Origin of the sequence: Marinomonas polaris DSM 16579 (genome assembly GCF_900129155.1) — a bacterium.
Lineage (GTDB): Bacteria > Pseudomonadota > Gammaproteobacteria > Pseudomonadales > Marinomonadaceae > Marinomonas > Marinomonas polaris.
Map to the genome: position 1 here is coordinate 1 of NZ_FQVF01000026.1, position 57,671 is coordinate 57,671.

At 41.8% G+C, this 57,671-nt stretch carries 53 protein-coding genes and 1 tRNA gene (1 of these 54 running past the window's edge); 34 read left to right on the forward strand and 20 right to left on the reverse strand.

What is annotated here, in order from left to right:
- The coding region (locus BUA59_RS21195; RefSeq protein WP_139248943.1) for a transposase at positions 1 to 263 on the reverse strand (263 nt) is incomplete at its 3' end.
- A 141-nt stretch (positions 264 to 404) separates the two neighbouring features.
- Here BUA59_RS21195 and BUA59_RS24040 point away from each other — a divergent pair.
- Entirely contained in the window at positions 405 to 635 is a 231-nt protein-coding gene (locus tag BUA59_RS24040) for an MBL fold metallo-hydrolase (protein ID WP_217653761.1), read from the forward strand.
- Complete coding sequence (locus BUA59_RS24045; protein ID WP_217653762.1) at positions 636 to 1,076, forward strand: MBL fold metallo-hydrolase; 441 nt, start codon at positions 636 to 638, stop codon at positions 1,074 to 1,076. It begins immediately after the preceding gene.
- Positions 1,077 to 1,253: 177 nt separating this feature from the next.
- Here BUA59_RS24045 and aroA read toward each other — a convergent pair whose 3' ends face one another.
- Positions 1,254 to 2,531 carry a 3-phosphoshikimate 1-carboxyvinyltransferase gene (gene aroA / locus BUA59_RS21205; protein WP_072841883.1) on the reverse strand — a complete coding sequence of 426 codons (1,278 nt, stop codon included), beginning with the start codon at positions 2,529 to 2,531 and terminating at the stop codon, positions 1,254 to 1,256.
- 291 nt (positions 2,532 to 2,822) lie between these two features.
- Here aroA and BUA59_RS21210 point away from each other — a divergent pair, with 291 nt between their 5' ends.
- From BUA59_RS21210 to BUA59_RS21225, 4 genes are all read left to right on the forward strand, one after another.
- A complete protein-coding gene (locus BUA59_RS21210; RefSeq protein ID WP_072841885.1) occupies positions 2,823 to 3,722 on the forward strand; it encodes an aldo/keto reductase in 900 nt (299 codons plus the stop codon).
- A 180-nt stretch (positions 3,723 to 3,902) separates the two neighbouring features.
- Positions 3,903 to 4,412, forward strand: a complete 510-nt coding sequence (locus BUA59_RS21215) for a putative pterin-binding protein (protein ID WP_072841886.1) — start codon at positions 3,903 to 3,905, stop codon at positions 4,410 to 4,412.
- 8 nt (positions 4,413 to 4,420) lie between these two features.
- Positions 4,421 to 6,823, forward strand: a complete 2,403-nt coding sequence (locus BUA59_RS21220) for an ATP-binding protein (RefSeq protein WP_072841888.1) — start codon at positions 4,421 to 4,423, stop codon at positions 6,821 to 6,823.
- On the forward strand, positions 6,820 to 7,899 hold the full coding sequence (locus tag BUA59_RS21225) for an HD domain-containing phosphohydrolase (RefSeq protein ID WP_084122623.1): 1,080 nt from the start codon (positions 6,820 to 6,822) through the stop codon (positions 7,897 to 7,899). Before BUA59_RS21220 ends, BUA59_RS21225 begins: the two co-directional genes overlap by 4 nt.
- A gap of 1 nt (position 7,900) precedes the next feature.
- Here BUA59_RS21225 and BUA59_RS21230 read toward each other — a convergent pair whose 3' ends face one another.
- Positions 7,901 to 8,410 (reverse strand): YchJ family protein, encoded by a 510-nt coding sequence (locus BUA59_RS21230; RefSeq protein ID WP_072841892.1) that lies wholly within the window; start codon positions 8,408 to 8,410, stop codon positions 7,901 to 7,903.
- An 80-nt stretch (positions 8,411 to 8,490) separates the two neighbouring features.
- Here BUA59_RS21230 and sbcB point away from each other — a divergent pair, with 80 nt between their 5' ends.
- The 5 genes from sbcB (at position 8,491) to pyrC (ending at position 16,160) form a co-directional block, all read left to right on the forward strand.
- A complete protein-coding gene (gene sbcB / locus BUA59_RS21235; protein ID WP_072841970.1) occupies positions 8,491 to 9,945 on the forward strand; it encodes an exodeoxyribonuclease I in 1,455 nt (484 codons plus the stop codon).
- A 9-nt stretch (positions 9,946 to 9,954) separates the two neighbouring features.
- Positions 9,955 to 10,992 (forward strand): AI-2E family transporter, encoded by a 1,038-nt coding sequence (locus BUA59_RS21240; RefSeq protein WP_072841893.1) that lies wholly within the window; start codon positions 9,955 to 9,957, stop codon positions 10,990 to 10,992.
- Between the two features lie 174 nt (positions 10,993 to 11,166).
- Positions 11,167 to 13,098, forward strand: a complete 1,932-nt coding sequence (locus tag BUA59_RS21245; RefSeq protein ID WP_072841895.1) for a DEAD/DEAH box helicase — start codon at positions 11,167 to 11,169, stop codon at positions 13,096 to 13,098.
- A gap of 223 nt (positions 13,099 to 13,321) precedes the next feature.
- A complete protein-coding gene (locus BUA59_RS21250; RefSeq protein ID WP_175550804.1) occupies positions 13,322 to 15,121 on the forward strand; it encodes an LTA synthase family protein in 1,800 nt (599 codons plus the stop codon).
- Between the two features lie 7 nt (positions 15,122 to 15,128).
- The gene (gene pyrC, locus BUA59_RS21255; protein WP_072841899.1) at positions 15,129 to 16,160 is read left to right on the forward strand and encodes a dihydroorotase; all 1,032 of its coding nucleotides are present in this window, start codon (positions 15,129 to 15,131) and stop codon (positions 16,158 to 16,160) included.
- Between the two features lie 170 nt (positions 16,161 to 16,330).
- On the opposite strand, the gene BUA59_RS21260 is transcribed toward pyrC, so the two are convergent.
- Positions 16,331 to 16,415, reverse strand: a tRNA-Leu gene (locus tag BUA59_RS21260).
- Between the two features lie 183 nt (positions 16,416 to 16,598).
- Between BUA59_RS21260 and BUA59_RS21265 the strand changes: the two genes are divergently transcribed.
- The 5 genes from BUA59_RS21265 (at position 16,599) to BUA59_RS21285 (ending at position 21,889) form a co-directional block, all read left to right on the forward strand.
- Positions 16,599 to 17,330 (forward strand): DUF599 domain-containing protein, encoded by a 732-nt coding sequence (locus BUA59_RS21265; RefSeq protein ID WP_084122625.1) that lies wholly within the window; start codon positions 16,599 to 16,601, stop codon positions 17,328 to 17,330.
- The gene (locus tag BUA59_RS21270) at positions 17,320 to 18,024 is read left to right on the forward strand and encodes an O-methyltransferase (RefSeq protein WP_072841901.1); all 705 of its coding nucleotides are present in this window, start codon (positions 17,320 to 17,322) and stop codon (positions 18,022 to 18,024) included. Before BUA59_RS21265 ends, BUA59_RS21270 begins: the two co-directional genes overlap by 11 nt.
- Positions 18,025 to 18,237: 213 nt before the next feature.
- A complete protein-coding gene (htpG, locus tag BUA59_RS21275; RefSeq protein WP_072841903.1) occupies positions 18,238 to 20,166 on the forward strand; it encodes a molecular chaperone HtpG in 1,929 nt (642 codons plus the stop codon).
- A 167-nt stretch (positions 20,167 to 20,333) separates the two neighbouring features.
- Positions 20,334 to 21,173, forward strand: a complete 840-nt coding sequence (locus BUA59_RS21280) for a DNA ligase (RefSeq protein WP_072841905.1) — start codon at positions 20,334 to 20,336, stop codon at positions 21,171 to 21,173.
- A gap of 23 nt (positions 21,174 to 21,196) precedes the next feature.
- On the forward strand, positions 21,197 to 21,889 hold the full coding sequence (locus tag BUA59_RS21285; protein ID WP_245813216.1) for an alpha/beta fold hydrolase: 693 nt from the start codon (positions 21,197 to 21,199) through the stop codon (positions 21,887 to 21,889).
- Between the two features lie 14 nt (positions 21,890 to 21,903).
- On the opposite strand, the gene BUA59_RS21290 is transcribed toward BUA59_RS21285, so the two are convergent.
- The 3 genes from BUA59_RS21290 to BUA59_RS21300 all read right to left on the reverse strand — a co-directional run bounded on the left by BUA59_RS21290 (position 21,904) and on the right by BUA59_RS21300 (position 23,989).
- Positions 21,904 to 22,218: an ArsR/SmtB family transcription factor gene (locus tag BUA59_RS21290; RefSeq protein ID WP_048814012.1), complete on the reverse strand. Its 315-nt coding sequence runs from the start codon at positions 22,216 to 22,218 to the stop codon at positions 21,904 to 21,906.
- A 179-nt stretch (positions 22,219 to 22,397) separates the two neighbouring features.
- Positions 22,398 to 23,213 (reverse strand): exodeoxyribonuclease III, encoded by an 816-nt coding sequence (gene xthA / locus BUA59_RS21295; RefSeq protein WP_072841907.1) that lies wholly within the window; start codon positions 23,211 to 23,213, stop codon positions 22,398 to 22,400.
- A 122-nt stretch (positions 23,214 to 23,335) separates the two neighbouring features.
- The gene (locus BUA59_RS21300) at positions 23,336 to 23,989 is read right to left on the reverse strand and encodes a hypothetical protein (RefSeq protein ID WP_072841909.1); all 654 of its coding nucleotides are present in this window, start codon (positions 23,987 to 23,989) and stop codon (positions 23,336 to 23,338) included.
- Positions 23,990 to 24,131: 142 nt separating this feature from the next.
- On the opposite strand from BUA59_RS21300, the gene BUA59_RS21305 reads away from it, so the two are divergent.
- Together BUA59_RS21305 and gorA are read left to right on the forward strand one after the other, a co-directional pair.
- Positions 24,132 to 24,755 carry a hypothetical protein gene (locus BUA59_RS21305; RefSeq protein WP_072841911.1) on the forward strand — a complete coding sequence of 208 codons (624 nt, stop codon included), beginning with the start codon at positions 24,132 to 24,134 and terminating at the stop codon, positions 24,753 to 24,755.
- Between the two features lie 209 nt (positions 24,756 to 24,964).
- Entirely contained in the window at positions 24,965 to 26,338 is a 1,374-nt protein-coding gene (gorA, locus tag BUA59_RS21310; RefSeq protein WP_072841912.1) for a glutathione-disulfide reductase, read from the forward strand.
- A gap of 146 nt (positions 26,339 to 26,484) precedes the next feature.
- On the opposite strand, the gene BUA59_RS21315 is transcribed toward gorA, so the two are convergent.
- Entirely contained in the window at positions 26,485 to 28,134 is a 1,650-nt protein-coding gene (locus BUA59_RS21315) for a pectate lyase (protein ID WP_072841914.1), read from the reverse strand.
- Between the two features lie 257 nt (positions 28,135 to 28,391).
- Here BUA59_RS21315 and BUA59_RS21320 point away from each other — a divergent pair, with 257 nt between their 5' ends.
- The 5 genes from BUA59_RS21320 to BUA59_RS21340 all read left to right on the forward strand — a co-directional run bounded on the left by BUA59_RS21320 (position 28,392) and on the right by BUA59_RS21340 (position 32,588).
- On the forward strand, positions 28,392 to 29,864 hold the full coding sequence (locus tag BUA59_RS21320; protein WP_072841917.1) for an aminoacyl-histidine dipeptidase: 1,473 nt from the start codon (positions 28,392 to 28,394) through the stop codon (positions 29,862 to 29,864).
- Positions 29,865 to 30,619: 755 nt separating this feature from the next.
- The gene (locus tag BUA59_RS21325) at positions 30,620 to 31,075 is read left to right on the forward strand and encodes a hypothetical protein (protein WP_072841919.1); all 456 of its coding nucleotides are present in this window, start codon (positions 30,620 to 30,622) and stop codon (positions 31,073 to 31,075) included.
- Positions 31,068 to 31,631 (forward strand): GNAT family N-acetyltransferase, encoded by a 564-nt coding sequence (locus tag BUA59_RS21330; protein WP_245813217.1) that lies wholly within the window; start codon positions 31,068 to 31,070, stop codon positions 31,629 to 31,631. The genes BUA59_RS21325 and BUA59_RS21330 overlap by 8 nt, the downstream gene beginning before the upstream one ends.
- Positions 31,632 to 31,665: 34 nt before the next feature.
- Positions 31,666 to 31,848: a hypothetical protein gene (locus BUA59_RS24050; RefSeq protein ID WP_217653763.1), complete on the forward strand. Its 183-nt coding sequence runs from the start codon at positions 31,666 to 31,668 to the stop codon at positions 31,846 to 31,848.
- A 425-nt stretch (positions 31,849 to 32,273) separates the two neighbouring features.
- Entirely contained in the window at positions 32,274 to 32,588 is a 315-nt protein-coding gene (locus BUA59_RS21340; RefSeq protein ID WP_072841924.1) for a helix-turn-helix domain-containing protein, read from the forward strand.
- Here the strand turns inward: BUA59_RS21340 and BUA59_RS21345 are convergent.
- Entirely contained in the window at positions 32,585 to 32,914 is a 330-nt protein-coding gene (locus BUA59_RS21345) for a type II toxin-antitoxin system RelE/ParE family toxin (protein ID WP_072841926.1), read from the reverse strand. The two genes, BUA59_RS21340 and BUA59_RS21345, sit on opposite strands and share 4 nt — an antisense overlap.
- Before the next feature lie 99 nt (positions 32,915 to 33,013).
- Here BUA59_RS21345 and BUA59_RS24055 point away from each other — a divergent pair, with 99 nt between their 5' ends.
- The 9 genes from BUA59_RS24055 to BUA59_RS21385 all read left to right on the forward strand — a co-directional run bounded on the left by BUA59_RS24055 (position 33,014) and on the right by BUA59_RS21385 (position 44,037).
- Positions 33,014 to 33,187: a hypothetical protein gene (locus tag BUA59_RS24055; RefSeq protein ID WP_217653764.1), complete on the forward strand. Its 174-nt coding sequence runs from the start codon at positions 33,014 to 33,016 to the stop codon at positions 33,185 to 33,187.
- A gap of 142 nt (positions 33,188 to 33,329) precedes the next feature.
- The gene (locus BUA59_RS21350; RefSeq protein ID WP_072841927.1) at positions 33,330 to 34,211 is read left to right on the forward strand and encodes a 2Fe-2S iron-sulfur cluster-binding protein; all 882 of its coding nucleotides are present in this window, start codon (positions 33,330 to 33,332) and stop codon (positions 34,209 to 34,211) included.
- A 49-nt stretch (positions 34,212 to 34,260) separates the two neighbouring features.
- Positions 34,261 to 35,574 carry an exonuclease subunit SbcD gene (sbcD, locus tag BUA59_RS21355; RefSeq protein WP_072841929.1) on the forward strand — a complete coding sequence of 438 codons (1,314 nt, stop codon included), beginning with the start codon at positions 34,261 to 34,263 and terminating at the stop codon, positions 35,572 to 35,574.
- Positions 35,571 to 39,314 (forward strand): SbcC/MukB-like Walker B domain-containing protein, encoded by a 3,744-nt coding sequence (locus BUA59_RS21360; protein ID WP_072841931.1) that lies wholly within the window; start codon positions 35,571 to 35,573, stop codon positions 39,312 to 39,314. Before sbcD ends, BUA59_RS21360 begins: the two co-directional genes overlap by 4 nt.
- Before the next feature lie 307 nt (positions 39,315 to 39,621).
- The gene (gene minC / locus BUA59_RS21365) at positions 39,622 to 40,347 is read left to right on the forward strand and encodes a septum site-determining protein MinC (RefSeq protein WP_072841933.1); all 726 of its coding nucleotides are present in this window, start codon (positions 39,622 to 39,624) and stop codon (positions 40,345 to 40,347) included.
- 61 nt (positions 40,348 to 40,408) lie between these two features.
- Positions 40,409 to 41,218 carry a septum site-determining protein MinD gene (gene minD, locus BUA59_RS21370; RefSeq protein ID WP_048814317.1) on the forward strand — a complete coding sequence of 270 codons (810 nt, stop codon included), beginning with the start codon at positions 40,409 to 40,411 and terminating at the stop codon, positions 41,216 to 41,218.
- A 1-nt stretch (position 41,219) separates the two neighbouring features.
- On the forward strand, positions 41,220 to 41,477 hold the full coding sequence (gene minE, locus BUA59_RS21375) for a cell division topological specificity factor MinE (protein WP_012070053.1): 258 nt from the start codon (positions 41,220 to 41,222) through the stop codon (positions 41,475 to 41,477).
- A gap of 175 nt (positions 41,478 to 41,652) precedes the next feature.
- Positions 41,653 to 42,837: a cytochrome-c peroxidase gene (locus tag BUA59_RS21380; RefSeq protein WP_072841935.1), complete on the forward strand. Its 1,185-nt coding sequence runs from the start codon at positions 41,653 to 41,655 to the stop codon at positions 42,835 to 42,837.
- 147 nt (positions 42,838 to 42,984) lie between these two features.
- Positions 42,985 to 44,037, forward strand: coding sequence for an aldo/keto reductase (locus BUA59_RS21385; RefSeq protein WP_072841937.1), 1,053 nt, complete (start codon positions 42,985 to 42,987; stop codon positions 44,035 to 44,037).
- Positions 44,038 to 44,197: 160 nt separating this feature from the next.
- Here the strand turns inward: BUA59_RS21385 and fusA are convergent, their stop codons facing one another.
- From fusA to BUA59_RS21410, 5 genes are all read right to left on the reverse strand, one after another.
- A complete protein-coding gene (fusA, locus tag BUA59_RS21390) occupies positions 44,198 to 46,288 on the reverse strand; it encodes an elongation factor G (protein ID WP_072841939.1) in 2,091 nt (696 codons plus the stop codon).
- A gap of 185 nt (positions 46,289 to 46,473) precedes the next feature.
- On the reverse strand, positions 46,474 to 47,643 hold the full coding sequence (locus BUA59_RS21395; RefSeq protein ID WP_072841941.1) for a cation:proton antiporter domain-containing protein: 1,170 nt from the start codon (positions 47,641 to 47,643) through the stop codon (positions 46,474 to 46,476).
- Positions 47,644 to 47,692: 49 nt separating this feature from the next.
- A complete protein-coding gene (locus BUA59_RS21400; protein WP_072841943.1) occupies positions 47,693 to 48,361 on the reverse strand; it encodes a TIGR04211 family SH3 domain-containing protein in 669 nt (222 codons plus the stop codon).
- 123 nt (positions 48,362 to 48,484) lie between these two features.
- Positions 48,485 to 48,961: a DUF934 domain-containing protein gene (locus BUA59_RS21405; RefSeq protein WP_072841945.1), complete on the reverse strand. Its 477-nt coding sequence runs from the start codon at positions 48,959 to 48,961 to the stop codon at positions 48,485 to 48,487.
- A complete protein-coding gene (locus BUA59_RS21410; RefSeq protein ID WP_072841947.1) occupies positions 48,945 to 50,606 on the reverse strand; it encodes a nitrite/sulfite reductase in 1,662 nt (553 codons plus the stop codon). Before BUA59_RS21410 ends, BUA59_RS21405 begins: the two co-directional genes overlap by 17 nt.
- 250 nt (positions 50,607 to 50,856) lie before the next feature.
- Here BUA59_RS21410 and nfuA point away from each other — a divergent pair, with 250 nt between their 5' ends.
- Positions 50,857 to 51,438 carry a Fe-S biogenesis protein NfuA gene (gene nfuA, locus BUA59_RS21415; RefSeq protein WP_072841949.1) on the forward strand — a complete coding sequence of 194 codons (582 nt, stop codon included), beginning with the start codon at positions 50,857 to 50,859 and terminating at the stop codon, positions 51,436 to 51,438.
- 90 nt (positions 51,439 to 51,528) lie between these two features.
- On the opposite strand, the gene BUA59_RS21420 is transcribed toward nfuA, so the two are convergent.
- Both BUA59_RS21420 and BUA59_RS21425 read right to left on the reverse strand, forming a co-directional pair.
- Entirely contained in the window at positions 51,529 to 52,605 is a 1,077-nt protein-coding gene (locus BUA59_RS21420; protein ID WP_072841951.1) for a 3-deoxy-7-phosphoheptulonate synthase, read from the reverse strand.
- Between the two features lie 96 nt (positions 52,606 to 52,701).
- Positions 52,702 to 53,463: a sulfite exporter TauE/SafE family protein gene (locus BUA59_RS21425; protein ID WP_072841953.1), complete on the reverse strand. Its 762-nt coding sequence runs from the start codon at positions 53,461 to 53,463 to the stop codon at positions 52,702 to 52,704.
- A gap of 109 nt (positions 53,464 to 53,572) precedes the next feature.
- Here BUA59_RS21425 and cysB point away from each other — a divergent pair, with 109 nt between their 5' ends.
- Positions 53,573 to 54,547: an HTH-type transcriptional regulator CysB gene (cysB, locus tag BUA59_RS21430; protein ID WP_072841955.1), complete on the forward strand. Its 975-nt coding sequence runs from the start codon at positions 53,573 to 53,575 to the stop codon at positions 54,545 to 54,547.
- Positions 54,548 to 54,669: 122 nt separating this feature from the next.
- Here cysB and wrbA read toward each other — a convergent pair whose 3' ends face one another.
- From wrbA to BUA59_RS21450, 4 genes are all read right to left on the reverse strand, one after another.
- Positions 54,670 to 55,272 carry an NAD(P)H:quinone oxidoreductase gene (gene wrbA / locus BUA59_RS21435; RefSeq protein WP_072841957.1) on the reverse strand — a complete coding sequence of 201 codons (603 nt, stop codon included), beginning with the start codon at positions 55,270 to 55,272 and terminating at the stop codon, positions 54,670 to 54,672.
- A gap of 28 nt (positions 55,273 to 55,300) precedes the next feature.
- Positions 55,301 to 55,645, reverse strand: a complete 345-nt coding sequence (arsC, locus tag BUA59_RS21440; RefSeq protein ID WP_072841959.1) for an arsenate reductase (glutaredoxin) — start codon at positions 55,643 to 55,645, stop codon at positions 55,301 to 55,303.
- Between the two features lie 77 nt (positions 55,646 to 55,722).
- On the reverse strand, positions 55,723 to 57,447 hold the full coding sequence (locus BUA59_RS21445; protein ID WP_072841961.1) for a proline--tRNA ligase: 1,725 nt from the start codon (positions 57,445 to 57,447) through the stop codon (positions 55,723 to 55,725).
- A gap of 73 nt (positions 57,448 to 57,520) precedes the next feature.
- On the reverse strand, positions 57,521 to 57,671 hold the 3' portion of the coding sequence (locus BUA59_RS21450; RefSeq protein WP_072841963.1) for an SMP-30/gluconolactonase/LRE family protein. Its footprint extends 719 nt past the window's final position; only the last 151 of its 870 coding nucleotides appear in the window; the start codon falls outside the window, past its right edge; its stop codon occupies positions 57,521 to 57,523.

A 57,671-nucleotide genomic window follows, 5' to 3' on the forward strand; every position in this document is an offset into this window, starting at 1 on the left:
TTTAAAATATCATTGTGTTCCTCAAGGTTGGATATTTTCTTCTTGAGCTCACGAATCTCAATTTGCTCTGGCGTGAGTGGAGACGCTTTTGGGGTAATACCTTGATACTCTTGTTTTAGTTGTCGAACCCATCGGTCCATTGCAGATTTGCTGACGTTCATAGCCTTAGCTGCTTCGATAATTGAATAGCCTTGCTCTGTCACCAATTGCGCAGCTTCAAGTTTGAACTCTGTACTAAAAGTGCGTCTTGTACGATTTTTCATATAGTCACCTGTCTAGTTCTGAGATGCATCTTAACATCCCTAATCAGGTGGCCAAATTAACTATGCCACTACAATGAAGCAACTAAGATACAAAATGATTTCGGTATCATTGCTCATTCATCCGTACATATTAACTGTTATTTGGTACGTGGTCGTGGCCGCACAATTCTTATTGATAGTGGCGCTGAAGGCATTAAACATTGGGGAGGCTGTCTTCAGCGCAATTTATTATTGGCTGGAGTAAAGTCAAATGAGATAGATAGTATTCTTCTGACACATGCTCATGCTCATCCTGATCATGTGGGAGGGTTGATAGATGCATCTGGTGATAGTGTCTTCCCGAATGCAGAATTAATCGTTCATCATCGATAAGTGTCCTTTTGGGAAAGTGATGGCAATTTAAGTCGTGCCAGCGAGCGAGCTCGTGGTAATTTTTTGATTGCTCGACAAGTATTTGATGGTTATCGATCAAACTTGCGTTTATTCAATGATGGAGGAGAGGTGCTTCTTGGAATTAGAGCCATGCCTCTTCTAGGACATACTGAAGGACACTGCGGATATATCATTGAATCGGGTCTTCAAAGTTTGTTAGTTTGGGGTGACATTGTTCATTTTCCTCAAATTCAAATTACGCGTCCTGATGTATCCATTTTATTTGATCAAGACCCTCTCCAAGCGGTTGAAACAAGGATAAAGCTTCTAGATTTAGTTAGTACCGAGCAACTTTTGATTGCTGGTATGCATTTAGGAGAATTGGTGTTCGCAAAAATTCAACGAATAAAAAAGAGTTACGATATTGTTTATGAGAAATAAATGGTTTGAGTCAGATAGGGTAAAAGTTCCGCGTTCCGCTTTTTCCTGAATTAAAAAGGGGAATAAAGTTTAGGAATGCAAAGTAATGAAGAGGATAACGAAAGAGGCTCGGTTACAAGCACACAGCCCAATTCTAGTTCTTCCCCTTAAATAAAGGGGAAGAAGCGAAAGAAGCTCTTAGCTAGCTATAGAGTTAAACAATTCAAAATAGGTTGGGAAGGTTTTTGATGTGCAACCCGGATCGTTGATGGTCACTGGCGTATCTGAGAAGGCAACGAGTGAGAAGCACATCGCAATGCGGTGATCGTTATAAGTATCGATGGCCGCATGTTGAAGTTTCTCAACGGGTGTGACGGTAATGAAGTCTTCGCCTTCAATGACGTCGGCACCGAGTTTTTTCAGTTCAGTGGCCATGGCATATAAACGGTCAGTTTCTTTCACGCGCCAGTTGTAGATGTTGCGAATCGTTGTTGGGCCTTTGGCAAATAGTGCAGTTGTTGCGATGGTCATGGCCGCATCAGGAATGTGGTTCATGTCCATATCAATACCGTTAAGTTCGTTACGCTCCGCCTCGATCCAAGTTGGACCGTAGGTGATTTTCGCCCCCATTTTAGCCAGTACATCGGCGAATTTTACGTCACCTTGTACGCTGTCTGTACCAACGCCGTGGACTTTAATTTTTCCACCTGCAATAGCAGCAGCTGCCAAGAAGTAAGACGCAGAAGAAGCATCACCTTCTACCATGATTTCACCAGGGCTTTGGTAAGTTTGCTGACCTTTCACAATAAATGCTTGGTAATTCTGGTTTTCCACTTCCACACCAAATTGCTTCATGGCATGTAGCGTGATGTCTATGTAAGGCTTAGAAACCAATTCACCATCAACTTTGATGATTAAATCATCTTTTGCCAATGGGGCGCTCATCAATATAGCGGTTAGAAATTGGCTTGAGATGTTGCCTTTAATAGACACTTCGCCGCCAGATAAACCATTTGCCTTAATGCGTAAAGGTGGGTAATTCTTTTCGCCTTCGTAAGAGATGTCGACACCCAGTGCTTGCAAAGCATCTACAAGGTCACCAATTGGGCGTTCGTGCATCCGTGGCTCACCATGTAGATGAAACTCACCTTTGCCTAGGCAAAGTGCTGCAGTCAAGGGACGCATTGCTGTACCCGCGTTGCCAAGGAATAAATCACCGAAATCTGCCTGGATTGGGCCGGCAAGTCCTTTTAGTACACAGGTTGTGCCGTTATCTTCTAGAGAATAGTTAACGCCTAATTTTGTTAGGCTTTCTAGCATGCGGCGAATATCGTCGCTGTCTAGTAGGTTGGTAATTTTTGTGGTGCCTTTTGCTAGCGTTGCTAACAATAAAATACGGTTTGAAAGGCTTTTGGAACCCGGAATTTGGATCTCTCCATTGGCTTTGGAAAGAGGGCCTAGCGTAATTGAATTCATTATTAAGTCCATCACAGTGGTGTTGTGTTTATTGTTTAGTTCTTGTGTTTAGTAGTGTATCGCTGCGTGTAAATTATAAGTGTTCGATATTGCCCGCAATTTAATCGTTATAGTCTGTCCGTTGTAGGTGGTCGCGTCGCTCTTTCGTTAGAGGTCAGTCTTGAATGAGGCATAGTATACCTTCGATGATGTTTCCTGTCAGTTATGCCGATTCACTCAGTTTGCTGTTTTTTATAACAAAGTCTCTTTAGAATGATTGGCAATAAAATAATGAAGTTGAGGAAAATATCCATGAGACACCAATATCATCCCCTTGGTTTTGAAGGGTCACGTATCGCTCAAGGTTTTTGGCGGCTAGAAGAATGGAATATGGCTTCTTCAGAAACACTAGGCTTTATTGAAGCATGTTTAGATCTTGGTGTGACGACGTTTGATCATGCGGATATTTATGGTGGTTATCAGTGTGAAGCTTTGTTTGGCGAGGCGTTAAAGCTTAAACCTGCTTTGCGAGATAAGATGGAAATCATCACTAAGTGTGGGATTTTGTTGCCGTCAGACAATCGCCCAGACATTCAGGTCCATCGTTATGATTATCGTGCTGAGCATATATTGGCGAGTGTTGATCGATCTTTGGTGAATTTGCAATGTGAGCATATCGATACCTTGTTATTGCATCGTCCAAGTCCTTTGATGGATGCGGATGAAGTCGCTCAGACGTTTGATTTGTTGTTTACGCTTGGCAAGGTTAAGCATTTTGGCGTATCCAACTTTACCACTCGTCAATTCGATTTGTTGCAGTCGCGCCTTGATGCGCCGTTGATTATTAATCAGGTGGAATTATCTCCACTGGCGTTGCAGCACTTTGAAGATGGCACATTGGATCATGTGCAGCAGCATGCCGTAACACCGATGGCTTGGTCGCCTTTTGCTGGTGGTGAATTGTTTTCAGGAACAAGCGAAAAAGCAAAGCGAGTTCAAGCTGTGTTGAGTAAGTTGGCGCAGGAAAAAAATTGTACAGTTGATCAAATCGTTGTCGCGTGGTTATTGCGTCATCCAGCTGGTATTTGTCCTGTCATGGGATCTGGAAAAATTGCTCGTTTAGCTGCAGCAGTGGATGCTGTGTCTACTCCGCTTAGTGATGATGATTGGTTTTGTATTTGGGTCGCATCTCAAGGTCATCCAGTACCTTAAATATCTTTTAATTTTTATATACTTAAAGAATATAAAAGCCGCTTCTGCGGTTTTTTTGTATCTATTGTTCGACCTTTGTTTTGCTTGGTGTAGAAAACGTGTCGTTTCGTAAGTTAGTAACGAAAGCCTGATGTTTATTCATTATACTGCCACAATATTAATCCATTTAAGGTGTTTTTAATGAAGCAATATGTTCTCGCAGGAATGATAGTGATTGGAGTATTCGCTGTTACTACTGTACAGGCGCAGGTTTTATCTAAACCAACAGGGCCTGTCATCCTAACTGTCACTGGAAATATCTCCAATACTAATACTGATCAAAATACAGCTGAATTTGACCGCGGTATGCTGATGAATCTAGAGGTTATAGAGCAAAAAACTGTAACGCCTTGGAGTGAGGGTGTTGATCTTTATCGTGGGCCTTTGTTGCGTTCCGTCATGTCGGCGGTAGGTGCTCAAACAGCTACCTTATCCATGACTGCATTAAATGACTATAGTGCGATAGTGCCGAAAAAAGATGGTGATGACTACAATGTGATTCTCGCGATGGACATGAACGGCAAAGTTATGAGTGTGAGAGATAAGGGGCCGATATTTTTACTTTATCCTTTTAGTGATAACCCAAGCTTAAATAATGAAGTTATTCATAACCGCTCTGTTTGGCAAATCAAATCGATAAACGTTGAGTAAAAGTCATTATGTCTTTTCGTCTATCTCCCATTGTAAGAGTTCTTGGTAATAAGGGGTCGTCGCCTTTTATTTTATTGGTGGTTACTGCTCTTATTTTCATGGGAGCAGCAATGCTGATCTTTACCGAATTGGTTGACCGTCAAAAAATGATGATGTCAGCGGTAGAGGAAGATGCATTATGGGCTGCTTATCAACTAGATAGAGAGACATTAAAGCTTAGAAATGCGCTTAATCTATTAGAAGATGACCTGAGTGATGAGCGCCTTAACGATGCGAGAACGCGTTTTGATATTCTTTATAGTCGAGTGCATATATTAGAAACAGGACAATTAAGAGTTCTTTTTGATCGATTAGAAAGCTCTGAAGAAATGATGAGGTTGCTTCAGCAAAAAATGATTGTAATTGATAAGCTTCTTTTTGCTGATAAATCTTTGATTGATGTTGATATGCTAGTAAGTGAAAGTAATCTTCTGCTTAAAAAAACCGAGAAAATTGTATTTGAAACGCTAGCTTCAAGGTCGAGCGATAAGGTAGAGCAGAGGCGCGATGTCTTAGATCTTTTTCTTTATCTAGGTTCTTTGATTGCTCTGCTAACAGTTACTATGTTTTTTATTATAGTAATGCTATTTAAGCAGCTAAAGATTGCTAAGCAATCTTTTGAAAGATCTCAGAAATTAGCTGGCGAGCTTGAAATTGCTGTTTTTTCTGCAGAGCAAGCTTTAAAAGTTAAATCAGAGTTTTTAGCAACAATGAGTCATGAAATTCGTACACCAATGAATGCTATTGTCGGCTTTAGTTATTTATTATTAGATGGGGATTTGGGTAGGGATCATCGCGAAAAAGTGCTTAAAATTCAGCAGTCGGCCGATGCTCTTCTTTCGATCATTAATAGTGTTTTAGATTATTCAAAAATTGAATCAGGCAAAATAGATTTAGAAAATAGGTCGTTTAGCTTAGATGAAGTACTGGAGTATGTTTATCAGACGGGTGAAAACCCAGCTCGATCCAAAAAGTTAGATTTTATGATTGTTCGTGATTTTACCATTAGTGATAGTTTGATTGGTGATAAGACCAGACTTCAGCAAATTCTAGTAAATTTGGTTGGTAATGCAATTAAGTTTACTGATTCCGGTTCCGTCATGGTTAAAATTCATCAATCAAATACCGAAGGAATTTTGATTGATGTGCAGGACAGTGGTATTGGTATAGCTGACAATGTCGATGTGTTTGGTGTGTTTAAACAAGCCGATAGCAGTACTACAAGATTATATGGTGGTACTGGCTTGGGGTTGAGTATTACGCAAAAACTAGTGGGATTGCTTGGGGGTAATATTTCTTATAAAAGTGTATTGAACGAAGGTAGTGTTTTTACAATTAAACTTCCTTACCGTCCAGATTCGAAATCGACTTTACCACATTTAGAAAATGTGACTATATTTGAAGAAGACCTTGGCATAGCTTCTTTTTTTACAGAGCTAAATTTTGACCGTATCTCTAAGTTGAAACTATCGGATATGTCAGAAAATCACTTGACGATAATTGCAGGCCGTCATTGGCTGAATGATGAAGGTATGGTTTCTGAACAACTCAAAGGTCTTGAAAGGCATATACTATTTTTAAATGGTAGCGATTTAAATATGCCTGATTGTCAAGTGTCAGGACTTGTTACTCCTACCAATCTGCATAAAAAAATAGCTGCTTTTAGTTTAGGTGAAGACGATTCAAAGAATGAGAAATCCATTAAGGCTGCTTTAGATAATAAAGAGTTCTTTAAAAGCAAAACTATATTATTAGCTGAAGATAATAAAATAAATGCCAATATCGTTAAGGCTATAGTTGAAAAGCTAGGGGCATCCGTTGATTGGGTTGAAAACGGTAAAGATGCTTGGGAAAAGTCACTTCTTCTCGATTATGATTTGATTCTAATGGATATTAGGATGCCCATAATGGATGGTTATGAGGCCAGTGAAAAGATATTCAGCTCATTGCGTAACAAAAAACCCCCTATTCTTTTTTTGACGGCCGATGCTTTAAGTTTAAAGCAAGAGAACCTTGCAGATTTAGGTATTGATGATGTTTTGTATAAACCGTTAGATCCATATCTTTTGATTGAAAAGCTTGAGTTTTGGATAATGAAGTATGGATTTAACTCGTTGACTAAAAAAGAAAGCGGCTCTTTTTCGCGGGATAATAAAGGTTTAATTTCTTTATGGTCTGACATTGAAAAATTAGAATTTTTTTTAGAGAGTGGAGATTCTGATTCTGAAATGTTAGTCAAAAAAATAATCGAAAAATGTTCTGATTACGAAGGTATAGATATTTTAAAGTCTGCCCTAGAAGATATTTCTTCTTATGATTATCAAGATGCCATGGGTAAGATTCAGGCTTTTAAACGTGGCTTCGTGTCATGAGTGTAGTAAAGGAGAGCGAATTGGCTAGTACAAAGGAAATAGTAAGTCGGATGGCTTCAAAAAACAAAAGAGTACTTATTGTTGATGATGTGCCTAGAAATATTGATTTACTTAAAGATATTCTGTCGGAACAGTACCATGTTCAAGTGGCAAAAAGCGGACTGTTAGCTTTAAATATTATTGATCGATGCTTACCAGATATTATATTGCTGGATATTATGATGCCAGATATGAATGGTTTTGAAGTATGTGAGCGATTGAAATCCAACCCAAAAACACAAGACATTCCTGTTATTTTTTTAACTGCTGTTACTGATCCTCAGCACGAGCAAAAAGGTTTTGATGTTGGTTGTGTGGATTTTATTACTAAGCCAATAACGCCTCTAACAACTTTAGCTAGAGTGTCAACCCATTTAAAATTAGCTGAAGAAAATTTACGTAACAAACAAATTATTGATGATAGAACTCGAGAGCTTGATGAAGCATTGGAGTCCGCTATAGGTATGTTAGGTGCGGTAAGTCAGCTTAACGACACCGATACTGGTGTGCATATGTGGAGAATGGCGGATTATTGTGCAGCATTAGCTAGGACGATAGGGTGGGAAGAATCACAGGTCGAATTGTTAAAACTGGCTGCACCTATGCACGATACTGGTAAGGTGGGTATTCCTCATAGCATTTTAAAATCTCCTAATAAGCTAACAGATGATGAATGGGTGATAATGCGTCAGCATACCGTCATTGGGCATGAAATTTTAATAAGGGGAGAAGCGCCATTATTTAAATTGGCAGCAGAAGTTGCATTAGGTCATCATGAAAGATGGGATGGAACGGGTTATCCATCAGGATTAATAGGGGAAAATATCCCACAATCCGCTCGTATTGTTGCTTTAGCGGATGTATTTGATGCGCTTACTATGAAGCGTCCTTACAAGAAGAGTTGGACAATAGAAGAGTCGTTTGAGCATATTCAGCAAGCGGCAAGCACACACTTTGATCCAGAGTTGGTGCGCACTTTTTTATCCATTGAAGATGAGCTGAGAAGCATAAAAGAAAAATGGGACGCTGTTGACTAAGTTAAGCAACAGCACAGCATTTCTTGAATTTTTTACCAGATCCACATAGGCATGGGTCATTCCTGCCTATGTTCATAGCTTCAGAATTAATTAACGGCGTGTTCTTCTGAATATCGTGCTCACCAGCAATATAGAACCATTGTCCTTTTATCTTTTTAAATATCGATCGTTCGTTTAGGCGACCTATATGTTTGCCTTCTTTGAAATGAGCAGAGAAGGCGACAACCCCTGTTTTGTCTTTTTCCAAGCCATCTTCTGTTGCATTAATTTCTAGCTTTATCCATTTGGTATGTTCATTACTGTCTTGGATGTCTGCAGTGTCTTGATCTGGCTCATCTTCTAATTTTTGCGTGGCGGCTATGTATTGAAAATCACCAATAGCAAAAGCCGTGTAGCGCGAACGCATTAGTGTTTCTGCTGTCGGAGCGGTGCCTGGATTGTTGTGGTACATACCACAACACATCTCATAAGGACTTTCTGTTCCGCATGGGCAAATCATTGGGACTGGCATAGATCTACTCCTCTCATCGCCAAATGCACGCCAAGATGCGTATAATACCTTTTTTATTTAACGGCTTACAGGAATTATTTGTGACTTCATCGGGCCCCACTTCATTTTTTTGGTTTGATTTTGAGACAACCGGAACGGACCCTGCGCGAGATCGTCCTATGCAGTTTGCTGGGATTAGAACAGATCTTGATTTTAATCCCATCGGCGAGCCAATCATGTTTTATTGCCGCTTAGCGGAGGATGTTCTGCCTCAACCAGAGGCATGCTTGCTGACAGGTATTAGCCCACAAGATGCTAATCGTGAAGGCTTGTGCGAAGCAGAATTTATGCAGGCAGTAGAGGCTGAGCTTTCGCAGCCTGGTACTTGCGCTTTGGGTTACAACACGATCCGTTTTGATGACGAAGTCGTTCGTTATGGTTTTTATCGTAATTTTATTGATCCTTATGCCAGAGAATGGCAGAACAACTGCTCTCGCTGGGACATGATCGATTTAGTGCGTATGACTTATGCTATGCGTCCAGAGGGGATTGTTTGGCCGAAGAACGAAGACGGCCAAGTTTCGATGAAGCTGGAAGCACTCACGAAAGCAAATGGCATTGCTCATGAACAAGCGCATGATGCCTTATCTGATGTTTATGGGACCATTGAGATTGCTAAGTTAATTCGTAGTAAGCAGCCAAAATTGTTTGCTTACTATTTCAAAATGCGTCAAAAACACGAATTGCAGCAATTTATTGATGTGGCGCGACTAAAACCCTTTTTGCATATTTCTGGGATGTTTGGGCAGGCAAAAAACTACGCGGCTTTTGTTGTACCTGTTGCGCCACACCCAACGAACAAAAATGGTGTGATTGTTTTTGATCTTATGGCAGATGCTCAGCCTTTAATTGATTTGAGTGTGGATGAGATTCGTCATCGAGTTTTTACTCGTCAAGAAGAGTTGGGGGATCTAGAAAGGTTGCCTTTAAAAGTGATTCACTACAATAAATCTCCGGCAGTTGCTCCAGCCACTTTTTTGAAAGATGCTGATGTCGTCAAGCGTCTAGAATTGGATGGTGCGGTTTGTCGTCATAATCTTGCCATCATAAAAGGGTATGCTGGTTTAGCGGCTAAGCTCAGTGATGTCTTTATGCAAGAAGATCGACCAATACACAAAGATCCAGATGTCATGCTTTACTCTGGTGGTTTTTTCTCTCGTGAAGATCGGGTGAGGATGGAAAAGATTCGTTCGACACCGGCTAGTCATTTGTCAGAATTGGCTATGTCATTTGATGATCGTCGCCTGCCTGAAATGTTAATGCGTTATATTGGTCGAAATTACCCGGATCAATTGAGTGAACAGCAACAATTCGAGTGGGAAGAATATAGGCAGGTTCGTTTACTTGAAAAAGATGGCGGCGGCTCAATCAATATGGAACAGTATTTTGAGCGTTTGAATCAAATTGCTCAAACACCGGATCTGCCTGCAGCGAAACAAATTATGTTACAGGACTTGGCTGATTACGCTCAAAGTATTTATCCGATACCTTTATAAGGAATTTATATGAATGAACAGCATAAAGGCATTCATTGGCTAGTTGGTTTTGCGGCCTTTGTGATCATAATTGCTGCGCTGAAGGAGGCCTCTCAAATAGTGGTGCCTTTCATGTTGTCAGTTTTTATCGCTATTATTTGCGCCCCAGCAATGTCCAGTTTACGTCGTCGGAATCTGCCAACTTGGCTTTCTATCTTGGTGGTTGTGTTAGTTATACTGGTTGGAATTAGTTCTATTGCTGTGCTTGTAGGTGCATCTCTAGATAATTTTTCCAATCAGCTGCCTAGTTACAAAACGCGCTTTGGCGAAGAAATGTCCAGCTTAATACAAATGATTAATCGACTAGGGGTGCATGTATCTTATGATCAAGTGAAGGGGTACATTGATCCTTCCGCTTTAATGCAGATGGTTGCGAATGCTTTAAGAGGGCTTGGGAGCGCGCTAACTAATCTTGTTTTGGTGGTGATGATTGTGATTTTCATTTTATTTGAAGCAGTTGAACTGCCTAAAAAACTGTCTTTAGCGTTCAGTGATGCCTCTAAATCAATGGATAAATTTGATTCCTTCATCAAATCGGTTAATCGGTATTTAGTGATAAAAACCTTACTAAGTATGTTGACGGGTGTCCTAATTACTTTCTTCATGTGGGTATTAGGTGTTGATTTCCCTATTTTATGGGGTGTATGTGCATTTCTTTTAAATTTTGTACCAAATATTGGGTCTATTATTGCAGCGGTTCCTGCTGTTTTGCTTGCCTTTGTTCAGCTTGGTAGCTTATCGGCTGGCTTGGTTGCTGGCGTGTTTTTAATTGTGAATCTGATTGTTGGTAATGTGATTGAGCCTCGCTACATGGGGCGTGGGTTAGGGCTTTCCACTTTGGTGGTGTTTCTTTCTTTACTACTATGGGGTTGGGTATTTGGTCCAGTTGGCATGTTGCTTTCGATTCCGTTAACCATCATCATGAAGCTAGCATTCGAGGCAAATCCTAAGATGCATTGGTTGGCAGTGATGATTGACTCTAAAGTGGATACTGATAATAAGCACTAACAAGTGATTGGCGCCGCAAGGGCGCCAATCTTATTTTCAATATGGCCTAGCTTATTTCTCTTTTATTGTATATACTTCGCCATCAGTTTTTCCTCCGAGAATTTCTAGAGAATTTCATTAAGGCATGTAAATGATTACAGGCCTTATCCTCACCAAAAAAAGGTACTAATTTACATGTCTGACGCTGATACTCAGCCTACATTTGATTCGTTGGGCCTAATCGCCCCTGTTCTTAAAGCGGTTGCTGACTTAGGTTACGAGCAACCATCTGCTATCCAAGCGCAAAGTATTCCATATCTATTAGAAGGTCGAGACCTTTTGGGGCAAGCGCAGACGGGTACTGGTAAGACAGCAGCGTTCGCGCTTCCGCTACTGTCTCGCATTGATGTTACAGATAAAACGACACAATTACTTGTACTGGCTCCAACCCGTGAACTTGCTATTCAGGTCGCTGAAGCATTTCAAAGTTACGCACGTAACCTTCCTGATTTTCATGTTTTGCCAATTTACGGCGGCATGTCATACGACACTCAACTTCGCCAACTAAAACGTGGTGTTCAAGTTGTTGTTGGTACACCAGGTCGTGTTATGGATCATATTCGTCGTAAAACATTGAAACTAGACGGTCTTAAAGCCCTAGTTCTTGATGAAGCGGATGAAATGTTACGTATGGGATTCATCGACGATGTCGAATGGATTCTTGAGCAAACACCACCAACTCGCCAAATAGCTTTGTTCTCTGCGACTATGCCTCCTGTGATTCGTCAGGTAGCTAACCGTCATTTGAATAATCCTAAAGAAGTGAAAATCGTTACAAAAACTTCTACTGCGATGACGATTACTCAAAAATATTGGCCAGTAAGCGGTCTACATAAGTTAGACGCTTTGACTCGTATTCTTGAAATGAACGAACATGATGGCATGATCATCTTTGTTCGTACAAAAGCGGCAACAGTAGAATTGGCTGAAAAGCTAACTGCTCGTGGCCACGCTTGTGAAGCCTTAAATGGTGACATTAGCCAGAATTTGCGTGAACGTACTGTTGATCGTATCAAGAAAGGTCAAATTGACATTCTTGTTGCAACTGACGTTGTAGCTCGTGGTTTGGATGTAGAACGCGTAAGTCACGTTGTTAACTACGATATTCCATATGATACTGAATCCTACGTTCACCGTATCGGTCGTACTGGTCGTGCTGGTCGTCTTGGTACAGCAATATTGTTTGTTGCTCATCGCGAGCGTCGTATGTTGCAAGCGATTGAGCGCGCAACTCGTCAGCCAATTGAGAGCATGACACTACCAACTGCTTCAGATATTAATGCGCATCGTGTTAATCGCTTCAAGCAGAGCATTACAGATGCGATGGATAACGAAAACCTTGATTTCTTCTTGGAACTTGTTCAAAGCTACCAGAAAGAAAACGAAGTTGATCCATTGAAAATGGCGGCTGCTTTGGCTCATATGGCTCAAGGTAAAACACCATTGTTGTTATCTGAAATGGAAGTTCGTCAAGAACGCAGAGAACGTCGTGATGATCGTGATGATCGTGATGGCGGTCGCGGAGACCGTGGTGATCGCGGAGACCGTGGCGATCGTGGCGATCGTGCACCACGCGAACGTAAAGTTCGTCCAGTTACGGCAGAAGCTATGCCATTAAAGGATGATCCTGATACGTCTATGACGCGTTATGTTGTTCAAGTTGGCTATAGTGATGGTGTTAAGCCTGGCAACATCGTTGGTGCGATTGCTAACGAAGCTGACATTGAAAGCCGTTACATTGGTCATATCGAAATCTATGAAGATTTTGCTACAGTCGATTTACCTTCTAACCTAAGCGCGGATGCATTAGGTAAGTTGGGTAAAACTCGTATTTGTGGTCAGCGTACTGACATTGCTAAGCTAGACAATGCCGATGAGTTGAATAAGCGTGCAGCAGCACCTTCTACTCGTAAGCGTCCAGCTGGTGGCGGTGATCGTCGCCCATCTGGTGGTGATCGTCGTCCATCTGGTGGTGAGCGTCGTCGTCCAAGTGCTGGTGGCGGTCGTGATCGCGATGCAAATCGCAGCGGCGAGCGTCGTCCAAGAGCACCACGTAAAAACGATTAATTAGAATGATGTAAATAAAAAAACCGCCTAATCGCGGTTTTTTTTTGTTATAAATGAACGTTAATATTTACTCTGATTGAAAAGGGTCAGCATGCATCAAGATAATAAAAACAAAAGAATAAATATAACACCTCTTGTCTTTTTAGGTGTTGGGCTAATTTTGATATTTATAGGGTTTATTTTAACCCGGTTGTACTTTTTTGGAGTCCACTCAGATTATTTTGTGGCTGAAACCTCTGATAATATATTGCTGGCTCTATTGCATGGTTTGCGATTTGATTTAGCGACTATTGCGCTATTAAATTCTTTACTCTTACTTTTCTTGTTTGTTTCAATTTGGTTTCGCGCTTTATTCAAAGCGAATATGGTAATGGTTTTTGTCTACTTGTTTTTTGTAAGTGTATCGGCAATTATCATTAACTTCATGGATACCGTTTATTTCCCATACACAGGCCGTCGTAGTGGTCTTGAAGTGCTCTCTATGGCCAATGATGTTGTATCCCAGTTGCCTGAGTTAATCCTTGTTTATTGGTGGTATGTTGTCGGTAGCATTTTGATTTATTTTCTTTATGCCGTGTTGTTTTTTAAGGTGAGCAAGCGACTTAAACCGATTTTTATGCCCAAATTCTGGGTTGTGTTACTTTGCCTTGTACTAACAGTGGTTTTTGTATTGGCTGGGCGGGGAGGATTTCAATCTAAGCCTATTAGAGCTCTGAATGCATATAGTTATCCTTCTAGCGGGTTAGGGGCTCTTGTTCTAAATACGCCATTTTCACTTTTAAAAGAGGATGCTGATCATTTAGAAAAGGTGGCTTATTTTGCCTCTGACAGTGATTTGTTGATGGCAATAGCTGATAAAAATAAATCGATCTCTAGTGATTCTGAAATTAAAAAGCATAATGTTGTTATTTTGATCTTGGAGAGCTTTGGCTTGGAGTATTTGGGTCCTCCTTATGGTTTGAAATCATACGCACCTTTTTTAGAAGAGCTGTCTGAGAAGGGGCGCTTTTTCCCAAATGGCATTGCGAACGGTCGTCGTTCTATTGAAGCTATTCCATCGGTTTTAGTGGGTGTCCCATCACTGATGTCTGAGGCTTTTATGCGATCGCCGTATCAGTCAAATGTAATGCATGGCTTGGGTGAAATCGTAAAGCCTTATGGATACAGTACTGCTTTTTTCCATGGTGCGAAGAATGGCAGCATGTACTTTGACGACACAACCTATCGATTTGGCTTTGATCGCTATTTTGGACTTAATGAATATCCTGATTCTTCCCAGTTTGATGGGCAGTGGGGGATTTTTGATGAACCATTTCTTAAGTTTACTGTAAATGAGATGGATAAAATGTCTAAGCCATTTATGGCGGGTATTTTTACTATCAGCTCTCACCCTCCGTATACTTTGCCTGATCAGTATGTAGATAAAATACAAGAAGGTGATATCCCAATGCATAGAGTTATTCAATACTCCGATATTGCATTGAGACGTTTTTTTGAGGAGGCGGCCACCAAAGATTGGTATAAAGATACTTTGTTTGTTCTTACTGCTGACCATACATCGGATAACTTCGATCCTCGTTTTGCCTCTTCTTTAGGTCGTCATCAGGTCCCCATTATTTTGTATCAGCCTAATCAAGAAATAGATAATGGTGTTATCACCGATATGGCTCAACAAATCGATATCCCTGCTACAATCGTTGATTATTTGAATCTGCCAGAGCAAGAGAAAATCTTGCCATTTGGGCGTTCATTGTTGGAACAGAATGCTCGTGCAGATGCAATCATCAAGGAAGACGATGCTTTTTGGTTATTATCACAAGGAAAATATGTGAAGTTGCCTATGGCAGAGGGTGCATTAGTTGAAACTGGTGAGCTACCAAAAACATTTACTAAGCCTGCGGGTTTGGTGCAGCCAGTAAATCTAGAGAAATTAGAGCAGCGATTAAAAGCCTATATACAAATTTACACTAATGGGCTTATTGATAATTCGCTATACAACTTTTCGTCTGAAAAAAAACAGTAGGTAAATAATGAACGAAATTACTATTCTCAAGCCAGATGATTGGCACTTACATTTTCGTGATCAAGATATGTTGCTTGAAACGGTACCTGCGACAGCGCGTTGTTTTGAGCGTGCTGTGGTGATGCCTAATTTGGTACCGCCGGTTACGACTGCTGAGTTAGCATTAAGCTACAAAGAGCGTATTTTAGCGGCTCGTCCTGCTGGTAGTACTTTTATGCCGGTTATGACTATTTATCTAACGGACAAAACCAGCGTTCAAGATATTCAAGATGCGAAAAATGCCGGTGTATTAGCTGCCAAAATGTATCCTGCTGGGGCGACTACCAACTCTGATTCTGGTGTGAACTCACTTGAATCCTTGTATCCAGTGTTTGAAGCCTTGGCTGACAACGATATGCTGTTGCTGATTCATGGTGAAGTAACGCAAAAACACATTGATATCTTTGATCGTGAAAAAGAATTTATCGATCAGCATATGGTAAAAATCGTTGAGCGAGTGCCAAACCTGAAAGTGGTTTTCGAGCATATTACTACGAAAAATGCCGTGGATTTTGTCTTGGCGGCTCGTGATGGTGTTGCTGCAACTATTACGCCTCAGCATTTATTGTTGAATAGAAATGACATGCTAGATGGTGGTGTTCGTCCACATAACTATTGTTTGCCTGTGCTTAAACGCAGTACTCACCAGCAAGCTTTGCGTGAAGTGGTTAAATCTGGATCGCCTAAGTTTTTCTTGGGAACTGACTCTGCCCCACATGCTAAACACCGTAAAGAGTCAGATTGTGGTTGTGCGGGCTGTTACAGTGCTTGGTCTGCGCTTGAGCTATACACACAAGTATTTGATGAGCTAGGCGCCCTTGACAAGCTAGAGGGCTTTGCAAGCCTTTATGGTGCTGACTTCTATGGTTTGCCGCGTAACACAGAAAAAGTGACCTTGATTCGCGAGTCTTGGGAAGTGCCTAACAGTATTACTTTGCCGAACGGAGAGCCAATTGTGCCTTTCTTTGCTGGCAAACAAGTATCTTGGAAATTGAAATAAAGTAACTTGGTTTGAGGCTAGGTAACTATATAGAACCGAATTCAGTAAATGGGTTCGGTTTTTTTATGCCAAAAACGTGATGATAAAGATATGAGTGTTTTATAAATTAATAAAAAGGTTAGTAATTTCGTAATTTGACTTAAGAGGTGAGTGCTAAGAAACAAATAAGATGGTGCGGATGGAGAGACTCGAACTCTCACGCCGTGAAGCACTGGAACCTAAATCCAGCGTGTCTACCAATTCCACCACATCCGCATGTCGTGTTGACGGGCGAGATCTTACCGATATTTTCTATCGATGCAAGTGTTTTTTGATGAAGTATTTATATTTATTTTTTTAGAATGATTTGCTGAATTTTCTAAGCGGAAACTGGGACATGTAAAGTGAAAAGTGGTCTAATATTGTCACCCTAAACTGTTCTTTCAGCAGAGTTAAAATATGGAAAAGCATTCTATTTCATTACTGTTAAACCCCCTTGATATAGCAACACTTTTTGTCTTTTTTGCGTGTTGGTGGGGGTATGCTTTTTATGCTCAATATAATTCTAAGCGTCGCTCTTGTTTGGTAAGCGTATTGCATCAGTTTCGATTAGCTTGGATGTCACGCTTACTTAGACGAGATAATCGCATTGCGGATGCCTCTGTAATGGCGAACTTAGAAAGAAGTAGTTTGTTTTTTGCTTCAAGCAGCTTGTTGATTATTGCGGGTCTTTTTACCGCTTTTAACTATTCAGAAAAAGCGCTTGGCATTTTATCGGATTTTTATCTTTTATCTCCGATGAGTCAGCAAGAGTGGGAATTGAAAATTATCGTTTTAGTAGTAATTTTTTCTTACGCATTTTTCACTTTCACTTGGTCCGTTAGACAATATAACTTTTGCTCCGTATTAGTTGGCAGTGCGCCATTAGCGACAGAGCGTGGTATCGAAGATAGCGAGCGTGAACTTTATGCCATGCATATGGCGCAAATTTGCAGTCTAGCCGCAAACCAATTTAACTACGGTTTACGTGCTTTCTATTTTGCGATGGCTTTTTGTGGTTGGTTCCTTGGTCCGTATTTCTGTATGGCTGCCAGCTTGATGGTTGTAGCGGTACTTTATCGCCGTGAATTCCGTTCTAAAACATTCAAAACCTTGAGCCGCGGACTCGTTATGAAATCTCATGCTTCCTAATTTTCCTAAACCTTTACCTGAAGATGATAAGCCTGTTAATCGTACCGTTAATGTTGATGACAAGCTTTACCAGTATTTGGTTGATGTCTCCGTTCGTGAGGACGGTTTATTAAGAGCCTTACGTCGTGAAACAGCTCAATATCATATGGCTCGTATGCAGCTGTCGCCGGAAGTGGGGCAGTTGTTAGCCTTGTTGGTTAAGCTACAAGCGCCAAAGAAACTTCTCGAAATTGGCGTTTTTACTGGCTACAGCACTTTGTCTATGGCGATGGCGATGCCAAAAGAAGCAAGATTAGTCGCTATCGAGAAAAAGCAAATGTGGCTGGATATTGCTACTCGCTATTTAGACCAAGCTGGCGTGATGGATCGTGTTACGACCTACTGTGATAAAGCCTTGCCTGTTATGGAATCTTTTCTAGATGCTGAGCGTGAAACCTTCGACTTCATCTTTATCGACGCAGATAAGCAAAACCTTTTGACCTACTATCAATTGGCGAAACAATTATTACGTCCGGGCGGTTGTTTGTTAATCGATAATACTCTGTGGTGGGGGAATGTCGCGGATGAGGCGTTTATCGATAAAGACACAAAGATTGTTCGCGAGTTAAATAAAACCATTCATGATGATATAGACGTTGAACTGTCCCTCATTCCGATTGGGGATGGCCTAACCTTGGTTCGAAAAAACACCTAAAGCCTGATCGCAAAGTGATCAGGTATCTTCTTTGTTCCTTCCCAAATGCCTCTAACGTGTTTATATCCATAAGTTTATTGTGACTTTTTACTTTTTTTAGTGGGGCAGCCTCTTGAAATTGCTCCAAGAGACTTTATCTATGAGGCACAAGTGAAACGAAATACGCCTTTGGTTTTTGTCCGAAGGTTCATTCAAATAGGAGCAAGCTACAACATGGCAACTGATACTCAAAAAGAAACGTTAGGGTTTCAAACAGAAGTTAAACAACTACTTCATTTGATGATCCACTCTTTGTACTCCAACAAAGAGATCTTTCTACGAGAGCTTATTTCTAACGCATCCGATGCAGTAGATAAGCTTCGTTTTGAGTCTGTCGCTAACGCAGACCTTCTCGCAGAAGACCCAAGTCTTCGTGTTCGTATTGAATTTGATAAAGAAACGAATACCGTTGTTATCGACGATAACGGTGTTGGTATGTCCCGTGAAGAAGCGATTACCAACCTTGGTACGATTGCAAAATCCGGTACTTCTTCTTTTCTAGAGCAATTGAGTGGCGATCAGAAAAAAGACAGTCAGCTAATTGGTCAATTTGGTGTTGGTTTTTATTCCGCTTTTATCGTTGCCGATAAAGTGACTGTAGAAACCCGTCGTGCGGGTGTTGCTGCCGATCAAGCAGTACGTTGGGTTTCTGATGGTTCTGGTGAATTCACTATCGAAAACATTGATAAAGAAACTCGTGGTACGCGTATCACACTTCATCTTAAAGCGGACGAAAAAGATTTTGCGGATAACTTCCGTCTTCGTCATTTGGTCACTAAATACTCTGATCATATTTCTATTCCTGTTGAGATGGAAAAACCGGTTTATCCGGAAATGGACGAAGAGGGTAATCCTAAACCAGTTGATGAAAACAAAGCCCCAGAATACGAAGCGGTTAACTCTGCAAAAGCACTTTGGACTCGTCCACGTAATGAAGTAACAGACGAAGAATATCAAGAATTCTACAAGCATATTTCTCACGATTACCAAGAACCTTTGAAGTGGTCTCACAACAAAGTTGAAGGTAAGTTGGAATACTCAAGCTTGTTGTATATTCCTTCTAAAGCACCTTACGATCTTTGGAATCGTGATATGCAGCGCGGCCTGAAACTATACGTTCAGCGTGTGTTCATTATGGATGAAGCAGAAGCATTCCTACCGCCTTATATGCGTTTCGTAAAAGGTGTGGTTGATTCTAACGATTTGTCTTTGAACGTATCTCGTGAAATTTTGCAAAATGATCACGCGGTTGACTCTATGCGCTCTGCATTGACGAAACGTGTATTGGATATGCTAGGCAAAATGGCGAAGAACGAGCCAGAAGATTACCAAAAATTCTGGGATGAGTTCGGTAATGTCATCAAAGAAGGCCCAGCTGACGACATGGGCAACAAAGACAAAATCGCAGGCTTGTTGCGCTTTAGTTCAACACATACAGATGCAGCTGCACAAACTGTGTCTTTGGCTGATTACATCGAGCGCATGCAAGAAGGTCAAGATAAGATCTACTACATTTACGCCGAGAGCCACAATACCGCGAAAAACAGCCCGCATTTAGAAATCTTGCGTAAAAAAGGTTTTGAAGTCTTGTTGTTGAGCGATCGTATCGACGAATGGATGATGTCTTCTCTACAAGAGTTTGAAGGCAAATCTTTCCAAGACGTCACTAAAGGCAAGCTAGATTTAGCTGACCAAGAAAACGAAGAAGAGAAGAAAGAGAAAGAAGAAAAGGCTGAGAAAATGAAGCCACTTCTTGATCGTATGAAAGCCGTGTTAAATGAGAAAGTTGCTGGTGTTAACTCAACTGATCGATTAACTAACTCTCCTGCGTGCTTAGTGGTTGGTGAATACGATATGGGTCTGCAGATGCGCCGTTTGCTTGAGCAAGCTGGTCAGAAGCTTCCTGAGTCTAAACCGACATTGGAAGTGAACCCAGATCACCCAATCGTTGCTAAAATGGATACTGAAACCGATGAAGAGCGCTTTTCAGATATGGCTTGGTTGTTGTTTGAACAAGCAACTTTATCAGAAGGTGGTCAATTAGAAGACCCTGCGACCTTTGTCAGCCGCATGAATAAATTGATTGTTCAACTAAGTAAATAGAGTGATTTAAAAAAGTGATACCTAAGCCCATATTTGGTAACAAATATGGGCTTTTTTTATGCATAACTGTTTAGTTACGCAGTGCAAACGATTTGATTCTTTAAATCAAATCGTTTAGCTTAATTAAGTGCTATGGAATAGCGCTTTTATTGTCAAAGGAGTGAATAATGTTTCAAATAAAATGTTTGGCCGTATGGCTATGCTTGCTTCCCTTATTTCTTTTTGCACAACCTAATGTGCAATTGGCCAATGTGTTTTCCGAAGATGTTCATGTGAAAGAGTATCTTATTAGTGAAAAATACGATGGAATCCGTGCTATCTGGACGGGTGAAAAGCTAGTAACTCGTCAAGGAAATCCAATTTTTGCTCCTAAATGGTTTACTGATAAATTGCCACGAGTTTGGCTCGATGGAGAACTTTGGTCTACACATAATGATTTTTCTTTTATCATGTCGACTGTGAGGAAACAGACTCCAGTAGACAGCGAATGGCGTAAGATTTACTACATGGTGTTTGATGCGCCAGACAGAGAAAGAAACATGACCTTTGAAGAAAGGTATAAGCGTTATACTCGTCTATTGACGATTCTAGATCTTCCCAACGTTCGACCTGTTGAACAATTCTCTGTTCGTAATAACGAAGCGCTTCATAGTATGTTGGCTGCATATGTAAATAAAGGTGCAGAAGGTTTGATGCTGCATAGGAAGCTCGCCCGGTTTGAAAGGGGGCGTACTGATAACTTGCTTAAGTTAAAGCCTCATATGGAAGCGGATGCACAAGTTATTGAGATTCTTAACGGTTCAGGTAAATACGATGGCATGATGGGGTCTGTTTTAGTGGAAATGCCATCTGGTATTCGCTTTAAAATAGGCAGTGGCTTTTCAGATGAAGAGCGCAACTCTCCTCCAAATATAGGTGATAATGTCATTTATAAATATCATGGTTTTACTGAGCGAGGCATCCCTAGGTTTGCAAGCTTTCTAAGATTTCGTGATACACGATATTAATTTTCATTTGAAGAGAGCGTGTTTTGGTTACGAAAATTTATTGTTTGCCCGGCACTATGTGTGATGAGCGTCTTTGGAGTTTCACACAGAATACGCTAGGCGAGTCGCTACATTTGCAACATGTGCCAATACCTATGGAAGAGACAATCGAAGCCATAGTAGATGTTCTTGCAGAGATATTGCCAGAAAGTCCTATTAACTTACTTGGCTTTTCCATGGGTGGGTATTTGGTTTGCGCGTTTGCGTTGAAGTATCCAGAGCGTGTGAAGCGACTAATGGTTTTATCTAATACAGCAAGCGGCCTGCTAGCAACAGAACAGCAGCAACGTGAAGTTGCACTCAACTGGGTTCTGAAGCAAGGTTACAACGGTATACCAAAGAAAAAAGCTGCTGCTATGTTGGGACAGGCTAATAAGGACAAAAGCGAGCTTGTTGATATTATTTTTGCAATGGATAAGGCACTAGGGGAAGCGGTATTTATTCAGCAATTAAAGAGTAGTTTGGTTCGGCCAGATCAATTGTTAATACTTGAAGAGGTCAAATTTCCACTGTGTTTTGCTGTAGGAAGCGAAGATCCTTTATTGTCGAGTGCAGTATTAGCAAAAATGAAAAGCTCAAAATGTTTTGATGTTAAAACTGTCGATAACTGCGGGCATATGTTGCCTTTAGAGCAGCCCGCCTTGCTGGCGGATTTACTGAAAGAGTTTTATCTATAAAACTCTTTTCTATTCTAAAGTGCCGGACAAAATAGGCCGTGAAGAGTTTTGATTAACTCTTTTACACGAGCGTCGCCAATGCTGTAAAAAATAGTTTGTGATTCGCGACGAGTATTAACTAGCCCATCTTTTCGCAACACTGCTAAATGTTGAGATAGAGCGGATTGGCTTAATGGAAGCTTTTCATTTAAAGCAGTCACGGACAATTCTTGATCAAGTATGTGGCATAAAATCATCAGACGGTTTTCGTTGCTCAGTGCTTTTAGAAATGTAGCCGCTTGAGATGATTGTTGCAGCATATCTTCCATTGTAAGTGTTTCGTTTTTCATGGTCTTTTCTCGTTTCTAATACGGCAAATTACGTGCTGAGCTTTATAGTAAAAATAAAACCATCCACATTGTCTGTGGATAAGACTGGGACTAGTGGTGTTGAGTAGCAGCTCTTATCAAGTAAGACGGTCATTATATGGTTTTGTATAATAATTGCACAATGACCGCCTAGATGACTTTTATTCGCTCAGATTGAAGCTAGTCCAGATTGGTGCGTGATCTGAAGGCTTTTCTAGTGCACGCAAATCATAATCCACATCGGAATTTTCCAAGTAGGGCATTAGGCCATTGGAAGCCATAATCACGTCAATTCTCAAACCGCGTTTTGGTGTGTCTTCAAAGCCTTTTGAACGATAGTCAAACCAGCTAAAGCGATCATTTTTGGTAGGGTTAAGTTGACGATACGTATCCGTCAATCCCCAGTTTGCCAAAGTCGCAAACCATTCTCTTTCTTCAGGTAAGAAGCTACATTTGCCTGTTTTTAACCAACGTTTTGCATTTGGCTCCCCAATACCGATGTCTAAATCGGTTGGAGAAATATTGATGTCGCCCATCACGATGATTTTTTCGTCAGAAGAGTAAGTCGCAAGATATTCCATTAAGTCCGCATAAAACTTTCGTTTCGCTGGAAACTTAGTTTCGTGGTCACGGCTTTCACCTTGAGGGAAGTAACCGTTCAATACTTTTACTGGACCTTGTGGTGTATCAAATGTCGCAATGATCATACGACGCTGAGCATCTTCATCATCACCTGGGAAACCGTATTCTACTTTAGTCGCTTCTTGCTTACTAAAAATGGCAACGCCGTAGTGTGATTTTTGTCCATAATAATAGGCGTGATAACCAACAGATTCAGGAATCTCGTGAGGGAAAGCGTCATCGTGTACCTTGATTTCTTGCAAGCCAATGACATCTGGCATGTGCTTTTCAACTAATGCTTCTATTTGATGTGGTCTAGCACGCAAACCATTGATATTAAAAGAGACAAATTTCATGTGAATGATTCCATAGCGAATTTTCTTAATGATACCCAGTTGCGTTGGTGGCATAAAGGGATTTACGCATTCATTGCTATAGATAGATCTATCTCTTGATATATCAAGCCTGTTTGTATTCTTCAGAAAAAGGCGATCATGATCCCTTTCACTAAAAAGCTACCAGGAATTATACCTAACGTTGAGTAGGCAAAAAGGAAGCGTTGTTCCGAGTCTATTTTTCTAATTATTGCGAGTAAAAATAATATGGCAACTGTGCTTAAGCTTAGTGCCATACCATAAAGGAATGAGCCACAGAAATGCGGTAAAGCTGCGAAGCCTAATGCAGCAATATTGATGTTCTGTAATTCTAGAGTCTCTTTATTGCTACGGAAAATAGCAATTAGGGCAAGAATAATAGCGAGTCCATATAAAGCAATAACATAGGTAGGCCATGCATAGCTAAGTGGACCCTCTAGATGAAAAGTCGAGAAGCTGAAGTCGGTAAAAAAAGTCCATACTGTTTTTATGATGATACTGATAAAAAAAGCGACCAGAAAAAAAGCAAAAAGAGCAACAATTGCTCCCCCGCCAGTTGGTCCCGCTTTATATCCCTCCACGACTAAGATCGCCACACTCAATGCCGCACTTAGCTGTAACCAATACCAATAATCGTCGGTAAAAAGAGGAATGGCGGTTAGTCCCGCCATGGTAATAATTAATTTATTACCGTCTTCTTTACGCAAGAAATAGAGCGCCATGATGACAACGTAAGAGAGGATGATGAAAACAAGCATATCAATGACTTCCTTGTGGAACAATTCGTAGTAATTATTTTCGCAATAGTTATCGTATTATCTATTGCGCTTGATGATATCTTAGAGACTTAAAGCGTAACATTTTTTATTTTAAATACTTTCTTGTGAAAAGGACTTTTAGATGACGGATACAAAATCCATCGGAGCAATGAGCTATTTCCTGTCACCGGAAGCGAGACTTACCATTATTATACCAGTCATCCTCTATAATATTGCATTTTGGGGTCTTGGTGCCGGTGCTGCCCTATTGCTAACTGCTTGTTACTCTGGTTTTCTAGAATTGTTATCTAAACAAGCTAAATCACTTTCCATTATTGCGCTTATCCTTATCTCTGGCAGTGCCCATTTTTTATATCTCAATGGTTTCACCTTCTTTGGAATTAAGCAGGAAAGTGTGTTTTTGTCGGTTGGTGGGTCTATCACTGTCATCATAGTTTTTAGTTTTTATTCGTTGATAGGGCGACCAGTCGTGCGAACGCAGGCTGAAAATGCGCTTCCATCTTTGAAGCTGTCTCCCTTTTATGGCACTGCAAAATATGATCGAGTTTGGCAAGAGGTCTCTTTGGCATGGATTCTTACCTATGGATTAAAAGGTGTTCTGGTTGTCATCTTGTCGAAAGATATGCCGCATTATAGCGATTTTGCTGTGTTTTTCGGCGCATGGCCGCTTACTTTGTTGTTAATTATTTTTAGTTACTACTGGCCAAGCTTTCGTTGGTTATCGGTGAAAACAGAGACAAAATAGCTATAGTAGACGGTTTTGATTTTATTAAAAAACAGATTCTATTTGGGTTTCTAAATTAGGATAAATGTAAATTTAGCCTTGCTCGAATCTTGCCATTTCAATCTAGTATTTGTTTTATAGATCTTTGTTATTTGATCAGCCTTCTTCTAAGTGGATGAGACTGATAAACTGTTCTCATATTACATCGTGAATTATTTTGGAGACTCAGAATGTCTTATCAGTACGATTTATTTGTTATTGGCGCTGGTTCTGGTGGCGTTCGTGCTAGCCGTGTTGCAGCATCTAAAGGTTATAAAGTCGCCGTTGCGGAAGGTAGTGCACTAGGCGGAACTTGTGTAAATGTTGGTTGTGTGCCTAAAAAGTTATTTGTTTATGGTTCTGAATATGGCCATGGTTTCGACGAAGCGGCAGGTTTTGGCTGGTCTCACAAAGGGGTTAAATTTAACTGGTCGGTTTTACGTGACAACAAGAACAAAGAAATTGAGCGGCTAAACGGCATTTACGGCAATTTACTCGGTAATGCTGGTGTGGAGCTAATTTCGGGTTATGCGAGCTTTGTCGATGAACACACTGTGATGGTAGATGGTAAAACCTACACTGCGGAGCGAATTCTAATCGCTGTTGGTGCTAAGCCTTTTATTCCTGAATTCAACGGCAGCGATTTAGTGGTTAGCTCTAACGAAATGTTTTTCCTAGAAGAGCTGCCTAAAAAAGCACTTGTTGTTGGCGGCGGTTACATTGCTGTTGAGTTTGCTGGAATTTTGAATGGTTTGGGTGTTGAAACTAGCCTTGCTTATCGTGGTGATCAACTACTTCGTGGTTTTGACCAAGACGTACGTGATTTTGCCAGTGAAGAATACAGCAAGTCTGGCATCGATGTGCGTCTGAATACCGACGTTGAAAGCATTGAACTTGCCGATGCGGCCAATCCAAATGGTGTTCGTGTGGTGCATTTTAAAGATGGCCACTCGGAAGAATTCGGTTTGATTCTTTATGCAACGGGTCGTGTACCTAATGTTGCTTCTTTAGCGCTTGAAAAAGCGGGTATTAAAACCGGTAAAAATGGTGCTGTGATCATTGATAATAACTTCACCACCTCTGCGAAAAGTGTATTTGCCCTCGGGGACGTGACCGACAATATCCAGCTAACCCCAGTAGCTATTAAAGAAGCCATGGCGCTTATCGCTTATTGGTTCGATGGCAAAGAAGTGGACTTTGATTATGATAATATTCCAACCGCTGTCTTCAGCCAGCCAGCTATCGGTACAGTCGGTTTAACTGAACAAGAAGCTGAAAAACGTGGTCTAGACTTCCGCGTTTATCAAACGGATTTTCGTCCAATGAAGCACACATTAAGCGGCGGCACATCACGTTCTTTGATGAAGCTATTGGTAAACAATGTCGACGACAAAGTCATTGGTGCTCACATGGTTGGCGATTACTCTGGTGAGATTATTCAAGGCTTAGGTATTGCGATCAAAGCTGGAGCAACCAAAGCGGACTTCGACGACACTGTGGGTGTTCACCCAACCAGTGCGGAAGAGTTTGTTACCTTCTCTGCGGCGTCTTTAAAGAAAAAATAAGACGAAAAATAAGCTCGGCTTTACTCGCTCAGCGGTATTGGCTCAGTTAATGAACTAAAAAAAGACGCCTCGGTAAATATTATCGGAGCGTCTTTTTTTGTTTTGGTTATCGCGTGTTTTCTTAAAGTTGCTTATCTTAATTCTGCTTATAAAGTGCAAGGGTAAATTGATTTAACATCCATGGTATTTTTGATGCTGGCATCAGGCATCATCATGTCTCCATGAATGTATCCACCTCGGCTGCGATAAATTGGCACTAGTTCACGTTGACCTTGTTTCGCGGCAATAAGGCTGAGTAGGGCAAGCGGCTCGATATCATCGAACCGGCAATGAATATGCTTGCTGCTTGCGGTAAAAAGTCCTCGGTTAGCACTGCGTTCAAATATGTTTTCTCCCAACTTTTCTGCAAGTGTTAAGTAGCTCGCGTTTTTAGTTGCTTGATACATTTCTAAGGTGGCAAATAGGAATAGTGGTTCGTCTGCCTTGGTTTGCAGATTGACGTTTGGTTCATCGTTTACCCAGTTGCCAAGATCAAAATGTTTTGCCATAGCGCAGACGGTAGCCCAAATGATATTGCTCTGGTTCCCAACCGAACAGTTTTCTGTCCAGTTAGTGACGTAAGCAAGAAAAACATGAGAAGGAACAGGGCGACGAATAATTTCTACGCCCTTTTTACCATAATAACCGTAACGAGGAATCTGTTGTCCTGTTAGGTCTTTGCCATCGGCGAACATGGGCTTGATTTCATTTGTATTTGCATCGTAGGCGTAATACGCCCAAGCTTCCAAGCCTTCTGTCGTCCAATCTAATAGCTGTTTACCATCTTCACCAAGCTCTCGGGCGAGTAGCGTTTGCGCTAGGCTGCAATCTCCATAAATACCTTCTGGCCCATTGAGGGCTTCTTCATCCATTTTGAACAATACCCAAGCTTCTTTCGCCACATCACCATATTCTGGACCAAATTGACGTTGGGCTCTGTCGCCCCAAAACGAGAAAGTGTATTGCGGATCATTTTCGTCTTCTGGCGCGTCGCCAGTTTTTAATGGGCGATTGTATTGGTAACAACCAAGCTTGGTGTCTGGGTGACGGCTGTTGACATATTGACTCATTAAAAACTCGGCCCAAGAAAGGGCTTTTTCATCGCGATTTAGCTTATAGAGCATACCTGCGCTGAATACTAGATCGTTGCCGATATTGACGAAAGATAATCCTTTCATTTCACGTAGTGGTTCTAGGTGTCTGTTTTGTGGTTTGTCCCAAAAAGTTATTTCATCGAATTCTAATCCATAGCTGCCGTGGCGGGACATTTCCATATTGTCCCAGTTTGTCACATGACAATTCCAAATCGCCTTTATCATTCGGCTGGTGGCGTTTGGATTAGTTTCATACATGAGTTCATAAAACGGGCAATGGTGTTTCAGTTCGTGCACCATATTCTTATTTTCTGGCCCAACGGTATTTAGCGTTTTCAAATCAAGAAAAGAGTGACCGCCCCAACGAATAAGGCCACTTGAATCGGCATGATCAAAATGCCATTGGATCGCCTCTTGCGCGGCTTGTTTGTATTTTGGTTGATTGGTTAACGCGCTTAATCCACAAAAAAAGCGGAACAAATTTTGTTGGCTGGCAATATTGGAGGGTTCCCACTCTGTGTCATCGGTATTTTTCCACGTTACCGGCTTGCCATTAAATGAGTTACAGCCATCAAAGAAAAGCGGCGTACCGTGATATGGATCGCGATAGTGTTCAAGAATGGTGTTGGCGTAGTGGGTTAGGTAATCCAGCATATTTTGCATTGTGTTTATCCATGTTTTTATTCTTCTCTCATCTTAAATGAGATTGTTGTTAGTCACCAGAATAAATTAAAACGACGTTTCATTTAATTTGTTACTCCTTGTTTGGCTTGCTAGATTTGTTAATTTTTATTAAGAATGATCTGTTAGTGCATGCGTTTTCTCTATCGGCTTAGTCTTAATTTCGATTGCCACAATTGGTGCTCTTCTTTAGTGTTGCTAGCATTCGCAACATGCCATTAAAAATACAAGAGACCAAAATGAACGAAGTACTAACGACGTTACAACCAACCGCAATTTGGCGCCATTTCCAAACACTATGTAATACACCGCGCCCGTCATACTATGAAGCAGCATTAAGAGAACACTTGATTCAATGGGCAACCAAGTTAGGTCATGAAACCTATGTGGATCCAGTGGGAAACCTGCTAATTCGCAAAGCCGCAAGCAAAGGCATGGAAGACAGAGAAACCGTCGTCTTGCAAGGTCACTTGGACATGGTGGCGCAGAAGAACGCTGATATTGATCACGACTTCACCAAAGAGCCGATTGTCACGCAAGTGATCGATGGTTGGGTTCAAGCCACCGGAACAACGCTCGGTGCCGACAATGGCATTGGCGTGGCTGCTGCGATGGCCGTATTGGAATCTACCGATTTAGCTCACGGGCCAATTGAAGCCTTGTTTACCATTGAAGAAGAAACCAGCTTACGCGGTGCATTGCAGCTTGAAGAGGGCATTCTAAAAGGCAAAATCTTACTGAATTTGGATTCGGAAGACCGCGGTGATGTCTACATCGGTTGTGCTGGTGGTATGGACATTAATATTGCAAAGCACTATTCCGCTATTGCTGCAGACAGTGATAAAAAAGCCTTCAAAATCACCGTGTCTGGTTTACGTGGCGGACATTCAGGCTTGGATATCCATAAAGGTCGCGCCAGCGCCAACGTGCTTATTGTGCGCTTGTTAAATCTTCTCAAAGAACGTTGTGACTTTGGTTTAAGCTCGTTTACTGGTGGAACACTGCGTAATGCTATTTCTCGAGATGCGTTAGCAACGATTAACGTAAGTGACAAAGACCAAGCCAAGTTATTTGCTTTTATCGAAGAGTTCGAGAAAGCCACGAAGGCAGAATTTATCACCACGGAAGCGAATTTGAAGGTAACTTTAGAAACCGCTGAATTGGATACTGAACTGGAAGCAAACGATAAAGATGCCTTGTTAAATGCCGTGTACTGCGCGCCTCATGGTGTTCATCGCATGAGTGCAGACTTAGAAGGCGTGACAGAAACTTCCTGTAACTTTGGCGTGATTAATCTACGTAACACAGAAGATGGCAAGAAAGCCTTTGATGCTTGCTTATTGGTACGTTCCCTTGTCGATTCTGCCGTGGAACACCTTGCTTACGTGGCAAAATCCGCATTTTCGTTAATCCAAGCTAATGTGAAATTAGAGAACGGCTACCCAGGCTGGCGCCCAGATCCAAATGCAGGTTTGCTCAAGCATTTCTTAACGGTACATACAGATGTCATGGGTCACGAAGCCAATGTTAAAGTTATTCATGCGGGCTTAGAATGCGGCATCATCGGCGCGAAATACCCAGGGATGGAGATGGTGTCATTCGGCCCAAATATCCGCGGCGCGCATTCACCGACAGAACGCATGGAGATTGACTCCGTTGGGGATTTTTGGCGACTACTTGTGGCGTTGTTGGAATCCGTTCCAAAGGCTTAACTTCCGTAGTTTTCCTCTCATTAGCTTTAAGCTGCAAGGTTATTCCGCCCCGCTGGGCGGGTAACTTTTGCCAAACGATGCAAAAGTAACCAAAAAATCTTTTGTCGGACTTTCAGCCCAAACGTCTCATTCACTTTGTTTAATATAATTTTAGCTAGACGACTTTTATCGTAAGGCATAGATTATTTATTCGGTTTGAGATAACTCTTCAATCACTGACTTTGAAACTCCATAAAGTCGCGCAACTTCGTCGCGTCAAACTGACTTCTTCGTAGCTATAAGGGCGTTGTCCCATATATCACCTTGATATTCGCTTTGCTTGCGCCTGTTTCGCAGGCTCAACGCGTCAGCGCAAAACGAAACCAAGGTGATTGACAGGTGTGAGTCCTGTTTATAGAGACTTTTGTTAGTCGCGCCTTTAGGCCGATATTGAAATGAGCTTCGAAGTGACCATTAAGTATTTCAACTTGAGATTTCAGAGTATAAAAAAGATCCGATCATAGGGACTGAGGGAATCGCTTGCCTCGCTGGATAAATCGCGCTACAAAAGAGCAAATAAAGAATCAACATAGCAGCGATCAAAGACGATCTGAAGCGGCGTAGTCCAAACAGACGTTGGTATTAGCGAGTTATATAACAGGGAAGTCCCACCATGAAAAAAGCCAATCCCCTATATAGACAATGCAGCCGTTCAACAGTGAGTTATAGCCGCAGCTACGCTGCTGTATAACCCTTAATTGTTAGGCTAATAAAATATGAACGAGTGCCAAATTAATATGGAGTTATCTGACATTATCGCCATTGTGGCGGTTCTTGTTGCTGGTTTATCGGCTTTATACGCGCGATGGGCTTGGGCAGAGGCAAAGAGAGCAAACGAAATCTCTTTATCTGGGCACAAGAAAGAAATCTATGATGCTTTCTTTGAGCTAAAGATGCACATGCAGGAAAAAGCTGAGTTCGCGGAGCTTTCTGAAGTCTCAAAGTTCTATTACCCATCAAGAAATGCACAACTATACTTTTCTAAAAGCTTGGCTGAGAAAATATCCAAGTATTACGAAGCGTGTTTCTGGGTTGCGGATATCCATCGTAGTAAGGGCGGCCATGACGGAGAAAGCATGGAGAAGTGCAAGCCCTATCTTGATACGGAGCAAGAATTGGCTCCCGAAATTGATAAGGCTATTTCTGAGTTAATCCGGAGTTCAAATGCCTAACAAACGCAGGCACAGCGACAAAATTTCCGCTTCGCTCCAATTTTGCCCGTGCTGCGGGCGTTATAAGCTATCCGTGGTTGTCGGTTTGGAGATGTCGGTGTACAAAACCCGTAAAGCTGAAAATAGTGACTATGAGTTCCTATTTGGGCTTAAGAAATCAGCAGAATTTGAACCAATCAAAGCTGTCTTTGGTTGGGACGAGAATGTTCAAAGAGAAATTCATCGCAATGAATGGAACGAGGAAAAGCCAACCATAATAGAAGTCGATGGGATTGCAGTAGGTAGTTATTTAGTGCAGTTTCATGCTGATCATTTGTACTTTGGTCGTTTTTTCTTGCTACCACAGTATCAGGGTAAAGGTATTGGCAGCCAAGTATTGAAAGGCGTAATTGAAATTGCAACTCAAAAATTGTTACCAATTAAGCTTTGTTACTTACAAGGAAATCGAGTAGGGCAGCTTTACAAAAGGCTGGGCTTCGAAGTAATAGGACAAAACGAACAGTTTGTGCACATGCATAAAATGAATTTAGTGTCAGATGAAAAAATAGTATTTTAACACTTGCCCCTAAATTACTTTCAACGGAGAAGAAATGACTTCCAAGGACGTTGTTCTATCATTCTGGAATGCTATGCAAACAAATGACTTTGCGAAAGCAAGTGAGTGGCTTAGTCCTGATTTTGAAGGTTTTTGGCCTCAGTCTGGTGAACTTATTGTTGGCAAGGATAACTTTGCAGCTATTAATTCCTATTATTCTGCCAATGGTATTTGGTAGTTTACACTTCATTCGATTGTCTGTGATGGTGCTATGTTGTAACCAATGTTTCGATTACCGATGGTGTTCAAAAAGCCAGCGCTATAACGTTTCATACAGTGGAAGATGATTTAATTATCAAGCAAAAAGAGTTCTGGCCTGGCCCTATGGAGGCGCAAGCGTGGCGATCTAAATGGGTAAAGGTTGTACAAGAATAAGGAGTACACATAAGAAGGTAAGCATTTGAGGCTGCGTTTCTAATGCTGGGCATTACGATCAATCTGCAGAATTCTTGATTGAGGTATAGGAAAATTGTTATTGCACGATGTTTTTATACAATGCGCCAAGCTTCGGGTAAAACCTCCTTCTAACTTAATCCTCATAGAATTTGCTAATTATATAAAATTTTATATAATTAGGGTGTTATCAAATATTGGAGATGCATCATGACGCTTAAGTTTTACGATAGTCCATTTCATGTCACTCATGACAATGAAGTTGCTAGCAAAATGGCAATGAAAATGGATTTATCAATAATGCTATCAAACCTAATTAAAGAACAGGGTTGGACTCAGGTTGAAGCTGCGGAAAAGCTCAACATTAAGCAATCCAGAGTGTCCGATCTGAAAAATGCAAAAATCGAAAAGTTTACCATTGATGCCATGTTCGACATGCTCGATGCCTTAGGTTTTAAAATCCAGATGTCGATGCCATCATTACATGAGGCTTCAATAGCGATATCGAAAGCACAGGTGGCTTAAGTAAGTTGGGCTTTTAAGTCTTTAAGGCGTTGCTCAGCGATTTTCATTGCTTTCCGGTCAACACCATTTGTAGTTTTGGTGAAAGAGTGCAGAACAATTATAGTATCCAAATACTTAGCCACGTATACGCATCGAAATGCAGGGCTACCGTTGACTTTGAGCTCCACAACACCTGCTCCAATACTATTTAAATGCTCAATTGTTAGTTCTGGATTTTGGCCAAATTGGAGTCGTCTTAGATCTTTCCCAAATTTATCTTGAATAGTAACTGGCAAGTCCTTGTATTCGCGTTCAGCTGCATCACTGACGAAGGCAAATTTTTTCACAATGAGTCCCTTGCATAAATGAAAAGAGCAATTGTACATTGAAAGATTGCATATTTTAATAAGCGCTATTTTGTTGTGTTTGTAGGGTGGTATGACGTGATGAGCAATCGCAATTTATTTGCAGAATTAATATTAGCCCTTGATGAAGTCAAACAGCATTCTGAAGACAAGTTACCAGTCAAACAAAGTGAAATGATTTCCGGCGAGGTAGGCGATAGTTTCGAGGAAGGAATGTCATTTCACTTGGTTGTTACCCAAGAGCCTGATCTCTGATTTTCTTATTACCCAATAACTTCATTTAAAATACTTAGCCCAAGGTAATGCTCCCAACGAGCATTGCCTTTTCTTTTTTGGAATGGGTGCAAGGTCAGCGGCTAAGAATATGTCATAATAGCCAGATCAAAGATGAGGTTGGATGATGGATTCACAGGCGCTGACGATAGAATTGGATGATGAGCAGTTTGAGGCGTTTTTGGGTGAGAATTTGTTGTCGTCGTTGCTCTCTCAGGGTGCGGATGTTCGTTATGGTTGTCGTGCTGGGGCTTGTGGTGCGTGTCGCCTTTATGATGCGAGCAATTGCGAGTCGATTCTTTCCTGCCAAACGACGGTTGCTTCGGCGATGTCTTTGACTCGGCAAACGCCGGCTGAGTCTTCTGCTTTTTCTGTTTTAAGTAATACTTCCCTTGATGAGGTTTCTATTGAGTTGACTCTTTTAGGGCCAAGTGACGAATCCTTCGGTGATCGCGTTTTTGTGTCCTTTCCTTTTAAAGAACTGTCTAAAGAGTCATCTAAAAAACCATTTAGTGAGCAAACTCACTCTTATGAGTGTATGGCACTGAATCCTGCTGGCGCGCCTTTAAAAGTGGTGCTGCAGAAAGAGCATGTTTCAGTCGAGGATTGGTTACGAGCCTTGGCGCTTTCTTCGGATGAAAAGGTAGATGTTCAGTTATCGACAGGGATGCGCAAAGGGCGTTTGTTGTTCGAGATGGATATTGCCGATGCGCCTGTTGTAGTCATTTCTTCTCCTGATAATGCGATTTTTGAATTTTACTGGCGTGAAGCTTTGTTGGATTACACGCCAACTTTTCTCGGACATTTTGCTTTGTATGCGAATAGTGATCTGACCCTTAGTTTGGCGGATGATACGCTTATTGCTTTTCTTCAAGAGGCGCTGGTGAATTCTGGCAGCACTTCTTTACAACTTATTTATCACGGTCAAAATGTGTCTGCGAAGGATTGGAGTGTGTTGCTGCGACCTTTGCGGATTCATCCGAATCAGCTGCATTTTGTTCGGTAACTTGGCTTTTTATTTTTACGTATATTTTGATATTCAACGGATTCTATAAATGAAAATTCTACACACCTCTGACTGGCATCTTGGTCAGCATTTCATGGGGAAATCCCGCCGCGACGAGCATAAGGCGTTTATCGATTGGCTATTGGCGCTGGTGGATAAAGAATCTATCGATGCGGTGATCATTGCTGGCGATGTATTCGACACCGGCTCGCCGCCAAGTTATGCGCGCGAAATGTATCATCAGCTGGTATTGGATATGAAGGCTCGCCAGTGTCAGTTGGTTATTGTCGCGGGTAATCACGATTCGGTCAGCATGTTAAACGAATCTAAGAGCTTGCTGACGTATCTAGATACGCAAGTGTCTAGTCAGGCGAATCTTGAAGACATCGAATCTCATGTTATTCCTCTAAAAGACAAGACAGGCGAGATTGCGGCTTGGGTGTGTGCTGTGCCGTATTTGCGACCAAAAGATGTAATGAAAAGCGTTGCTGGGCAGTCTGAGCGAGATAAGAAGCTCAGTCTATTGCAGATGATTGGTGATTTTTATCAGCGAGTTTATGAAGCCGCTTGTGAGAAAAACAAAGCACTGAAAACGCCTGTGCCGATTATTGGTACTGGGCATTTGACCGCAGTGGGTGGACAAGTGAGCGAGTCGGTGCGTGATCTTTATGTGGGTACTTTGGAAGCTTTGCCGACGTCGGTGTTTCCGGCGTTTGATTACCTTGCTCTTGGGCATATTCATCGTGCTCAGCCGATTAGCAAAAGCGGTCGATTCCGTTATAGCGGTTCGCCGATTCCATTGAGCTTTGATGAGCTGGGTCGCGACAAGACTTTGGTTATATTTGATACCGATTTATTAGGCGAAGACACTTTTGTTGAAGACTTGTTTGCTGAGCCTACGGATCCGGTTCAATTGGTGACGATACCTAATTTTCAGCCAATGGCGAGTTTGAAAGGCAATTTAAAAGACGTTATTAAACAGATTGCTGGGTTGAAATTGGCGGAAGATAAAGCCCTTTGGTTGGAAGTGACGGTGATTGCTGATGAGTATTTGAGCGATGTGCATAAGCGTTTGTTAGAAGTCATTGACGGTAAGCCAATCGAATTACTTCGTGTCATGCGAAGAAGTGCGGTAGAGAAAAAGAACGAAGGCTTTGAGGCACGTAAAACTTTGTCAGAATTAACTGTTGGTGATGTTTTTGAACAGAGTCTTAAATCGAATTTAGAACTTGATGCAGAAGAAAGTAAAGCACTGACCGAGCTTTTCAATACTTGCTTAGTAGAGTTGGAAGAGCATCAGCAAGGTCATTCGCAAGAAGAGTTAGAAAGTAAGGTGTCAAAAGGCGAGGAGAAGCAATTATGAAAATTTGTAAACTGCGCCTGAAGAATTTGAACTCCTTAAAAGGCGAATGGGAAATTGATTTTACCAAAGCGCCTTTTGATGACGCGGGTGTATTTGCCATTGTCGGGCCAACGGGCGCGGGTAAGTCGACCTTATTGGATGCGATCTGTTTGGCTTTGTACCATGAAACACCGCGTCTGAAAGTCTCACCTAGTCAGAACGATGTGATGACACGCCATACATCTGAATGTTTGGCGGAAGTCGAGTTTGAAATAAAGGGCAAAGGTTATCGCGCTTTTTGGGGGCAACGACGTGCCCGCGGCCAAAGCGATGGCAAGTTGCAGCCCATGACCTGTGAGCTGTGCGAACGTGATGGCACCATCATTACCACTAAGATTAACGAGAAAATCGATAAAATAGCCGAAATCACCGGCTTAGATTTTTCGCGTTTCACTAAGTCTATGTTGCTTGCTCAAGGCGGCTTTTCGGCTTTCTTGAATGCCTCTGCTAATGACAGAGCTGAGTTGTTAGAAGAGCTAACAGGTACGGAAATTTACGGTGATGTGTCTAAGTGGGTGTTTGATAAGCATAAGCAAGAAAAGCAATCTATTGCATCGCTTGAAAGCTTCAATGAGCAGACTCAACTACTAACGGATGATGCCTTTACAGAGCTAAAGCAAACCGAATCGAGTTTTGAAGCCAATGAAAAAGCCAATGCGCAGGCGCTAAAAGCACATCGAAACGTACTTGAATGGCGACGCACAGAGCAGAAGTTGCAAGAGCAAGTGGCTAAATATCAGCAACAACTAGAAGAAGCGAATAAGGCATTGGCTGATTTTGCTCCTCAACAGCAGCAACTTGAACAGGCACTGACCGCGCAAATATTGCAACCTGATTATGAAAAGCAACAAGGCTTAAAATCTCGCTTGGATCAGAATCAAGCTGAGATTGCGCAATACACTGAAACGCAACAAGCACAGCTTAAGCAAAGTCAGATTCTCACTGAATCGGTTGGACATGCAAAAGCGAAATTAGCAAATGCTCGTACTGAATTAGAAGCGTTGAACAATAAGATTAATGATGAAATTCAGCCCATCTTGTCTCGCCAAGAAAGTGTGAAAGCGCAACATCAAGATGTGTCTGCTCGGTTAAAACAGGCGGCTGAAAAAGTCGAAAATCAGCAGTCGCAACTAAAGGCCACTACTGAGAAGCAAACTGATATTGATAAAGCTTGCGAAGACAGCAAAGCTATTTTAAATCGCTGGACATCACCGGAGAAAATCGAAAATCAGTTGGCGAGTTGGCAGCATCAAGTGCAAAGTATGGCATCGAATGCTCAAGCCATTGCCGAGCTAGAAAGCAATATTGCCTCCAATACAACATCCTATGATGCTGCTCGTTCATCACACGCGGCGAATCAAGCTAAGTTAGAGCAAGACCAAGCAGGTATGCTTGAGCGTCAACAAACGTTACAGAGCACCCTTGATACTTTCATGCAGTTGTCTACGCAGCGTGACTATGCTGATTGGCAGAAAGGTTATCATCAGACTGAACGTGCTCAGTATAATGCGCAATCCCTCTGGAAGCAGTTTCATCAGTATCAAGAGCGACAAGCTCAGCTGGCTGATATAGACGCCAGCCTGAATACGATGACAAACAGCATTCAACAACAGCAAAGCCAATTGGAGCAACAAAGACAAACTTATAAAGATAAGTTACGTCATCAAAAATCGGTTGAAAAACTTGCCGAGGCAGAACGACATATTATCGTGCTCACGCAGTTGCGTGATGAACTTGGCGAGCATGATGCATGTCCGCTGTGTGGTTCGGCGGAGCATGATCTCGCTAATGCTTTGTACCAAGCGGATTCTGGCAGCCAGGAAGAATTCGCTCGTTTAGGCAAAGAGTTGGATAGCCTTAAGGGGCAAGGCATGCAATTGGCTGCGGATTTAGAATCCCTGCAGCGTGAATTAACGTCTGGACAAACTCGACGTCAGCAATTAATTGAAGGTTTACTCGTCACAGAAAATGAGTTGAAAGAATGGATAGCATCACTAACTCACTATGTGAATAGCCAAGATGCCAGCTTTAATCTGTTTGATAAAGAGCAAGTGTCTGTTCTGGTTCAGCGCGTCGATCAAGACTGGCGTGCTTTGCAAGAAATCGCGCCTAAGCTAGAAGCACTTCAACAATCTCGTTTGGCATTAGAAGCTGAATTACAAAGCTTGAATCTTCAGCATCAAACGACGCAACAGCAAGTTTCACAAGATCAGAATCAGTGTCAGTTGTTGTGGCAAACGTTAGAAACGCATCAACAGAATTTAACAACTAGAAGAGACGAACAAGAGCAAACCATTGGGCATTTGAGAGATGAAATGCAACAAGCGGGTGTTCCTGAAAGCTACTTTGACTTGTCTTTGACAGAAGCTTTGGTGCAGTTGCAGGACGTGATGACGCAATGGCGTGACAGCAAAACTGGTTACGATGCTCTGTTGCAACAGCGCGAGCAGCTTTCTTACGAATGCCAAGGTCTGCAAGGTGCGTTAAAAGAAAGTCAGCAATTGCATGCTGAAGCTCGTGAGAAAGTCGCTGAGTTTGATGCGAGTTTAAAAGCTATCGCTGAACAGTTACATGAACTTTTAGGTGGCAAGAGTGTTGGTGAACTTCGTCAAGAAGTGAAATCTCAGACTGATCATGCTCATCAAGCGTTAGAAAAGGTAGAATCTGAGCGACAGCAAATCGCTCAAGCATTGGCGTCTAGTAATGCTACGTTGGAAGCTCTCAATAAAACTCAACTTTCATTAACGTCAGAATATGAGGCAGCTTTGTCTCATTGGCAAAAACGTTTAGCTGAGACAGGCTTTGAAAGTGAGGCTGTTTGGTTGCAAGCAAGTTTATCCACAGAGGAAGTCAACCAACGTCAAGAGGTGCAGAAGAAGTTACAAGAAGCCGTTTCTCGATTACAAGCATTATTAAATCAATCCGAGGAATCCTTGCTTAAGCATTCCGAAAGCAAGTCCAAGCTTGCTGTTTTTGACGATGCTGCTCTTGACGGCTCTGTCTTTGAAAAGTCTTCTCTTGAAGAGCTGGAAGAAAAATATGCAGAGCTTGATTTAGAGCGTCAAGCTCTGCATCGTCAATGGGGTGTAGTTGCTCAGCAGATTCAAGAAGAAGTCAAACGCAGGGATCAGGTAGCCAAATCTAAAGAGGCTCTAGAGGCTCGTCGAGAGGCGTTTGTGTATCTCGAGCGCTTGAATCATTTAATTGGCTCTGCTGATGGAGCTAAATTCCGTCGTTTTGCGCAAAGTTTGACGCTGGATCATTTGGTGTATTTGGCGAATCAACACTTGGATATCTTGCATCGTCGCTATCAATTAATGCGTAACGAAGATGCTTTGTCTTTACTTGTGGTAGATACTTGGCAAGCGAACGCCTCGCGCGATACGAAAACGCTGTCTGGTGGCGAGTCTTTCTTGGTGAGTCTAGCTCTAGCCTTGGCTTTGTCTGATTTGGTGTCCCATAAGACTAGTATCGATTCGCTATTCCTAGATGAAGGTTTCGGCACTTTGGATAGCGAGACGCTAGAGTCTGCCCTTGATGCTTTGGATAACTTGCATTCATCAGGTAAAACTATCGGTATTATTAGTCATATTAATGCTCTGAAAGAACGTATTCCGGTACAAATTAAGTTAACAAAACAAAGTGGTTTGGGGGTGAGTCGTCTTTCTGCTGAATTTGCTGTGCATTCGACAGAAGAATGAGGTACTCATCCGTTTATTTACTGACTGTTATTGGTGCAAAAGTTTTCCCCAGATTTATGGGAACAAGTATGTAAGTAAGTTGTAAAATATTAATTAAATCAAATGCTTAATCTTACGTTCATTATTGCTCATTTTGCGTTATTCTTAGCACTACAAGAGAGCGGTATGGGCATTTATGTAAGTGTAAAGACATTGTAGTGGTGGCTTTCTTTAATCATCCAGCTTGATAGAATAGATTTTTAACGCTGATGATGAAAGTTCAGTGCGGCTTTTCAGTATTTAAGCTATTTAAAAAAGGACAGTTTGCATGACAGACTCAGGCTTCCGACTTAAAGGAAGTGTCGTTACAACGGTTTTATTAGAAATTCAAACCTTTTCATTAGATGACATTGTATTTCATTTAAAAGAGAAGATTGATCAGGTCCCGCATTTTTTTAATCAAGCGCCGATCATCATTGATATTTCGAAAATGAAGCGTGGTATTAGGTTAGAAGAATTCGAGGTGCTGATTCAATCGGTCAGCGCTCTTGGTCTTGGTGTAATTGGCTGGCGTTGTGATCCCGATGCATTACCTGTTTGGAATGCTTCGGTAACTATTCCTCTATTGCCTGCAAGTAAAGCAAGACCAATTAATATATCTCCTGCTGTTAAGGAAGAAACTAGCCCAGATGTAGTGGTGAAGACCGTGGTTGAAGAGCGCTTAGTGCCTCAAGCTACTAAGGTGATTACTAAGCCAATTCGTTCTGGTCAGCAAGTTTATGCTGAAGGCGACTTAATTATTCTCAATCAGGTCAGTGCTGGTGCTGAAGTGCTTGCTGATGGGAATATCCATGTTTATGGCGCATTACGTGGTCGTGCATTGGCTGGTGTGAAAGGTGATGCGGACGCGCGAATTTTTTGTAAAAGCATGGAAGCGGAATTGGTTTCCATTGCTGGTAATTTTATGTTGAGCGATGCGCTGCAAAATATCGTTTGGAAAGACAGCGCTCAAGTGTTATTAGTTGACGATAGCTTAGAAATCGTACCGCTTTAAGATTTATTATTCATTTAATTAGTTAGGTAGACTCAGTGTGAGTTTATCGGGGGATACAACATTGGCAAAGATTATAGTAGTCACCTCGGGCAAGGGTGGTGTCGGCAAGACAACATCCAGTGCTGCTATTGGGACTGGTATTGCGTTAAAAGGTCATAAAACGGTAATTATAGATTTCGATGTGGGTTTACGTAATCTAGACTTGATTATGGGTTGTGAGCGTCGAGTGGTTTATGATTTCGTGAATGTCATAAATAAAGAGGCGACTTTATCTCAAGCTTTGATAAAAGATAAGCGTACAAAAGATTTGTTTATTTTGCCGGCGTCGCAAACGCGCGACAAAGATGCATTAACTATTGAAGGGGTTCAGGGAGTTCTTGAGGAGCTTGCTAAGGACTTTGAATACATTATCTGTGATTCTCCAGCAGGTATTGAGAAGGGCGCTCAGATGGCGCTATATTTTGCTGACGCTGCCATCGTTGTAACTAATCCAGAAGTATCTTCTGTGCGCGACTCGGATCGTATTTTGGGTATTCTACAAAGTAAGTCTAAGCGTGCAGAAGATGGCAAAGAGCCAATAGAAGAGCATCTCCTTTTAACGCGTTACCACCCTGGTCGTGTTGCCTTAGGTGAAATGTTAAGTGTCTCTGATGTTGAGGATATTTTAGCAATTCCATTATTGGGTGTGATTCCTGAGTCAGAAGCAGTATTGAAAGCTTCAAACCAAGGTACGCCAGTTATTTTAGATACAGATTCTGAAGCCGGTCTTGCCTATATGGACGCTGTTGACCGATTGATGGGCGAGGAGCGTCCTTTGCGCTTCTTAGAGGTCCAGAAAAAAGGTTTTATCAAACGTTTGTTAGGAGGTTAGAGTGGGAATTTTTGACTATTTTAAAAGCAAAAGCGCGCCTAGCTCCGCTTCTGTTGCCAAGGATCGATTGCAGATTATTGTTGCTCATGAGCGTAGTAAACGCCATCAGCCAGATTATTTGCCACAGATGCAGCAAGAAATCATTGATGTAATTCGTAAGTATGTAAATATCGGCAATGAAGATGTGCAGATACAATTAGACAATACCGATGATTGTTCAATATTAGAGTTAAATGTGACCTTGCCAGAGCAGAATTAGTGCTTCGGTAAGTTCTCGTTAATAATAAGAAAGCGCTCAATGAGACAATTGATGTATGTCTTGTTTGGCGCTTTTTTTGTGCCGAATTATTATTGTACAGTCGTCATCGTTTTACTCAGGTTTTCATGGGTGTATGATGCGAGCCATTATTTTTTGATTGTTAGAGTAAGATAACATGCTGCGTTTTTCTTTGGGTGTGATTGCTGTTTCTTTGTTTCTAGCTGCTTGCAGTGAACCTAAGCAAGTTGTTTTGCAAGCTAAGTCTACTAGTTCCTCTCCTGAGCTTCCTGTTGCAATGACAGATCCTAAAGCGATGTTGGGAGCGCAGTTATTTTTTGATACGAATTTATCTAAAGAGCGCAATCAGTCTTGTGGAACCTGTCACGATATCGCAAACGGTTTTGTAGATAAAAGACAAGATGCCTTGTTTGGTGCGGTTTCATTGGGCAGCGATCGATTATCTATGGGGAGTCGCAATACACCGACTGCGGCCTATGCGGCGTTTGCTCCGGCTTTTCATCGCATGTCTAATGGTGAATATCGTGGTGGCCAGTTTCTAGATGGTCGAGCCTCTGGTTTGGCGCAACAAGCAGAAGGACCATTTTTAAATCCTTTGGAGATGGCTTTGCCAGACGGTGCGGCTGTTGTTAACCGGGTAAAAGAAAATGAGCGCTATGAAGGCTTGTTTAATTCAATTTATGGGCAAGATATTTTAAATGATCCAATAAAGGGTTATGCCGCAATCACAGAGGCTATTGCGACGTTTGAAAAAACAGCTATGTTCCTGCCGTTTGACTCGAAATACGATCGAGCTTTACGTGGCGAGATAAAACTGACGCCTCAAGAGGAACTTGGAAAAACCTTATTTTTCTCTCAACAGTTTACAAACTGTAATGCTTGTCACCAACTGAATGCCTCACCACTTAACTCCCAAGAAATCTTTACTAATTATGAATATCGTAATATTGGTGTACCGGCTAACCCTGACTTGATGACGCACAATGGTAATAAAAAAGATCTTGGATTATTGGATAATCCGTCCATAGATGACCCTAAGCAAGCAGGTAAATTTAAAGTGCCGTCTTTGCGAAATGTCGCTGTTACAGGGCCATATATGCATAATGGTGTCTTTAAAGATCTTCGAACGGTAGTGCTTTTTTATGATAAATATAATAATCCAAGGCGTACGATAAACCCTGAAACAGGTAAGCCTTGGGCTGAGCCTGAAGTGGCGGAAAATATCGACTTGGTGAATTTGCAAAAGGGTCCAGCCTTGCCAGATCAAAGGGTGGATGCCATTGTTGCGTTTTTGAAAACATTAACAGATCAGCGCTATGAGTCATTACTTAATGATCAATAGTGTTGTTATTGTTGTGACAGCTAGGCTTAACTCCTTATTGTTTTCATTGATAAAACTGGCTAGTAAGTAAAAAATTTATTACATTGATTCTTTAGTTATTTTCTTTCGCATCTTGTATGTGCCGCTTGAATTTAAAGGGTTGATATCATGAAGTATGTTCCACTTGGCCGAACTGGCTTAGAAGTTTCTCGCGTATGTTTGGGTACCATGACTTGGGGTACTCAAAACAACCAAGCTGATGCCGATGTTCAAATTGAATACGCTTTAGCAAATGGTGTGAATTTTATCGACACTGCTGAAATGTATTCTGTACCGCCAACGCCTGAGTCTTATGGTAAAACAGAAACTATTATTGGTGATTGGCTTTCTCGTAATCCATCGCGTCGTAAAGAATTTATTCTTGCTACTAAAATTGCCGGCCCTGGAATGAAATACGTTCGTGATGGAAGCAATATTTCTGGCAAAACGGTGATTGAAGCAGTAGATGCTTCTCTGAAGCGCTTGCAGACAGATTATATTGATCTTTATCAGCTTCATTGGCCAAATCGTTCTACACCACATTTTGCAAAGCACTTTCCTGGGGTTATTAGCTTTACTGATGTTGATCGTAATGAGCAGTCCGCTCAAATATTAGATATTCTTCAAGGGTTAGATGCTTGTATTAAATCGGGTAAAATTCGTCACTTTGGTTTATCTGATGATACGACTTGGGGGATTAATGAGTTTATTCGTTTGAGTGATAAACATGGTTTGCCTCGAGTTGCGTCTATTCAAAATGAATTTAGCTTGTTACACACAAAAGATTGGCCCTATTTGGTTGAAAACTGTGTTCATGAAGATGTTGCGTATTTGCCTTGGTCGCCTTTGGCGGCTGGTGCTTTAACAGGTAAGTATCTTGGTGGTGCCCGCCCTGCAGGAAGTCGTTGGACCTATGCGCAGCGTAACGGTATTTTCCGTGATACCCCTTTGGTTGAGAAAGCGGTTGCCGCTTATATGGAAGTGGCTAAGAGACATGGCTTTACTGCTGCGCAGCTTGCATTAGCATGGTGTGATCAAGTTGACGGTGTTAGTTCAACTATCATTGGTGCGACGTCTCTTGAGCAGTTGAAAGAAGATATGGCTGCTTTTGACATGACACTGTCTGAAGAAGCTTTGAAGGAGATCATGGCAGTCTTTAAAGAATATCCTGTTCCGTTTTAATGGGCAGCTGATTAGCTCTGATATGAATTTAAAAAGCGCTTCGGCGCTTTTTTTATGTCTTTAAAATTTTGGCTGGTGAAGGAGGGGGGAATTTTGACCAATAAAAAACCCGATACACATTGTGTATCGGGTTTTTTTAGAGATTAGAAAAAACTAGAACTTAGTTCTTTTCTCTTTCTTTCTTCTCTTTAACAGCAGCGATAACAGTTTCAGCTACGTTAGAAGGACATGGTAGGTAGTGAGAGAACTCCATAGAGAACTGACCACGACCAGAAGTCATTGTACGTAGAGTACTGATGTAACCAAACATTTCAGATAGAGGTACGTCTGCTTTGATGCGAACACCAGTCAAACCTTTCTCTTGGTCTTTGATCATGCCGCGACGACGGTTTAAGTCACCGATAACATCACCAACGTGGTCATCTGGAGTGAACACGTCAACTTTCATGATTGGTTCGATCAACTGTGGGCCAGCTTTTGGAACTGACTGACGGAAAGCGCCTTTAGCAGCGATTTCGAAGGCAATTGCAGAAGAGTCAACCGCGTGGAATCCACCGTCGAACAATTCAACCTCAACGTCTAGTACAGGGAAGCCTGCTAGAACACCTTGGTTCATCATAGACTTGAAGCCTTTCTCTACAGCTGGGAAGAACTCTTTTGGTACGTTACCACCAACAACTGAAGATGTGAACTTGAAGCCAGAACCCACTTCACCAGGCTTGATGCGGTAGTCGATTTTACCAAACTGACCGGATCCACCAGATTGTTTCTTGTGAGTGTAAGTGTCTTCAATGCTCTTCGTGATAGTTTCACGGTAAGCTACTTGTGGCTGACCTACAATTAGATCAACGCCGTAAGTGCGTTTCAATATGTCTACTTTGATGTCTAGGTGAAGCTCGCCCATACCTTTAAGGATGGTTTCGCCAGAATCAATGTCAGTTTCAACGCGGAACGTTGGATCTTCAGCAACCATTTTACCAATTGCGATACCCATTTTCTCGTTGCCGCCTTTGTCTTTTGGCGTAACAGAGATAGAGATAACTGGCTCAGGGAAAACCATTGCTTCAAGAGTGCAAGGGTGTTTAGGATCGCATAGAGTGTGACCAGTTTGCACGTTTTTCATGCCAACGATTGCGATGATATCACCAGCTTGCGCTGTGCTAATTTCATTACGGTCGTTCGCTTGCATTTCAACCATACGGCCTACGCGTTCGGTTTTGCCCGTGAAGCTGTTAAGGATTGTGTCACCTTTGTTTAGTACGCCAGAGTAGATACGTACGAAAGTAAGGGCGCCGAAACGGTCGTCCATGATTTTAAATGCAAGAGCTTTAAGTGGCTCTTTAGCATCTACGATCGCTTTTTCACCTGTTGGAACACCTTCTTCGTCAGTAAGATCTTGAGGATCTACTTCGGTTGGGCTTGGTAGGTAGTCGACTACTGCATCAAGAAGAAGTTGCATGCCTTTGTTTTTGAAGGCAGAACCACAGTATGTTGGGAAGAATGCAAGATCACGAGTACCTTTACGGATACAGCGTTTTAGGTCTTCCATAGAAGGCTCTTCGCCGTCCATGTAGGCCATCATTACGTCATCGTCTTGCTCAACAGCTGTTTCTAGAAGCTTTTCACGGTATTCTTCAACAATCTCTTCCATGTCAGCAGGAACATCTTCGATGCTGTAGTTTTCTGGCTGGCCAGAATCATCCCAGATGTAAGCTTTGCGAGTTAATAGATCAACAACGCCTGAGAATTCATCTTCAGTACCGATAGGTAGAACCATGATCAATGGGGTCGCGCCAAGGACTTTTTTAACTTGCTCAGTTACGCGATAGAAGCTAGCGCCTAGACGGTCTAACTTATTTACGAAGATCAAACGTGCAACTTCAGAATCGTTCGCATAACGCCAGTTAGTTTCTGATTGTGGCTCTACACCGCCAGAACCACAGAATACACCGATACCACCATCAAGAACTTTTAGTGAACGGTATACTTCTACTGTGAAGTCAACGTGTCCAGGTGTGTCGATAACGTTAAAGCGGTGATCTTTCCAGAAACAACTTACAGCCGCAGACTGGATGGTAATACCGCGTTCAGCTTCTTGTTCCATGAAGTCGGTAGTAGATTCACCCTCATGTACTTCACCAAGCTTGTGGATCATACCAGTAAGTTTAAGAATACGTTCTGTGGTAGTAGTTTTGCCCGCGTCAACGTGAGCAAAAATACCGATGTTTCTGTATTTTGATAAGTCAGCCATTACATTACTCTAAATAAGTGAGGACGAAATTTGCGCGTTAGTATACAAGACTTTTTGCATTGGTAGTCAGGTATTTCGCGCTATTCTATTATATTTTATGCACTTAAAGAAAGAGGCAAGATAAAAGCATTTTATAAATGTGGCAGAAGTTCTTCTAATGAGGGCGATAAAACAACTGAATTGCTCTAATCTCGTCGCAATCTATCTGATATGGCAATAGGGTTGGGAAAGTTTAAAATGACGATGTAAGTTGATAGTGCGAAGCTAATAATGGCTGTGGCTTGTATTACATGGGAGGCTTCTTTGCCTATTAGGCCAATATTGGCTGCTAGATAGGCAATCAATAACGAAAACTCACTTATTTGCCCTAAACGAAAGCCAACTTCCCAGGATGTACTGGCATCCTCTTTGATGGCTTTCAGTAGGTAGCGAAAAACCACTGGTTTGATAAACATTGAGCTGATGGCCAATATTAAGGCTGGCACAATAACTAGGCCTAGTAGATCAAGATTAAAGCTCGCACCAATACTAAAGAAAAACAGAATTAAGAAAAAATCTCTGAGTGGTTTTAGGTGGGTAGCTATGTATTGGGAGATTGGGCTGGTTGCTAATGCAACGCCGGCTATAAATGCGCCCATTTCAGCTGATAAGCCAGTCGTTTCGGCAAGCACTGCCATGGATAAACACCAACCAATCGATACTAAAAAAATATATTCATGAAAACGATCAAATCTAGTGATCAGTTTTAACAGGATGTATTTTACGAATAGAAAGGCACCAGTCACTATTAGTGGTAGGCCGATCAAGGGTTTTAGGTATTGCATGGCGCCATTGTCTTCTGCACCAGAAATACTGTACAGAACAAGTAGTACGGCAATTGCTATCATATCTTGTAATAGCAATAATCCAACCACAAGCTCGCCTGTGTGTTTGTGATGTAAAACGGTTGTAGGAAGTAATTTTATACAGACGATTGTGCTGGAGAACATCATTGCAAGGCCAATGATTGCACCCTCAATGCTGCTATAGCCGTAAAGAATAGCTACTCCATACCCTAAAGCTGCAAAAACGGCGGAGCTAAGTAGGGCGATCCATGAGGCTTTTTTGAGCATGTTTATTAAGTGACTTGGCTGCATATCTAAGCCAAGTAGAAAGAGTAAGAAGATGATGCCAATATGGCTCATCTCGTCCATTAGTTTTGGTTCGTTAATCAGGGATAGTGCGGAGGGGCCAAATAAAACGCCAAGTGCAATGTAGGCGATAATCATAGGTTGCCTTGTGTATAAGGCTATAGAAGCAACGACTGCCGCTCCTGCAAATATTAAAAAGAAGGAGTGTACTATCGATGCTTCCATTAATTATCCTTTATAAAGCTAGGAGCTTATATAAAGCGAAGACCTCTATTTAAGACCAAGAGCCTGTACCGCTTTTTTTGCGTCGTAGCATGGGTAATAGTATGCCTAGTAGTAAGCCACCAAAAAGAGTTGCTCCTCCAATCATAAACCATTTTTGCTCGGTCGTATCTTGTAGTTTCTCTGCTTGAGCTATCGCTATACTTGCTTGCTGTTTGAGAGTTGCTATTTGATAACTAACATCTTCGTTTTGAGATACGATGGCTTGTGCCTTTTCTGATAATTCAGCGGCATTTTGCAGTTGTTGTTTTAGCGATTCGTTCTCGTCCTGAAGCGCAGTATTTGTGCTGTTTAGCTCTTGAATTTTTTGTTGGCTGACTTTAAGTGCATCGGCAACTTCCGTTCTGCTTTCGGTGTTTTTATCTAAACGAGTTTGTAGTGTCTCTAGCTGGTCTCTTGTTACCATATCTTCGCTAAGAAAATAATCTGCAACCCAGCCTTCATTTCCACTTGGCGTTCGAACTTTCGTATAGCCATCGTTTTGTTCTAAAACTACTAATGGTGTTCCACTTTTTAAGCCTCTTTCTACTGCTCTTGTATTGTTGTCTAGCCCCTCGCGGATGGCAACAAATTGGATGTCGGAAATATATACTGTCGCAGAATGCGCAGTGGCAGAGAGTAGTGCGCCAATAATTAGGCTGGTAATGCGTATTTTAGACACGTCAAGTTCCTTTAACAATCAATCACTTTATCTGTTTAGTACGATAATGATGAGGCGTCCAATACGCAATAGAAAAGGCCATCGTAATGGCCTTTTCTTGTTAGTTTATTGAAAATGTTTTGTCTAGCGACGCAAGAATAGCGGTCTAGGGTCCGTTACGTCACCTTGATAAGCGATTGAGAATGGCTTATGTAGGGCAAGGGCTTTTTCTAAATTTACTTCTTCGTTGAATTGGAAACTGTTAAATCCAACGCGTAAAAGGTAGCCCAATTGGTCAGGAATGAAGTTGCCAAGTGCTCTAATTTCACCTTGGTAATTTAATCTCTCTCTTAAAAGACGCGCATAGCTAAAGCCTCTTCCATCAGTAAATGCAGGAAAATGAACGCCAATAACATCGAATTGATTTAAATCAACGTCTTGTAGGAACTCGACTCCGTCACCTGCTTCTAACCAAATCCCAGCGACGTTGCTAATAGTATTTTTTTCAGATAACCATTTCTGCGCAGCAATAATGCTGTTCGGTGTAACTTCTTGCTCGACGTCTTGTATCCAATTATAAGTGTTGTCGATTATTTCGCCGTTCTTAATTAGCTTTGGCATAAGCGGCCTCTTTAAATGGTGTGATGCCAACGCGGCGATAAGTGTCGATAAAACGTTCTTCTTCAGAGCGGTTTTCGACATAGACGTTCATTAGCTTTTGAATAACGCTGCTGATTTCTTCTTGAGCAAATGAAGGGCCAAGGATTTTGCCAATACTTGCATCGTGCCCTGAAGCGCCACCAATTGAAATTTGGTAGAACTCTTCACCTTTTTTGTCTACACCTAGAATACCGATGTTACCAACATGGTGATGACCGCATGCATTCATGCAGCCTGAAATATTCAAATCGATATTTCCAAGATCGTAGAGGTAGTCAAGATCATTAAAAGTTTCTTGGATCTGTGCAGCAATCGGAATGGATTTCGCATTTGCTAAAGCACAGAAATCGCCGCCAGGGCAGCAGATCATATCAGTTAACAAGCCAAGAGTTGGTGTGGCAAAACCAGCTTCTTTTGCTGCTTCCCAAAGCTCTACCAATTGGTCTTGACGAACATCAGCAAGTACTAGGTTTTGCTCATGGCTAACACGCAACTCACTAAAACTGAATTGGTCGGCAAGATTTGCTGCTTTTTGCATTTGTTCAGCGGTTGCATCGCCTGGTGCCTGACCTGCTTTTTTGAGTGTCAGTGTTACTATGCGGTAGCCTGCTTTTTTGTGTTCAAAAGTATTACGTTCAAACCAACGCGCAAAGCCAGCGCTGTCAGCTAGCTTGTTTGTTAAGCTAGCTGGATTGTTTTCTAGTGTTTCATAGTTCGGCTCGCTAAAAAAGCCTTGAAGGCGCTCGAATTCACTCATTGGAACAGTGCTTTCTTTGCCTCTTAGGTGTTGCCATTCAGCTTCAACACGACTACGGAATTCTTCGATCCCTAACGCTTTGACTAATATTTTAATGCGTGCTTTGTACTTATTGTCACGACGACCTTGTTGGTTGTATACACGAATAATGGCATCTAGGTAGGTTAGTAGGTCTACGCGAGGAATGAACTCACTGATTGTAACGCCAACCATTGGAGTGCGACCTAGGCCGCCGCCAACCATGACTTTAAAGCCAATTTCACCAGCATCATTTTTACGGATTTGCAGACCAATGTCATGAACCTGTACGGCAGCACGGTCAGCAGACTCAGTAGCATTGACAGCAATCTTGAATTTACGAGGAAGGAATGCGAATTCAGGGTGGAAGGTAGACCACTGACGAATCAATTCACAGTATGGGCGTGGATCAACGACTTCATCTGAGATAACGCCAGCGTATTGGTCTGTCGTTGTATTACGAATACAGTTACCGCTGGTTTGAGTGGCGTGCATCTGTACTTCAGCAAGTTCTGCTAAAATATCAGGCACGTCTTCTATTTTAGGCCAATTTAATTGTAAGTTCTGGCGGGTACTAAAATGCCCGTATGATCTGTCATAGCGGCAGCTAATATCGGCTAATTTACGTAATTGAGCGCTAGATAGCATTCCATATGGGATAGCAATACGCAGCATTGGTGCGTAGCGTTGTACATAAAGGCCGTTTTGTAGTCGCAATGGTAAGAATTCTTGCTCGCTCAATTCTTGGTTTAAATAGCGGCGTGTTTGGTCGCGGAATTGTGCTACACGCTCTTCAACAAGCTGTTGGTCAATGGCGTCGTATTGATACATAGTGAAATGAACCGTGGTTAATAAATGTAAGTTGAACTATGTTAGCAAATATCCTTTATTCTAAAAATGAATATTTACCTATATCTTTAGTGGTTTTCATAATAAGGCTTATTCGGAATCTCTTTATCGGAAAAAGGTATATATAGAAAGAGGAAAAATACCCTACTTTTTTACTTGGTCTTTGGCTTTGCTCTTTATCTCCTGTAATATAACCCTCATTGATCGTTATGTAGATTTTGAAAGGGTTATTATGAATATTACAATTACCGATGGTGCCCAAGAATATCTTTCTTCTTTGCTGGAAAAACAAGGTGTAGAAGGTATTGCAGTGCGAATTTTTATCCAGCAGCCGGGTACGCCTTATGCTGAAACTTGTCTTGCTTATTGTCGTCCAGACGAAGTAAATGAAACAGACGAAATCTTGAATTTGCCTAAGTTAAAAGTGTACATCGAAAAGAATTCTGTAAATTTTTTGGATGAAGCTTTTGTTGATTACGCTACTGAAAAAATGGGCGGTCAGCTAACTATTAAGGCGCCTAATGCCAAAATGCCAAAAGTCACGGCAGATAGTCCAATTGAAGATCAAATCAATTACGTACTTTATTCTGATATCAATCCAGGCTTAGCGGCTCATGGTGGAGAAGTAAGTTTGCTTGAAGTGATTGATGGTCAAGTTGCTGTATTGAAATTCGGTGGCGGCTGTCAGGGTTGTAGTGCGGTTGATCTGACTCTTAAAGAAGGTGTTGAAAAAACTTTAATGGAGAAAGTTCCTGGTCTTACTGCTGTTAAAGACTCTACGGATCATACTGTTACAGATAATGCTTTCATGTAAGTGTATCTTACAAAAAAACATTTAATAAAAAAGGGGAGTCGCTATATTGCGATTCCCCTTTTTATTGGGTGGCTTTCTAGTTAGTAAAACTTATCCGCGTTGACGTTTTGGGAGTACGTCACGTAATGCATTAGCCATTTCTGTTAGCGCCTTTTCTGTCGTTTCCCAGTCAATGCAGGCATCAGTAATGGATACGCCGTATTCTAGGTCGCTTAAGTTTGCTGGTACTTTTTGGTTGCCCCAGCCGATGTTGCTTTCGATCATTAGTCCCATAATGGATTGGTTGCCATCAAGGATTTGTTGAGTTGAGTCTTCTGCAACGGTTACTTGGCGTTCAGGTTTTTTACTAGAATTTTCATGGGAGGTGTCCACCATGATGTTCACTTTTAGATTAGCTTTCACTAATTCTTGTTCAGCTTCAGCTACAAATTTTGTTTCATAGTTCGGTTTTCCGCCGCCGCCACGAAGAACAATGTGCCCGTAATCATTTCCTTTAGTATTTACAACGGTCACTTGACCTTCTTCATTTATACCTAAGAAAGAATGCGGATGGGAGACTGATTGCATTGCATTTATAGCAACGGTTAGGCCGCCATCAGTGCCATTTTTAAATCCAACTGGGCCAGATAGGCCTGATGCCATTTCACGATGAGTTTGTGACTCTGTCGTGCGGGCACCGATAGCAGACCAGCTAATAAGGTCTTGAATATATTGAGGTGAAATAGGATCCAAAGCTTCAGTGGCAAGTGGAAGGCCAAGCTCGGATAAATCGATAAGTAGTTTACGGCCAATGCGAATACCTTTGTTTATGTCAAAAGTACCATCTAGGTTAGGATCGTTGATTAAACCTTTCCAGCCAACTGTAGTACGTGGCTTTTCAAAATAAGCGCGCATGATGATGTATAAGGTGTCATCTAATTTTTCGGCAAGCGCTTTTAGGCGTGTCGCATAATCCAAAGCTGCTTTTGGATCATGAATAGAGCAGGGCCCAATTACGATAGCCAGACGGTGGTCTTTGCCGTCCATAATGTTTTTGATTATGTCGCGTGATTCAGCTACATGGATGCTAACACTTTCGCTAACTGGCAGTTCTTTCTTTAATTGACTCGGTGTTACCAGAGAGGTAAATGAGGCAATATTTAAGTCTTCAAGACGTTTGTTACTCATTGCGGGGTTTCCTGCTTTTTTGCTTTTAGTTATAGCTGCTTACAATATCGTGTTTTTCCCTCTGAATGAACCGCTTAACAGTGATTTTTTGACTTTTTAGAAGAAAAGATACTTCACGCCAAAAGAGAGTAAAGCGGTTGCTAATACAGGTTGTAAAACATGGTTGGGTACATGGCTTGCGATACGTGTACCAATGTATATTGTCGGTATGGAGCCGATTAAAAGGGCAGCGAGTAATGAGTAGTCAACGTTGCCTAAAAAAATGTGTCCTGTCCCGGCAACTAGGGTTAGTGGTACTGCATGTGCTAGGTCGGTTCCCACAATATTTTTTGCTCTCATGATCGGAAATAATATCATCATGATGGCGGTTCCTAAGGCACCAGCACCAACGGAAGTAAGGGTAACTAATACGCCTAAAATAAATCCGCAGACAAAGACGATTTTTGTACTTTGGTCTTCTGATATGTTGAAGCTTAGTGCTTTGGTTAACTTAGCTCTAAATAATATAACCACGGCAGTGAGAACGAGCATCATACCTAACGTACTGGTTAAAATTTCTTGATAGTGATCGGGCTTTTCAAATCTTGATAATGCCCAAACGGTTATGAGGGAAGCGGGAATGCTTCCTGCCGCCATGGCGAAAACAATTTTCCAGTTTACATTGCCGCGTTTAGCATGCATGACAACGCCGGTGCTTTTTGCAATGCCTGCATACATAAGATCTGTGCCAATCGCGATATGGGGAGGAAAGCCAAACATTAATAAAAGTGGTGTCATAAGTGAGCCGCCACCAACACCTGTGATGCCAACAGCCAAGCCAACCGCCGCACCTGCAGAAATGTACCAAAGAAAATCCATTAGAAAAGCCACATTGAAGTTATTTAAGCTGGCAACACTAGAGGTTTTTTACTATTCTATAAAGTAATATTTTATTATGTTTTTAACTCTTTTTCGAATAAGGCAGACGATGAAATTACAGCAGCTTAGGTATATATGGGAAGTGGCACGTCATGACTTGAACGTTTCGGCCACGGCGCAAAGTTTATACACGTCACAGCCAGGCGTTAGTAAGCAGATTCGTCTTTTGGAAGATGAGCTTGGTGTAGAGGTTTTTGCGCGGAGCGGAAAGCACCTAACGCATGTGACACCGGCTGGCGAAAAAATTATTGCTTTAGCAGGTGAAGTGCTTAGTCAAACGCAAAATATTAAGCGTGTGGCGAAAGAATTTAGTGATGAGCGTAAAGGGTCGCTTGATATCGCAACGACGCATACACAGGCTCGATATGCTTTGCCTAAAGTGATTAATCAATTCATTGAAGGTTATCCTGACGTTAGTTTGCATATGCATCAAGGAACACCAATGCAAATCGCAGAAATGGCAAACGACGGTCTTGTCGATTTTGCGATTGCGACAGAAGCGTTAGAGTTATTTGGCAATCTGGTTATGTTGCCTTGTTATACGTGGAACCGTTCAGTGGTTGTGCCAAAAGACCATCCTTTGGCAAAAGTGAATAAGCTGACTCTGCAAGCATTGGCTGAATATCCTATTGTCACGTATGTATTCGGTTTTACGGGTCGATCTCAATTGGATCAGGCGTTTCAAGAGGCAGAATTACAACCAAATGTTGTATTTACTGCTGCGGACTCTGATGTGATTAAAACTTATGTGCGCTTAGGACTTGGTGTGGGGATTGTAGCTTCAATGGCCCATGATGAAATACAAGATGCAGATTTGGTTGCTTTAGATGCTTCGCATCTTTTTGCAGACAGTTGCACAAAAATAGGCATTCGTAGTAATACATTTATTCGTGGCTATATGTATAAATTTATTGAATCTTTTGCGCCTCATCTGACAAAAGATGTCGTAATGGCTGCGATGGAGGCTGGGAATCGGCAAGATGTTGAATTATTGTTTAAGGATATCGAGCTTCCAAGGCATTGAGCTTAATTACTAAGAATTGATTGTAAGATACTAGTCATTAGGTAGTAAAAAGCCGCAGCATAATTTTTTATATTGCGGCTTTTTTCGTTTTGTATGGTTTGTTCTAGATAAACTAAAAAGGCTTATTTTTTTAGCTTGATGGCCATCTCGGCGATGCGTTTACCTTGTGCTTCACAAAGTGCTTTTTCATCATTGGTTAAAGTATTTTCATGTGTGCTGTTTGCTAGGTGGCTTGCACCATAAGGCGTTCCGCCTGCCTGCGTACTGATTAGTTCTTTGTTTTTGTAAGGCAAACCAAGCCAAACCATGCCGTGATGGATTAACGGTGTCATCATGCTGTGAATGCATTGTTCTTGGCCTCCATGCATGGTGCTTGCGCTGGTGAAGCCGCAAGCGGGTTTGTCGATTAATTGGCCTGTTAGCCAGAGTGTCGATGTCTGATCGATGAAATGTTTCAGTGGTGCGGCCATACTGCCAAAATAGGAAGGTGACCCTATAGCAAGTCCTGAGCAATCTGCTAGTTCTTCCAAAGTGCAGTAAGGTGCGCCATCGTCTGGTAATGCTGGAGCGGCGACTTTTGTTGTATCAGCCACTTCTGGAACTTGGCGTATTTTTGCTTCAATGCCGTTGGTTTTGTTGATGCCGCGAGCAATGTACTTTGCCATTTCTGAGACTGAGCCGTGACGACTGTAAAACAAAACCAATACGTAAGGTGACTGGATCATTCAGTAGTTCCTATTTAGTTGCTCTCATTTATTTAAATAAGGCTAAAACATCTTCAGGTGGGCGACCAATCTTTGCTTTGTCGTTGTGTATAACAATAGGGCGTTCTATTAGGCTTGGGGTCGTGTGCATAGCTTGCAGACGTTCTTCATCGGTAGATTCTTTGCTTAAACCAAGTTCTTTGTAGATGGTTTCTTTAGTGCGCATGAGTTCTAGTGGTGTTATATCTAGTTGTGTAAGTAATGCTTGGATTTCTTCGATACTTGGGGGGTCTTGCAAATACAGACGAATTTCAGGTTGGATATTATTTTCTTCTAGAAGTTGTAATGTTTGACGGGATTTTGAGCAGCGAGGGTTGTGGTAAATAGTGGTCATGTTGGCTCCTATTTATTACTGGATCTCTGGTATAAAAAGCCTGACAGAAGGAACTGCTTCCGTCAGGCTTGGTAGTCTTATTTTTTGCTTAAGATAAAATCGATAGCGTCGGCAATAGCAATGTCTTCGTTCTCGCCAGCTTTACGGTATTTGTATTCTAATGTGCCTTTTTCTAGTCCTTTATCGCCAACAACTAAACGATGCGGGATGCCTAGTAGTTCGCAATCTGCGAATTTAACGCCTGGACGTTCTTTGCGATCATCTAGTAATACATCTAAGCCTTTTGCTTTTAATTCAGCGTATAGGCGGTCACATTCTGTGCGTACTGCTTCGGATTTGTCGTAGTTCATCGCAACAATAGCAATATCGAATGGTGCGATGCTTTCTGGCCACAAAATGCCTTTTTCATCGAAGTTTTGTTCGATTGCTGCTGCGACGATACGAGAAACGCCAATACCATAACAGCCCATGTGCATGACTTGCGCTTTACCATTTTCATCTAAAACGGTGGCTTTTAGTGCTTCAGCATATTGTTGGCCAAGTTGGAAAATGTGACCCACTTCGATGCCGCGTTTAATTATGATAGTGCCTTGTCCGTCTGGAGAAGGGTCACCTTCAACAACGTTGCGGATATCTGCAATTTCAAATGCCGCACAGTCACGTTCCCAGTTCAAACCGATAAAGTGGTAGTCGTCTTTGTTTGCACCAGCGCAGAAGTCAGACATAACGGCTGCTGAGCGATCTGCGATAACGCGAACGCCTTTTTCAGCTAGACCTTTTGGTCCAATGGAGCCAGGTGCACAGCCAATTTTTGCGATGATGTCAGCTTCATCGGCGAATTCAAAAGGAGACACGATACCAGGCAGTTTTTCCACTTTGATTTCGTTGATGTTGTGATCGCCACGCAACACAAGAGCGACGATAGTTGGTTGCTCGTTTTCGTCAACGGCTTTCACAAGCATGGTTTTCACTGTGCTGGTGACGTCTAATTTTAAAAACTCAGCGACTTTTTGAATTGTTTTACAATCTGGAGTAAATACTTCCGCGATGTTTTGTGTTGGTGTGTCGGCTTTTTCTTTTAGGCAAACGGCTTCTGCAAGCTCGATATTAGCAGCAAAGTCAGATGAATCACTGAAAGCAATATCATCTTCACCAGAGTCGGCCAATACATGGAATTCGTGTGAATATGCGCCACCAATACTGCCTGTATCTGCGCGAACTGGGCGGTAGTTAAGGCCAATGCGATCAAATACATTGCAATAAGCTTGGTGCATTACATCATAGGTTTGTTGGAGTGATTCAGCGCCAACATGGAAGGAGTACGCATCTTTCATGCAGAATTCGCGTGAACGCATTACACCAAAGCGAGGGCGAACTTCGTCACGAAATTTTGTTTGAATTTGAAAGAAATTCATTGGTAGCTGTTTGTAGCTAGTCAGTTCGTTGCGCGCAAGTTCTGTGATGACTTCTTCGTGGGTTGGGCCAAGGCAATATTCGCGACCGTGGCGGTCTTGCAGACGTAGTAGTTCTGGACCATATTTCTGCCAGCGTCCTGTTTCTTGCCATAATTCTGCAGGTTGAACGCCTGGCATCATGACTTCAAGAGAGCCTGCTTTTTCCATTTCGTCGCGAACAATGCTCTCGACTTTGCGGAAGACTTTAAGACCTGTAGGTAGCCAAGTGTACAAACCTTTTGAAATTTGGCGAATCATGCCTGCACGAACCATTAGTTGGTGGCTGGTGACGACTGCGTCAGTTGGTGCATCACGTAGGGTAGAGAATAAATAGTTGCTTGCGCGCATAATAATATCAGTACTTTAAAGTTGAGTGATTAAAGTTAAATTGCAAAAAAAACATCAAATTACAAAAAAAGCCTTAGCCTGCAAAACGCGGCTCAATCTGGCCTTTTACGTTCGTTTCAAGGGCAAAAATTCCGCCTGCTTGAGGGAATTGTTTCAGCTCTTCATCTGTTTGTGCGCCACGGCAAGTACTCACAAATAGTGTTGTCATTTCTGGTCCACCAAAG

Excerpts from the sequence above, each read along its gene's own strand:
- aroA (WP_072841883.1), bottom strand. The coding sequence starts at position 2,531 with ATGAATTCAATTACGCTAGGCCCTCTTTCCAAAGCCAATGGAGAGATC.
- BUA59_RS21210 (WP_072841885.1), top strand. The coding sequence starts at position 2,823 with ATGAGACACCAATATCATCCCCTTGGTTTTGAAGGGTCACGTATCGCT.
- BUA59_RS21215 (WP_072841886.1), top strand. The coding sequence starts at position 3,903 with ATGAAGCAATATGTTCTCGCAGGAATGATAGTGATTGGAGTATTCGCT.
- BUA59_RS21220 (WP_072841888.1), top strand. The coding sequence starts at position 4,421 with ATGTCTTTTCGTCTATCTCCCATTGTAAGAGTTCTTGGTAATAAGGGG.
- BUA59_RS21225 (WP_084122623.1), top strand. The coding sequence starts at position 6,820 with ATGAGTGTAGTAAAGGAGAGCGAATTGGCTAGTACAAAGGAAATAGTA.
- BUA59_RS21230 (WP_072841892.1), bottom strand. The coding sequence starts at position 8,410 with ATGCCAGTCCCAATGATTTGCCCATGCGGAACAGAAAGTCCTTATGAG.
- BUA59_RS21240 (WP_072841893.1), top strand. The coding sequence starts at position 9,955 with ATGAATGAACAGCATAAAGGCATTCATTGGCTAGTTGGTTTTGCGGCC.
- BUA59_RS21245 (WP_072841895.1), top strand. The coding sequence starts at position 11,167 with ATGTCTGACGCTGATACTCAGCCTACATTTGATTCGTTGGGCCTAATC.
- pyrC (WP_072841899.1), top strand. The coding sequence starts at position 15,129 with ATGAACGAAATTACTATTCTCAAGCCAGATGATTGGCACTTACATTTT.
- BUA59_RS21265 (WP_084122625.1), top strand. The coding sequence starts at position 16,599 with ATGGAAAAGCATTCTATTTCATTACTGTTAAACCCCCTTGATATAGCA.
- BUA59_RS21270 (WP_072841901.1), top strand. The coding sequence starts at position 17,320 with ATGCTTCCTAATTTTCCTAAACCTTTACCTGAAGATGATAAGCCTGTT.
- htpG (WP_072841903.1), top strand. The coding sequence starts at position 18,238 with ATGGCAACTGATACTCAAAAAGAAACGTTAGGGTTTCAAACAGAAGTT.
- BUA59_RS21280 (WP_072841905.1), top strand. The coding sequence starts at position 20,334 with ATGTTTCAAATAAAATGTTTGGCCGTATGGCTATGCTTGCTTCCCTTA.
- BUA59_RS21290 (WP_048814012.1), bottom strand. The coding sequence starts at position 22,218 with ATGAAAAACGAAACACTTACAATGGAAGATATGCTGCAACAATCATCT.
- xthA (WP_072841907.1), bottom strand. The coding sequence starts at position 23,213 with ATGAAATTTGTCTCTTTTAATATCAATGGTTTGCGTGCTAGACCACAT.
- BUA59_RS21300 (WP_072841909.1), bottom strand. The coding sequence starts at position 23,989 with ATGCTTGTTTTCATCATCCTCTCTTACGTTGTCATCATGGCGCTCTAT.
- BUA59_RS21305 (WP_072841911.1), top strand. The coding sequence starts at position 24,132 with ATGACGGATACAAAATCCATCGGAGCAATGAGCTATTTCCTGTCACCG.
- gorA (WP_072841912.1), top strand. The coding sequence starts at position 24,965 with ATGTCTTATCAGTACGATTTATTTGTTATTGGCGCTGGTTCTGGTGGC.
- BUA59_RS21315 (WP_072841914.1), bottom strand. The coding sequence starts at position 28,134 with ATGCAAAATATGCTGGATTACCTAACCCACTACGCCAACACCATTCTT.
- BUA59_RS21320 (WP_072841917.1), top strand. The coding sequence starts at position 28,392 with ATGAACGAAGTACTAACGACGTTACAACCAACCGCAATTTGGCGCCAT.
- BUA59_RS21325 (WP_072841919.1), top strand. The coding sequence starts at position 30,620 with ATGAACGAGTGCCAAATTAATATGGAGTTATCTGACATTATCGCCATT.
- BUA59_RS21330 (WP_245813217.1), top strand. The coding sequence starts at position 31,068 with ATGCCTAACAAACGCAGGCACAGCGACAAAATTTCCGCTTCGCTCCAA.
- BUA59_RS24050 (WP_217653763.1), top strand. The coding sequence starts at position 31,666 with ATGACTTCCAAGGACGTTGTTCTATCATTCTGGAATGCTATGCAAACA.
- BUA59_RS21340 (WP_072841924.1), top strand. The coding sequence starts at position 32,274 with ATGACGCTTAAGTTTTACGATAGTCCATTTCATGTCACTCATGACAAT.
- BUA59_RS24055 (WP_217653764.1), top strand. The coding sequence starts at position 33,014 with ATGAGCAATCGCAATTTATTTGCAGAATTAATATTAGCCCTTGATGAA.
- BUA59_RS21350 (WP_072841927.1), top strand. The coding sequence starts at position 33,330 with ATGATGGATTCACAGGCGCTGACGATAGAATTGGATGATGAGCAGTTT.
- sbcD (WP_072841929.1), top strand. The coding sequence starts at position 34,261 with ATGAAAATTCTACACACCTCTGACTGGCATCTTGGTCAGCATTTCATG.
- BUA59_RS21360 (WP_072841931.1), top strand. The coding sequence starts at position 35,571 with ATGAAAATTTGTAAACTGCGCCTGAAGAATTTGAACTCCTTAAAAGGC.
- minC (WP_072841933.1), top strand. The coding sequence starts at position 39,622 with ATGACAGACTCAGGCTTCCGACTTAAAGGAAGTGTCGTTACAACGGTT.
- BUA59_RS21380 (WP_072841935.1), top strand. The coding sequence starts at position 41,653 with ATGCTGCGTTTTTCTTTGGGTGTGATTGCTGTTTCTTTGTTTCTAGCT.
- BUA59_RS21385 (WP_072841937.1), top strand. The coding sequence starts at position 42,985 with ATGAAGTATGTTCCACTTGGCCGAACTGGCTTAGAAGTTTCTCGCGTA.
- fusA (WP_072841939.1), bottom strand. The coding sequence starts at position 46,288 with ATGGCTGACTTATCAAAATACAGAAACATCGGTATTTTTGCTCACGTT.
- BUA59_RS21395 (WP_072841941.1), bottom strand. The coding sequence starts at position 47,643 with ATGGAAGCATCGATAGTACACTCCTTCTTTTTAATATTTGCAGGAGCG.
- BUA59_RS21405 (WP_072841945.1), bottom strand. The coding sequence starts at position 48,961 with ATGCCAAAGCTAATTAAGAACGGCGAAATAATCGACAACACTTATAAT.
- BUA59_RS21410 (WP_072841947.1), bottom strand. The coding sequence starts at position 50,606 with ATGTATCAATACGACGCCATTGACCAACAGCTTGTTGAAGAGCGTGTA.
- nfuA (WP_072841949.1), top strand. The coding sequence starts at position 50,857 with ATGAATATTACAATTACCGATGGTGCCCAAGAATATCTTTCTTCTTTG.
- BUA59_RS21420 (WP_072841951.1), bottom strand. The coding sequence starts at position 52,605 with ATGAGTAACAAACGTCTTGAAGACTTAAATATTGCCTCATTTACCTCT.
- BUA59_RS21425 (WP_072841953.1), bottom strand. The coding sequence starts at position 53,463 with ATGGATTTTCTTTGGTACATTTCTGCAGGTGCGGCGGTTGGCTTGGCT.
- cysB (WP_072841955.1), top strand. The coding sequence starts at position 53,573 with ATGAAATTACAGCAGCTTAGGTATATATGGGAAGTGGCACGTCATGAC.
- wrbA (WP_072841957.1), bottom strand. The coding sequence starts at position 55,272 with ATGATCCAGTCACCTTACGTATTGGTTTTGTTTTACAGTCGTCACGGC.
- arsC (WP_072841959.1), bottom strand. The coding sequence starts at position 55,645 with ATGACCACTATTTACCACAACCCTCGCTGCTCAAAATCCCGTCAAACA.
- BUA59_RS21445 (WP_072841961.1), bottom strand. The coding sequence starts at position 57,447 with ATGCGCGCAAGCAACTATTTATTCTCTACCCTACGTGATGCACCAACT.